Genomic DNA, 56,558 nt, shown 5'->3' on the forward strand with positions numbered 1-56,558 from the left:
TTCATCCCGCGCATCGGCCAGGAAGTGCTGGTCGACTTCATCGAAGGCGACATCGACCGCCCGGTGATCACCGGCGTGTTGTACAACGGCAGCCACCCGACGCCCGACTTCAGCGGCGCCGGCAGCCTGCCGGCCAACAAGACCCTGTCCGGCATCAAATCCAAAGAACACCAGGGCGGCGGCTACAACGAGCTGCTGTTCGACGACACCCCCGGCGAAGTGCGCGCCAAGCTGTCCAGCGAAGCGGGCAAGACCCAGCTCAACCAGGGCTACCTCGCCCACCCGCGCAGCAACGGCAAGGCCCAGCCGCGCGGCGACGGCTTCGAGCTGCGCACCGACAATCACGGCACCATCCGCGCCGCGCACGGCCTGCTGCTGTCCACCGAAGCGCAGAACGGCGCTGGCGGCAAACAGCTAGCGCGCGAACACGCCCAGAGCCAGCTCGACGCCGCCCTCTCGCTGTCGCAAGCCCTGGCCGAAACCGCCACCGGCCAGCTGGCCGACACCATGGAAACCGGGCCCGACGAAATCGGCCCGGACAACGCCAAGGCCGGCAAGAAAACCGACGGCCACCTGCAGCACCACGCCGACGCGCTGAAAGCCTGGGAAGCGGGATCGAATACCGACAAGGACGGCAAAACCGCCAAGGAGCAAGCCGGCCAGCAGCCGCTGCTGATCCTGTCCGGCCCAGCCGGCATCGCCAGCCTGACCGAGCAGAGCCAAACCGTCTCCGCCGGCCAGCACCTGAACCTCGTGGCCCAGCGCGACGCCAACCACACCACCGGCCGGCGCTGGCTGCACAACGTCGGCCAGCACATCAGCCTGTTCGTGGCCGGCGTGAAGGACAAGGTGGCGCTGAAGTTGATTGCCGCCAAGGGCAAGGTGCAAGTGCAGGCGCAGAGCGACGCGATGGAGCTGACGGCGGATAAGGATGTGACGATCACGTCCTGCAAGGAACGCATCGTCGTCAATGCCAAGGACGAGATTCTGTTGACCGCAGGCGGCGCTTACATCCGCCTGAAGGACGGCAAGATCGAACTGCACGCGCCCGGCACCATCAGCATCAAGGGCGCCAGCCACAACTTTACCGGGCCGGATCAAATGAATCCGCCGCTGCCGATGTTCCCTAAAGAGATTTGTGTCGAGTGTCTGCTGCGCAGCGCCAAGGCCGGCTCCGCATTCAGCAAGGTGCAATGATGAAGCTGATCCACTCTTTCGATATCGAAGGGCTGTCTGGCCTGTTGCAACAACACGGGCCATTGGGCGAGGACCAGCATCAGTATTTGCTGTTCGATGGCGCGTTGAATCCGAAGTTGCTTCAACATCTTCGCCGCAGCGGCGCGCCGTGGCGCAGTGTCTTCACGCAAAGCGATGACGGCGATGAACAACTGATGGCCGCATCGCCGCTGCTGATGGAGTGGCAGGCGTTTCAGCAAGCAGAGGCGGAGCGTTTGCTGAGGCAATGCGATGGCCTGCCCATGGTCAGCGTCTGGCGCAGCAAGGAAAGCCTGCCGGAGTTGGCCGCACGTTTGCTGCCATGGTGTGTGGTCAAGGCCGATGATCAGCATTTCAATCTGCGTTTCCCCGATACCCGCCGATTGGAGGATATCGTCGGAGTATTGGATGACGAGCAAGGCGGACAGTTTTTCGGCCCTGCCACACTGTGTGCCGCGCCAAGCAGGTTCGGCGGTTGGAAAACGCTGCCGTTGCCATCAAAAGCCGAGCCGCCTGCAGAGAAAGTAAAGTTAAGCGCCGAGCAGACCTTGGCATTGATTCGCGCTGGAGAGCCGGACGAAACGCTGTTCCAGCTGCAGTTCCATCGAGCGATCCATCCCGCCGTGTTGGCGGATTGCCACCCCATGGTGGAGAAGGCGCTGGCGGTGGCCGACAAGAACGGCGTCGATGCGCCGGACGATCGTTACCAATGTTGTCTGGATGCGTTGCGCGATCCCGCATCTTTCAATCCGGGAGGGTAAAGAGAATGTTCAGTCGAATTGGCAAGTTGTTGGCGGTATTGCTGGCTGTGCTGCCCCTGTGGGCGAAGGCGGACGATTTTGTCGGCGGCTATACGCTGCTGCCGTCCGGAGAGATGCAGCAAGTTTACGGCGATGACGGCAAACCCGCGCATCTGCTGACGGTGGAAAAGCGCGACGGCGGCTACTGGCTGCGGGCGCAGGCATTGTTGGGCAGCGGCGAAGCGCAAAAGGCCGAGTTGCAAAAGGATGGCAAGCATCTGGCGCAATGGCTTGGGAATGAGCCGGATGCCGGCAAACTGACCCAGTCCAGCGCGCTGGTCGGCGACCGGATCGCGTTGTTCCGCATTGCCAAGGGCACTGAGTTGCAAGGCGCTAACGGACGTACCCACGTGATGCGCACCGACTACCTGCTGGTGATGCCTGGCATCGATCTGGAGCTGGAGCGGGCGCCGGAAACCGAATGAACGCGGCGAGCGCGGTGTCCGCAATTTGGCGCTGGGCTTTTTTGTCGATGGCGGGTCTGATGCTGAGCGCCTGCGCCGGTATCGGAGGCAAGCCGCTGGGCGCGTCGATGACGGCGGTCAATTACACCGGCCAGGGTTATGACTGGGTGGCGGTGGCTCAGCCGCAAACGCCGGAGCAGGCTGAGGCTGCCGACATGGTGAGTCCATATGGCGGCAGCGGCATCATGTGCTGCGTCAATCTGCCGGCCAAGTGGCGGCCTGGCGTGCAGCTGGTGGTGCAGACCAAGGATGAAACCAAGGCGAAGACTTCAGCGGAATGGTCCAGAGAAAATATTCCTCTGCGGCTGCGTTTTGTGGAAGTACCGCCTTATGCCGAGGGCGACGTGGGCACGGCATGGGTGCAGTTGCGGCCGGATGACAAGATAGCGTTGGTGGTCAGCCGATACGATCCGTCGAGTGCGAATTGGCCAGGGGTGGTTAGGGGATGGCCGAAGCCTTCTCTGGAATATCGTCGCCAGCTATGGGATCAAGAAATGAGACTCTTGACGAAGGATTTTTCCGACTTTCAAGCGAAAGTCAGGGTTGATGGGGCGGATGGAGAAAAATATCAAGATGCTATTGATTCTGCTCGGAAACAAATTAATAGGCTTGGGAAAAGACCATGATGAGTTTTCATAAAGATACCTTCGTTGTAAGTAATAACCATTGATCGCAATAATATGCCATTGATGGCTTTGATTAATGGTAGGTCGTGACGGTAAAGAAATTTTCTCAAGTATGAGATGTCTTTCTAGTTTTTACGATTGCAGCCGATCTTAGATCTATTTTTGAGAAGCTTATTCATAGGGGTTAATGAGCAACCTCGGCTGCTATTTGTAATTTTCCTTGATTGGGAAAATGGAGATTCCGGTGAGTGCAATGATCAAAAGAATCGTGTGGATTTTATGGTTTTGTTCGGCGCTTAGTGCCTGCGCTGGTATGGGCGGTCAATTAGGTGCGTCGATGACGGTGGTGAATTATAGCGGTAAGGGGTACGCTTGGGTGGCCGTGGCCCAGCCAACGACGCCGGAGCAGGCGGAGGCGGCTGAAATGGTCAAACCATATGGTGCAGGGGGCATCATGTGCTGTGTCAATTTGCCAGCTAAATGGCAGCCGGGGATGCAATTGGTGGTTCAAACCAAGGATGAAACAAAGGCCAAGACGGCAGCAGAATGGTCTAAAGAGAATATTCCATTGCAGTTGCGGACTGTGAGCGTTCCTCCTTATGAAGCAAGCGATATAGGCACGGTATGGGTACAGTTGCTGCCGAATGACAAAGTGGCACTGGTGGTCAGTCGCTATGATCCCTCCAATGTGAACTGGCCGGGTGCGGTGAAAGGGTGGCCAAAGCCTTCTGTAGAGTACCGAAGGACATTGTGGGATAGAGATAGTGATTTGTTGAAGAAACAATTGTTGAAAATGCAGAAGGCAAAAGAGACTGCCACTCAAAGTGAAGATAAGCGTGGTTACCAAGAGGCAATAGATTCTATTGTATGGGAGTTGAAATTGTTAGGAGGTCGACCATGACTAGATTGGCCGATAATATTCCACACTCGATGACTGATCCGTGTAATTTCGACAAATTTTTTGATGAGAAAGAAACGAAGGATCTTCGGAGGTTCTCTACGCGAGAGCTTCCCCCAATAGGTAACCCCAACGCTAGTTGCGATTTCAATCTGTTTTTCGGTTTTTTCTTTGATGGCACGCGTAATAATTACAATCTGTGCACGAAAAACGAGGGGTTCTCCAATGTCGCGCGTTTGTACGACACCTATCCGGGGCAGGACGTACCTGGAATCATCGCCGAAAAGCAGCCGCTGGATGGAAATGACGATTACCCCCATTTCTTCAAGGTTTATATCCCGGGCGTAGGCACGCCGTTTCCGCAAGTAGGAGACAGCGGCCAAGGCATGGACGCGGCCTTCGGCGCCGCTTCCGCCTTGTATGGCCATGAGCGCATTGTCTGGGCGCTGATGCAGGCGATTAATAACGTCAACCGTTATTTTGTCGGGCAGGAGTTGCTCGACAAGGGCAAGATTTCGTCGCTGAGCAAGCAGTTGGTGATCACCGGCTGGCACCTGAAAAAGGAGCGTTGGCTGACCGCGCGCGAGATGGATCAAGGCAAGCAGAGTACTTACGACACATTGCGCGAACAACTGAAGCTGCTGCATCGGTCAATCAAGGATTTCATGCATGCGCCGGGCGAGAAGCCGGCCAATATGTCCAAGGGCAAGGTGGGGACCATCCATTTGTCGGTGTTCGGGTTTTCCCGCGGCGCCACCAAGGCGCGCTGCTTCAGCAACTGGATGCAGCGTCTATGCCAGCTGGACGCCGAGCTGACCGGTCAGCCGGGGCAGATGACCTTGGGCGGCTTCCCGGTGAAGTTCGACTTTCTGGGCATTTTCGATACCGTGGCCGCGGTAGGTCTGGCATCGTCTACGCTGCTGTTCGACGGCCATGCCGAATGGGCGGACGCGGAAACCTCGCTGCGGGTGCCGATGGGCATGCCCTGCGTGCACTTGGTGTCCGGCCATGAAATCCGCCGCAGCTTCCCGTTGGACTCCATCGAGATGGGCGCTGGCGCGCCTTCGGATAGCGAGGAAATCATATTTCCCGGCGTGCACTCCGATGTCGGCGGCGGCTATTTGCCGAAGGAGCAAGGCAGGGGGACCGATTCTAAAGGAGCCGACATGCTCTCCCGCATTCCGCTGGCGGTGATGTACCGCAAAGCGCGGCTGGCCGGCGTGCCGCTGAAGGCGGAGAAAGCCAGCGCCACCGCCCAACTGCGGATGCAGGTGGATCCGAAGCTGATTGACGATTTCAACAGCTATCTGGACACCCAGCCCCAAAAACAGGGCAGCTACAAAGAGCTGCTGCGCTCGGTGTACTGGCCGTATATCGCCTGGCGCTTGAGCTGGGTGGACAAGCAGAATGACGCCTCGCTGCGTGCGCATTTCGATAATCTGCAAAATGCGTCGAATGCGGATGTCAACGATTTGCTGGGCGGCAACGCCAAGCTGGCCGAACACCTCAGCTATTACAAACGCTGGAGCAGCGGCGAAATAGTGCAGACCGGCCGCTTGCAAAGGCCTTACCATCCGCCGACCTTCGACCCCAAGGTGGTCAAGGACTGGACCGAGTTCAAGGCAGTCTGGCCTGAATTGGAAAAGGGCGAGCAATCCGCATGGCTGAAGCCGGCTGCCAGCCATCTGTTCCAGTATTACGCGCATGACTCCTATGCCTGGTTCCGGCTGAGCGGCAAGGAGGAGCCGGAGATTCTGGCCATGCTGGAAAAAATGTCCCATCAGGACCAGAGCCGCTTGAGCGAAGAGGAGAGAGGCTGGGTCAAGCTATATGTGGATTCCGGCCGTACCCAGGTTCCCAAACGCGTGACCGAAGGGCAGGAGCCGTTCCTGACGGGGGCGGGCTATCTGCGTTATCGCAAGGTGTATGCCGGCGCCGACAATGTGTTGCTGACCCGGCGCGGGCAATCTTCATCGGATACTGCGCTGGTCTGAGCCGGCTTGAATAGAAATGCTTGAATCCTTACTACCGTATTACGAACGCGAACTCGGCCACCTGCGGGAGCTGTCGGGCGAGTTCGCGCGCCGTTATCCCAAGATTGCCGGCCGGCTGCAGATGGAAGGCGACCAGTGCGCCGATCCGCACACCGAGCGGCTAATCGAGGCGTTCGCGCTGCTGGCTTCGCGCATCCACAAGAAGCTGGACGACGATTATCCCGAGGTGGCGGAAAGCTTCCTGGATGTGCTGTATCCGCATTATCTGCAGCCGATTCCGTCGGCCACCATCGTCCAGTTCGAGTGCGATCCGGCGCGGCCGGAAATCGCCAAGCGCTACCGCGTGGAGCGCGGCCAGCCGGTGCATGCGCCGGCCATCAACGGCGTGGTGTGCAAATTCCGCAGCGCCTACCCGGTGGACCTGTATCCGCTGTCGCTGAATAGCGCCAAGCTGGAGCTGACCAGCGGCTCGCCCTATCTGCGCCAGTTGGCGCCGGACGCGGCGGCGCTGCTGACGATGGAGTTCCAGACCCACGGTGGCCTGGCTTTGAACAGCATTGGGCTGACTTCGCTGCGCTTCTTCCTGGACGGCGAGCCGGCATTGATGCATCTGCTGTACGAGCTCTTGCTGTCCCAGGTGCTGCGCATCCGCGTCGGCGACGGCAGCGAGGACCCGTCGCGCAGCGCGGTGCTGCCAGCTTCGGCCATCCGCCCGGTGGGCTTTGGCCGCGACGAGGGCATGCTGGAGTACGACGAGCGCTCGTTCATGGGCTATCGGTTGCTGACCGAGTATTTCTGCTATCCGGACAAGTTCCTGTTCGTCGACATCGCCGAGCTGGACAAGGCTGCGGCGCGGTTGGACGGCGGCAAGCTGGTGTTGCAGCTGGTGCTGGGCGACTACCCGGACAGCGAGCGCCATCACCGCTTGCTGACCCAATTACAGGCGCATCACCTGAAGCTGGGCTGCGCGCCGGTGGTCAACCTGTTCAACCAGCCCGGCGAGCCCATCCGCGTCAGCCATCAGAAGGCCGGCTACGCGGTGTTGGCCGATGGCCGCAAGCAGCAGGCTTACGAAGTGATCCAGATCCGCCGCGTGGTGCGGGTGGAGAAGTCCGGAGAGGGCGAGAGCAGCGAGGAAGTGCCGCCGTTCTACGCCACGCGTCATGGCAGCGCGCGCCAGACGCCGCGCTTCTACTGGCACGCCAGCCGTGAAGGCTCGCCGCGCGCCGGCGATAAGGGAACGGACCTGGAGCTGCATCTGGTGGATCTGCAGTTCAATTCGGTGCGGCCGGCGGCCGAGGTGCTGAGCCTGGACCTGCTGTGCAGCAACCGCGATTTGCCGGAGCAGATTCCCTTCGGCGGCAGCCAGGCGGCGCAGCGCACCGACTTCAGCCTGCCCGGGCACTCGGTGGTGAAGCGGGTGCGGCTGCTGCGCAAGCCGTCCGCCACCCAGCGCAGCCCGCTGGGCCGCGCGGTGCAGTGGCGGCTGATTTCGCATCTGTCGCTGAACTACATGTCCATCGTCGATTCCGGTGTGGCGGCGCTGCAGGAAATGCTGGCGCTGTACAACCTTGCCGGTTCGCCGGTCAATGTGCGGCAGATCCAGGGTGTGATGGGCATCGCCAGCCAGCCTGCGGTGACCCGCGTCACCGGCCGCGATTTCGCCGGCTTCGTCCGCGGCAGCGAAATCAGGCTGAAACTGGATGCCGATTATTATGTCGGCGGCAGTGTCTACCTGTTCGCGTCGGTGCTGGAGCGCTTCTTCGCGCTGTACTGCGCGCCCAACAGCTTCACACGGCTGCGAGTGGAGACGACACAGCAGAATCAGGAAGTGGCGGCGTGGCCGGCGCGGGCCGGCGAGGCCTTGGTGATTTGAGGCGGCCATGGAGTGGATAGTGGTTTCCGCGCTGATGCCTAGCGTGCTGCAACTGTTTTATTACTCCTTTTCCATGGACACACGGAAAAAGAGAAGCAAAGTCGGCGAAATTGGATGGTTTGTGCGGGTTTGCCGTTGGCATTTGTCATGGGCGGCATCCTGTATTTTTTCAGCGGGACCTTGGCGGAGACGGCCATGGTTTCGCTTAGTCTCGTAGCGGGAGGCGTTTTGGGTTTGATTAGCGGGCTGTTCTTCGGCTCATGGGCAATCAGGGGCAGGATGGAGGATGCGAATGAGCGGCGCTGACGCGGCGGTGACGCCGTCGCGTCCGCCGCGCGACTTGCATCGCGAGCTCGCGGCCGACGCCAGCCAGTTCGGCTTTTTCCAAGCGGCGCGCATACTCGGCTTGTCCGGTGCGCGCCGGCCGGGCGCGCGGCGCGGGCGGTTGCCGGAGCGGCTGCGTTTCCGCACGCTGGCGTCCTTGTCCTTCCCCGCCAGCGAGCTGACCGGCTACAAGCCGGCGGCGGAAGAGAGCGACGCGTCGGATGAGATGACGATCAGCTTTCTCGGCCTGACCGGGCCGAGCGGCGCGCTGCCCACCGCCTACACCGAACTGCTGCTGGAGCGCCGCCTGCGCCACCGCGACGACACCATGCACGCCTTCTTCGACTTGTTCAGCCACCGCGCCGCGTCGATGTTCTTCGACGCCTGGTGCAAGTACCGCAGCTGGATCAATGTCGAGGCCGGCGAGCGCGACGGCTTCACCCGCAATCTGCTGGACCTGGGCGGCGTTGGCCTATCCCAGCTGCGGCAGCAAATGGGGCCGGGCGCAGAGCTGGACGAGCGCATGTTCGTCTACTACGCCGGCCTGCTGAGCCAGAAGCCGCTGTCGGCGCAGTCGCTGCTGACGTTGGTGGAGGGCTTTTTCGGCGTCGATGCCAGCCTGGAGCAGTTCGCCGGCCAGTGGCTGCAGGTGCCGCAAGGCGAGCAAAGCCAGCTGGGCATGGACGGCTGCGAATTGGGGCTGTCGGCCTTTGCCGGCGAGCGCATCTGGGACCGCCAGACCAAGCTCAAGCTGAGGCTGGGGCCGCTGCGCCGCGAGCAGTTCAACGCGTTGCAGCCGCATGCCGCCGGCGCGCAGGCGCTGCGCGCGCTGATGAAGTTCGCGCTGGGCCACGGCCTGGCCGCCGAGGTGTGCCTGGTGCTGGACGAGCGCGATGTCCAGCCGGCGGCGCTGGGCTCGGCCACGCTGAGTCTGGGCGGCGACAGTTGGATGGGCAGGCCGTCCGGCCATCCGGACGATATGCGTTACACGCTGTTGGACTGAAACGGGAAACGGAAGCCATGGGCATACTCAAGCGATTGATCGGCCGCGGGAAAACCGCCCAGCTAAGCGTGAGCGGCTCAGACGCGCCGCCTGAACTCGCCGCGGCGGTTGCAGCCCTGCAGGGCGAGGATTGGCCGCTGGCGCTGAGGCTGGCGCAGCCGCATCTGGAGGCGAAGTCCGCCGGCCTGCGAGCCGACGCCTATCGCCTGTGCGCGCTGGCCACCAGCCGCCAGGGACAGTGGCGCACGGCTTTCTCCTGCTGGCAGAAACTATTCGAGCTGGAGCCGTCCGCCCACAACGCCTTGCAGCTGGCCAGCGCGTCGGTGATGGCCGGCGAGGTGGAGCGGGGCAAGGCCTGGCTGATGAAGTTCGACGAGATCAACCGCGTCCGCCGCGAATCCTCCTGCGCGGCGGCCTACGTCAATTTCATCTCCGCGCTGGCCCAGGCCGGCCACGCGCGCGAGACGCTGCCTTATCTGACTTGGCTGCGAGAGCTGTATCGCCAGCTGAAGATCACCGACGACATGTTCCTGCATCAGCGCGGCGTGCCGTTCTTCGCGGTTTTTCTGGAGAACAGCTGGCCGCTGCTATTGCAATGCCTGAACGAGAAACAGGTCCGGGACTGGTATGGCGCGATGCTGGCCGATCTGGACGACGACGGTTGCGCGGCGCTGAGAGGCTGGCTGGCAGAGATGATGCCGGCCGCCGCCGCCAACGATGAATGATTTGAATCCACACCTTTAGAGAACGAGTGCAAACCTATGTCCGTATCGCTGAAATCCCTGATAGACCGGTTGACGCCCACTGCGCGGCAGGCCATTGAACAGGCCGCCAGCCGCGCGCTGGCCCGCACTCACTTCGAGATCGAGATCGAGCATGTGCTGCTGGCGATGTTCGACCAGGATGACAATGCCGCGCTGGCGGCGCTGCGCGCGCTGGGCGCCGACCTGTCCCGCGTCGAGCGCGAACTGGACGCCGCGCTGGACAACTTCCGCAGCGGCAACACCCGTAACCCGGTGTTGTCGTCGTGGCTGCCCAAGTGGCTGGAAAAGGCCTGGCTGCTGGCCAGCGCCGAGCACGGCCAGGACAATGTCTCCACGCTGGACCTGCTGCTGGCGCTGTGGCAGGACGACGCGCTCAAGGGCGCGCTGCAGTCCGGCGCGCCGGCATTGGCCCGCCAGGACGCCGGCAGGCTGGCCGGCGCCTACGCGGCGTTGCGCCGGCACGGCGGTGAATCGGCCAGCGGCGACGCGCAGCCGACAGCGGGCGACGAGGATGAAGGCGAGCAGCCGGCCGCGCCGCAAGGCAAGCGCGGCAGCCCGGCGCTGGACAAGTACACCATCGATCTGACCGCGCAGGCCAAGGCCGGAAAGATCGATCCCATCCTGGGCCGCGATGTCGAAATCCGCCAGATGATAGACATCCTGATGCGCCGCCGGCAGAACAACCCCATCCTCACCGGCGAGCCGGGCGTGGGCAAGACCGCGGTGGTGGAAGGGCTGGCGCGCAAGATCGTGCTGGGCGAGGTGCCGCCGGTGCTGGCCGGCGTGACGCTGCGCACGCTGGACCTGGGCCTGTTGCAGGCTGGCGCCAGCGTCAAGGGCGAGTTTGAAAACCGCCTGCGCCAGGTGATAGACGAGGTCAAAGCCAGCCCGGTGCCCATCATCCTGTTCATCGACGAGGCGCACACCTTGATCGGCGCCGGCGGCGCGGCTGGCCAGAACGACGCGGCCAATCTGCTGAAGCCGGCGTTGGCACGCGGCGAGCTGCGCACCATCGCGGCGACGACCTGGGCCGAGTACAAGAAATACTTCGAGAAGGACGCCGCGCTGGCGCGCCGCTTCCAGGTGGTGAAGGTGGAAGAGCCGGCGCCGGAAATCGCCGTGCAGATGGTGCGCGGCCTGACCGATGCGATGGCCAAGCACCACAAGGTGGAAATCCTCAACGAGGCGGTGGCCGCGGCCGTGCAGCTGTCCAGCCGCTACATCGCCGGCCGCCAGCTGCCGGACAAGGCGATCAGCGTGCTCGACACCGCCTGCGCCCGCGTCGCGCTGTCGCGCGCCGGCAAGCCGGGCCCGATCGAGGACGTGACGGTGCTGATAGACAATATCGACCGCGAAACCGCGGCGCTGGAGCGCGAAGAAGGCCACGCCGACCGCATCGCCGAACTGCAGGCGCAGCGCGCCGAGCTGGAACAGGACCTGGCCGCGCTGCATCAGGCCTGGGAGGCGCAACAGAAGCTGATCGTCGAGATAGACGAGTTGAAGGCGGCCAAGGACGAGGCCAAGCCGGCCAAGGGCAGGAAGATCAGCCCGCTGCAGGCCAAGCGCAAGGAGCTGCGCGAGCTGCAGAAAACCCAGCCGCTGGCTTTCGAATGCGTGGACGAGAGCGTGATCGCCGACGTGATCGCCGGCTGGACCGGCATCCCGCTGGGCCGCATGGTCAGCAACGAGCTGGAGCAGGTGCAGAAGCTGGCCAAGCTCTTGGCCGAGCGCGTGATCGGCCAGGACCACGCGCTGGAGCAGATCGCCGAGCGGGTGCAGATCGCCAAGGCTAATCTGGAAGATCCGGGCAAGCCCAAGGGCGTGTTCCTGCTGGTGGGCCCGTCCGGCGTCGGCAAGACCGAGACCGCGTTGGCGCTGGCCGAGGCGCTGTACGGCGGCGAACGCAATCTGATCACCATCAATATGTCCGAATACCAGGAAGCGCACAGCGTGTCCGGCCTGAAGGGCTCGCCCCCGGGCTACGTCGGCTACGGCGAGGGCGGCGTGCTGACCGAGGCCGTGCGCCGCAAGCCGTATTCGGTGGTGCTGCTGGATGAGGTGGAGAAGGCGCATCCGGACGTGTTGGAGCTGTTCTTCCAGGTATTCGACAAGGGCGTGCTGGAGGATAGCGAAGGCCGCGAGGTCGACTTCAAGAACACCATCATCCTGTTGACCTCCAATGCCGGCACCGATCTGGTGATGCGCGCGTGCGAGCACGGCGTGACGGTGGAGGACGAAACCCGCGACCCGACCGCCGACGATCTGGTGGAAATCCTGCGTCCGACGCTGCAGAAGACCTTCAAACCGGCCTTCCTTGGCCGCCTGACCATCGTGCCTTACTTCCCGATCAGCGACGATGTGCTGCGCGCCATCGTCGGCCTGAAGCTGGACAAGATCCGCCAGCGCATCGCCGACAACCACGGCGCGCATGTCGAGTTCCCGGAGGAGTTGACCGAACAGATGGCCGCGCGCTGCTTGGACGTGGACAGCGGCGCCCGCAACGCCGACGCCATCCTCACCCGTACGCTGCTGGCGCAGATCTCCAACGACTTGTTGGCGCGGATGGCCTCCGGCCGCCCGGTGAAGAAGATCGCGGTGGCGCTGAAGGGCGAGCAGGTCAAGGTGAAGGTGAGCTAAGGAGCATTCGCGATGTGGAAAACGTTGGGCCTGTTCGGCGGCGTCACCATAGGCTGGTGGGCGCTGTTGTGGCTGGCGCTGCCGCAAAGCTGGCAGCGCATCAGCCCGTCGGCCATCCTGATGCTGCATCTGGCGCCGCCCATGCTGCTGAGCGCCGGCGTCAAGCTGTGGAGCTATTTGAAGGAAAAGCGCGCGGCGGAGGAGGCGAAGCAGCAGGAGGAGCAGGCGGAGGCCGAGCGCAGCGACAAGCGCGAAGCGGCGCGCGCGCAGCACGCCGCCGAGCTGCGGGAGCGCCAGCGCGCGGTAGGCTGCCGTTGGCTGTGGACCGCGGCCGCGCCGGTGAAGGACGAGCCGGCCTGGCTGGCGGAAATGGCCGACGGCGCCCATTGGCAGGCGTTGGCGCGCGATGAGGTGGACGCCGGCGAGGCGATGGACGCGCTGTCGCCGCATTTGGCCGATATGTTGGCCGGACTGTACGCCGAGGCCCCGGGCGCGGCGTGGCTGCCTTTGTATCTGGAGCCGATGCGCCAGGTGCCGGGCGTCGAGCAGCTGACCCGGGTCAAGGAGCTGAAGCTGCAGGCGGTGGCCGACAGCCTGGGCGCGGACGTCCATGTCGGCGGCGATTGCCGCTTCCTGCCCGGTAGCGGGCAGCTGGCCGACCGCGTGTTGCAAGTGCTGCAGCAAGACCCAGAGTTGCCGGGCCTGGTGGTGCTGGCGGCCGACGCGCCGCTGGCGGAGCGGGAAGACGATGACGATTGGGGCGAGGCCGATCCCGAACTGGGCAAGCGCCGCAGTTGGTTCGGCGAGCCGGGGATCGCGGTGGTGGCCATGCTGTTCCTGCGCGACGAACTGGCCGCGCCGGCGGAGCCGGAACAGGAGGCGGAGGACGCCGATCCCTACCAGCCTTACTGGGAAAAGGATTTCTCTGGCCCGTCCGCCGGCTGGGGCGTGGTGCCGCCCAGCCAGCAGGCCAGCCTGGCCCGGCTGCCCAAGCTGGCCATCCTGTCCCAGTCCAGCTCGGTGAGCCTGGCGCAGGACAAGGCGCTGCAATTGGCGCGCAGCCTGCAGCCGGTGCTGGACAACGCGCTGGTCAACGCCGCGCTGCTGGACTACCCGTTCAGCCCGGAAGAGGCCAAGCCTGAAAACAACCAGGCATCCAGCCTGGCCTGGCTTTGCCACAACAGCGGCCAGATCGACGTCGGCGGCGTCCGCCTGGCGGCCATCGCCACCGCGCTGTCCCGCCACCAGGTGGAGTTGCACCCGATAGACGAGGCGAGCAACGTGGTGCGCGAATGGGGCGACGCCGGCGCGGCGACGGCCGTGCTGCTGGCGGCGGCGGCGGTCAGCCATTGCGCGCGGCTGCAGGCGCCCGCGGTGATTACCCATTTCCATGACGAGCTGGTGTCGCTGGCCTTGGCCAGACCGCCGGCAGAGGAGGCGACAGCATGAAGGCTGCAATCCGTTTGGGCGACCCTACCGACCACGGCGGCAAGGTGGTGAGCGCCGCCTCGTCCACCACGCTGTTCGGCAAGCAAGTGGCTTGCGTCGGCGACTCCGTCACCTGCCCGCAGCAGGGCCATGTCAATTGCACCATCGTCGAAGGCGACGGCGGCTGGCTGGTCGGCGGCAAGGCGGTGGCGCTGGACGGCCACAAGGTCAGCTGCGGCGCCACGCTGATTTCCACGCTGCCCCAGGTCAGCAAGGGTTAGAGAAAGAATATGGATCAAAGCATTGAACACCTGATGCAGCCGGTACGTCCGGATGCGCCGGCCGGGGAAGACCTGGCCTATTCTCTGGTCTTCGACCAGATCCGCGAGGCGCGCCGCAGCGACGATCCGTCGCTGGCGATGGGCGATTGGGAGCAGTCGCTGAAAACCGCCGAGTGGCCGCAGGTGATACGCCTGTGTGAGGACGCGCTGCAGAACAAGAGCAAGGACCTGCAGCTCCTGGCCTGGTACGCCGAGGCGCAGACCCAGGTCAATGGCGCCGCCGGCCTGGCGCGGGGCCTGTCCCTGGTCAGCGGCTGGCTGCGGGATTTCTGGGAAAACGGTTATCCGGAGCTGGACCCGCACGATCTGGACGAGCGCCTGGCCAAGCTGGAGTGGCTGAACCAGCAGCTGGGCAACGCCTTGCGCAATGTGCCGCTGATCAAGCCTGAGTTCGGCGGCTACAGCTGGCATCAGTGGCAGCAGTCGCGCGATGTGGAGAATCTGGGCCTGAAGGATGGCGAGGCGCGGGAAGCCGCCATCGCCGAGGGCAAGCTCAGCGGCGACGCCTTCGAGAAGGCCGCCACTCTGTCTGGCCACGGCTGGTTCCAGGCCAAGGCTGAGGAGCTGGTGGCGTTGCTGACCGCCTATGAAGAGCTGGACACCCAGGTGGACCAGCGCTTCGGCCAGGCCGGCCCCAGTCTGGCCGATATCCGCAACGCTATCTACGCCTGCCAGGACCTGGTCCTGCGCTATCGTCAGCAGTTCGCCGGCAACGCGCCGGCGGCCGCGCCGCAGCGGCAGCCCGCCGAGGAAAGCAAAACCGTGAGCCAAGCCATGCCCAGTCCGGTCCATACCGCAGTTCCGGCCAGCGCCTTCAACGGCCAGATCCGCAGCCGCCAGGAGGCGGTGACCGCCTTGACCGAGGTGGCCCGCTATTTCCGCCACAACGAACCGCACAGCCCGGTGGCGTTGCTGGCCGAGCGCGCGGCGCGCTGGGCGGAGATGAGCCTGGAGGAATGGCTGCAGCACGTGGTGAAGGACAGCGGCACGCTGAGCCAGTTGCAGGAGCTGCTGGATGTCCGCCAGGACGAGTGAGCTTGCAGGAATGAAACGGCGGTTTCCACCGCCGGGAAAAGAAAAACACGCGGCTGCCATGCCGCGTGTTTTTTTATTCGCATCCCCATTGCTTGGCTGGACGGGTGCCCGGGATGGCGGATGTTCCGGGGTATTTATCGAGGCGTCTCACCGAGACTGGCCGGCGGATCGTCGAACATCAGATAAACAGGCCTTATTTTCAGCATGGGCTGCCGTCCACTTTGCTTGGGATGGATTTCATGAATTAAGCGTCAATTTTACTGATATTTATAAGTCATCTACCCTGTCTTTTTATTGCGATAATGATTTTACTTTGTTGATTTTAATTGGATTTTTTATGATTTGCCTTATTGATTAATTTAATGGGAAATATATTTTTCAAATATTAACTTTTGTTAGATTCCAATTTAAAACAATGGCTTGTGTCTTTTTAGCCGCAGGGCCGTCTTAAGGGCGATGGATATGAATGTTTTTTATTTTTGTAAATCGACAAATGATGTAGTTTGATGACATTCACATTTTCGTGCGAGCGCCGTCGCGCAGGCTGCGGCAAGCCCGAATCCGGGTCACGGCGAAGCGTGGATGACGTTGCTGGGAGTCAGGTCGTTCTATTGATGGAAATCCATTGGGGCGGGCCGCCGGCGGTGGCCGCCGTTTTGCTTAAATCGTGAGAGTCAGGGGGCAGGGAATGAAGGTTCTGATCAGTCCTATCAGTACGGCGGAAGCGGTTGTGGCCTGGGAATGCGGCACGAACATCATCGATATCAAAAACATCAACGAAGGCTCGCTGGGCGCGAGCTTTCCCTGGATCATCCGCGAGGTGATCTCCCGTATCAACGACCCCAAGGTGGTGTTCAGCGCCACGCTGGGCGACCTGCCGCACAAGCCGGGCACCGCCTCGCTGGCGGCGCTGGGCGCGGTCAGCAGCGGCGTCAAATACGTCAAGGCCGGCCTGCACGGCTCCAAGGACGTGGCCGAGGGCGTGGAGCTGATGAGCGCGGTGGTGCGCACCTGCAAGGACTTCGATCCGTCCGTGACCGTGGTCACCGCCGGCTATGCCGACTATCAGCGTTTCGGCGGCCTGTCGCCGCAGCAACTGGTGGAAATCGCCGCCGAGTCCAAGTCGGACATGGTGATGGTGGACACCTATATCAAGGACGGCAAATCGCTGTTCGACGCGCTGAACGAGCAACAGCTGACCGAGTTCGTGCAGCAGGCCCACGCCAAAGGCCTGAAGGTGGCGCTGGCCGGTTCGGTGCGCGCAGAGCACCTGGAGCTGCTGGCCCGCATCGGCGCCGACGTGGTCGGCGTGCGCGGCGCGGTGTGCAGCGGCTACGACCGCGGCACCACCATCGACCCGGTGAAGGCCGAGCAGTTCATCAAGGCCGCCAACGCCATCGCCGTGGCGCAGTGACGCGGCCATCGTGAGCGGCATTCCACACCCCGCATCCACGCCGGGTTGCGCGGTGGTGAAACTGGGCGGCAGCCTGATCACCTCCGAGGGGCCCGGCGGCCCGGACGTCAACCGCGCGCTGCTGACGGCGCGCGCGCGCGAACTGGCCGCCAGCGGCCGGCCGCTGGTGCTGGTGCACGGCACCGGCGCTTACGGCAAGCCGCCGGCGCGCCGCTATGGCTATCTGGACGGCAGGCTGCCAAGCGGCCGCGCCGGCGTGGTGGCCGAGGTGGCGCGCGATCTGGCCCGGCTGGAGCTGGAGGTGGTGGATTGTCTGGAGGCGGGCGGCCTCAAGCCTTTGCGGCTGCCCGCCATCCAGTTGTTCCGCGCCCGCGCGGGATGCGCTTCTCCGCTCGACCTGGGGCCGGTGCGGGAGCTGCTGGCCCGCGGCGTGACGCCGGTGATCGGAGGCAATTTCGTGCTGGATTGCGACGGCTTCGCCGTCTGCTCCAGCGACATCATCGCGGTGGAGCTGGCGCTGGCGCTTGGCGCGGCCAGCCTGGTGCTGGCCACCCGCGCGCACGGCGTCTACCGGGAGCATGGCCGCGGCGAGGCGATACACGGGCAGCTGTCCGAGAGCGACGGCGACGCGCTGCGCAAGATAGACGCGGCCGGCCAGGACGTCAGCGGCGGCATGCTGGCCAAAATATCTCATGGCTTCCGCGCCGCGCGCCACGGCATCGCCACCTATGTGGTGGACGGCAGGGTGGCCGGCAATCTGAACGGCGCGCTGGACGGCTCGCCGCTGCAGGGCACGCGGCTGCTGTCGGATCGGGCGGGAGGATAGCCGCATGTGCGGAATCGCGGGAGCGCTGCTGGACCGCCACGCGCACGATGGCGACGTGGCCGAGGCCAGACGGATGATACTGCGCCAGACCCATCGCGGTCCGGACAGCCTGACGGCGCGGCGCGTCGGCCCGGCGCTGCTGGCCTCGTCCAGGCTGGCCATTGTCGACGTCGCCAACGGCGGCCAGCCTTTCTGCAATGAGGAGCGCTCCATCCACGCCGTGTTCAACGGCGAAATCTACAACCATCTCGAGTTGCGCGAACAACTATCGCGCCGCGGCCATAGCCTGTTCGGCGGCAGCGACGGCGAAGTCATCGTCCACCTGTACGAGGAGTACGGAGCGGATTGCTTCCAATGGCTGGACGGCCAGTTCGCCATCGCCATTTTCGACTCCCGCGACGGCTCGCTGCATCTGGCGCGCGACCGGATGGGCATCTGTCCCTTGCATTGGGCGCGGCTGGACGGCGCGCTGTATTTCAGCTCCGAGATCAAGGGCCTGCTGGCGGTGGCCGGCATGCCGCACCGGGCGGAGCCGCGGGCGATGCTGCAGCTCGGTTATTTCGGCGCGGTCTGCGCGCCGCTGACGCCCTTCGCCGGCATCCATCAGTTGCCCCCCGCCCATAGGCTCAGCGTCCGCGCTGGCCGGGCGGAGACTAGCCGCTACTGGTCGCTGGATTTTCCGCTGGCCGGCGAGCATGCCAGGCTGAGCGAGGCGCAGGCGGCCGACGGCCTGGCGGCTCGGCTGGAGCGCGCGGTGGCCAGCCACGCCCAAGGCGAGTTCGAGCCAACCTGCTTCCTCAGCGGCGGCATCGACTCGGCGGTGATCGCCGCGCTGCTGCAGCGCGGCAGGCGAGCGCCGATCGCCGCTTTCTGCGCCGCATCCGAACACGGGCGGATGGACGAGGGCGGGGCGGCGGGCCGCACCGCCGAGTGCTTGGGCGTGGATCTGAAACGGGTCCGGATCGACGAGGCGGGCATCGCCGACGCCTTCCCCCGGCTGATCTGGCATGGCGAGACGCCGGTGATTTCCACCGAGGCGTCGGCCTTGATGCGGCTGGCCGGAGAAGCCGGCAAGCGCTCCAAAATCGTGCTGACCGGAGAGGGCGCCGACGAGGCCTTCGCCGGCTATCTGGCCTTCCGCCAATACCGGCGATTCGGCGCGCTGACGCGCCGGGGCCTCGCGCCGCTGCGGGCGCTGATGCGGCCCTGGCTACGCGGCCATTACGGCTCGGAGTGCCTGTTGCCGGGCGAAGACAGGCTGGGCGCGCTGGCCGAGCATTTCGGCTGCGTGCCGGCGCAAGCCTATGAATGGGAGTTCTACCGCGAGGCGCTGACGCCGTTGCTCTCCGCCGATCTGCGCGCGATGGCTGCAGCCGGCGGCTGCTGGGATGGCTTCGAGTTCGACCGCGGCGCGGTGCGCGGCCGCCACTGGCTGGACCGCTCGCTGTACGTGTCCTATCAGGTGATGCTGCCCAATTATCTGCTGGGCGCGCACGGGGACCGCATCTACGCCGCCAACTCGGTCGAGGGGCGCTATCCCTTCCTGGACCGGGAGCTGGTCGAATACGCGGCGGCGTTGGATCCGACGCTGAAATTGCGCCGCGGCCGGGAGAAGCACATCCTGCGCGTCGCCGCGTCGCGCTGGTTGCCGGATGAGGTGGCCTGGCGGCCGAAAACCCGTTTCGTGATGCCGTTCGGCACCCCTTTCGTCGGCCCGCGCGCAGCGCCGTTATACGCAGAGTTGCTGTCGCCGGGCAAGCTGGCCGAGTACGGTTATTTTGATCCCGAGCGGGTGCGGCTGCTGTTCCAGGCGCTGGCCTCGCCGCCGTCAGCCGGCGGCAAGGCCAGGCGCTATCTCGAGCGGCTGGCTTTGGGGCTGGGAGCCACTTTTGTGGCCAGCACCCAGCTCTGGCACCACCTGCATCTGGCCGACGACGGGTCGGCCGCGTCCGGGGAGGCGGCGCGGCGGTCCGCGCCGGCGACCATCGCATGAGCAAGGAGCCGTTGATGAACGCAACAGCGCACGATACGCAGCGCATGCCGGCCGAACTGGAGCGGTTGCGGGGAAGGATAGACGAACGCATCGCGGCGGCGATCGAGTCGCTGCGCGGGGACGGGCCGGAGCGCGGCCACCCGCTGATCGGCCGCGTGTACGGCTGGCTGCGGCATTACCTGGACTGCGACGGCAAACGGATGCACGGCATCGCGGCGGCGCTGGCCCATTTGGCCTGCGGCGGAGACGAGGACGCCATCCTGCCGGTGGCCGCCGCGATGCAGCTGTACCACCACCACACGCTGGTGCACGACGACATTTACGACGAGGACGCGGCGCGGCGCGGCTGGCCGACGGTGCACCAGGCCTTCGCCGGCTGGTTCGCCGATCGGCGCGGGCCGGAGGATGGCGTCGGCCGGGTGTTTTCCGGCGGCGCGATGCGGCGCGGCGCGATCACAGCCTTCGCCTACGGCAAGATCTGCCGCGCGCTGGCCGGCAGGCTGCTGCTGGAGAGCGGATTCGGCCAGGCCGCGGTGCTGGACGTCGCCCGCGCGCTGGAGCGGCACGAATTCTTCGACAACGCGGCCCAGCTCAAGGACGTGTTCCACGAGGGCGACGAGATGCCGTCGCCGCAGGCCTGCCTGGACAACGCCTGGCTGAAGACCGGCCGATTGTTCGAGCTGTGCGCGTACGCCGGCGCGCGGCTGGCGGGAGCGGAAGCGGGCCGGACCGAGGCGTTGGAGCGCTGGGCCGGGCAATCGGCGCTGGCCTACCAGCTGCAGGATGATCTGGAGGATTTGAACGCCGCCAGCGAGAAGGGGCAGGGGCGCGGCATCGCCACCGATCTGCTGCACTGCAAGCCCACTTATCTGTACGCGCTGGCCAAGACCATGGCCGAAGGCCGCGACCGGGACGCGTTGCTGGCGTGGCAATCGGGCGCGCAGGCCGGCCTGGACAGCGGCGACATCATCGCCATCCTGGCTCGCAGCGGCGCGCTGGACGCTTGCGGCAGCGAAGTGGAGCGCTGCATCGCCCGCGCCGGGGCGGCGCTGGACGACGCGACGCCGGCATTGGCGGCGGACAGGCTGCCGCTGCTGCGGCAATTTTCCGACTACTTCGTGTCGCCGGCCTACTGGCACCGTCCGTTGGCGGCTTCCCGCCCGGCGGCGGCGCTGCTGGCCTGAGGAGGACGCCGATGGCTTACGCGCCCCTGATCTTCGATCTGCATGGCGTGCTGCTGGGACGGCGGGAGCCGGCCGGCCACCAGCCTGCCGGAGAGGTGCTGCGCCAGCTGCGCGCGGCCGGACATCCGCTGCGCTTCCTCACCAATTCCAGCAGCGTCGGCCGGCAACAGGTGGCGAAGCAGCTGGCGTCGGCCGGCGTCGAGGTTGACGCCGGGGAGGTGTACACCGCGGCGATGACGGTCGCACATTATCTGCGGCGCTGCGGCCGGCCGCGGAAGCTGTTCGTCGTCGGCTCCGACGCGCTGCGCGCCGAACTGGACGCGATTTGCGGCGGATTGCTGAGCTGGGCGGCGCCGGAAGAGGCGGACACCGTGGTGGCGAGCCGCGATCCGGCGCTGGACGAGGAAACGCTGCGTCGTCTGGCGCGGGCGGCGCAGCCGCAGCTGATCGCTACCTGCCGCGACTTGGGCTTTCCCGATGGCGACGGCATCCATCCCGGCCCCGGCCAGACCGTGGCCCGCGTCGAGCAGGCGCTGGATGCGCAGGCGCTGGTGCTGGGCAAGCCTAACCCCTATGCGCTGGCTTCGGTGATGGATTTGCCGGCGCCCTTGTCCGACTGCGTGGTGATCGGCGACTCGCCGCTTCAGGACGTCGCGCTGGCGCGCAACGCCGGCGCGAAAGCGGTGCTGGTGGCGTCCGGCGGCGACGCGCCGGGCGGCCCGGAGCCGGACTGGCGCATCGACGCCATCGATCAACTGCTTCCCTTACTGTGCAGGTGACAGCATGAATATCCGCGCCTTGAGCCTAGGCACCGCCGGCTACTTCTTCACCAACCGTTTCCACATCGCGCTGATGCCGGTGTTCCTCACCTATTTCTGGAACCAGGCGCTGCGCTTGCCGCTGGGCTTCGATTACTACCTGATGATCGTGCTGACCACCGCCGGCGGCTACATCTACAACATCTATACCGACGCCGAGGAGGACGACGTCAACTACAGCAGCCGCTACCGCTTGTTCGGCCGCAACCGCCACACCAAGGCGGTGGTCGCCGCCTGCTTCTTCGGCGGCTTCCTGCTGTCGCTGCACGCGGGCTGGATCTTCGTGCTGTACGGCGGCGCCGTGCATTTCCTGGGCTCGCTGTACAGCCGCCCGCTGCCGTTCAACTGGCGCGGCCGGCCGCTGCGGATCAAGGAAGTGCCGTTCGTGAAGAACCTGTACGCCGGGCTGTTCTGGTCGGTGGCGCTGGTGCTGACGCCGCATCTCTATGTCGGCGCGCGGCCCGGCGAGGCCGCGCTGCAGGCCATCGTCCTCAGTTTTGCCCTCAACTACTTCGTCGAGTTGATGTGGGACATCCGCGACATGCCGGGCGACGCCAGGGCCGGCTTCCGCACCGTGCCGCTGCTGGTCGGCGAGCGGGCCGCCTACTGGTTGCTGCGGCTGGTGCATCTGCTGACCTGCGCGCTGATGTATTACGGCGCGGCCTCCGGCGTGCTGACGCCGGGCTGCATGCTGTTCGCCGTGGTGCATCTGCCGGTGGGCTTGCTGTTTCTGGAATGGTACCGGCGCCAGCCGGAAAAGGACTGGGCTTCCCATCTGTACATCATGTACGGCGGCGGCCTGCTGGCGGCCGGCATGGTGTGGACGCATTCACTGACTACAGGGAGTTGATGTGATTACCACGCAATTCAAGGCGGCGCAGCAATGCGCATCGGCGGCCCTCCATCGCTACCTGCCGGAGCGAGAGGACATGGCCTGGCTGGCCGAAGTGGTCGATCGGCCCCGTTTCGGCTGGGACTGGCCGGCATTGGAGCAGGGTTTCTTCCAGCCGCTGCGCGAGTGGGCGGACAAGCACGACGCCAGGCTGAAGCCGGCGCTGGCCGGCTTGCTGATCGACGCGCTGGGCGGCGACAAGCGCGAGCATCCGGCTTTGCTGGCCGCGCTGGAGTTCACCCATCTGGCATCCTTCATGCTGGACGATCTGGCCAATGGCCGGGATCTGGATGCCAGCGTCAGCGACAAGGTGGCGGTGCCGCTGCCGGTGTGGGTCACCATCGCCTACAACGCCCGCCAGCTGGCGCCGGTGCTGGTGTTGCGCCGCGCGGAGAACCTCGCGCCGGAGGCGAGGCTGCGCCTGGCCCAGCGCTATCTGTTTCAGCAGAGCCTGGGCACCACGATGGACTTGTGGGGCGCCGAGCGCAGGCTGGAGCATGGCTCGCTGACCGACTTCATCGCCCATCTGGCCAATTACGCCGGCGCGCCGGGCTTCGGCCTGGCCGCCGCGACCGCCGCCGCGGCGGCGCGACTGGCGCCGGCGGAAGCCGACGCGCTGCGCCAGGCGGGGAGCGAACTGGGCGTATCGCTGCGGCTGCGGGCCCTGGCCGACGGCCAGGCCCGTTCGCTGTCGTTGAACGGCCGCCGGGTGGCGGAAGCGGAAGTCCGCTGGCGCGCGGAATACGACCGCGCGGCGTTGCTGGCCAGCGCCGACCGGCTGCAGTCGTCCGCGCTGGACGGCGCGCGCCGGCTGGGGCCGGAGGTCGGAGCGGCGATGGCCGCTTTTCTCGCGGCGCTGGACGCGCCGGTTTCGGAAGGGAGGCAGTGATGAGCGATAGCGCGCAATACAGCGACGACTTCCTGGCCGACATGGCGCCGACGCTGGCGGAGCAGTACCGCCGCTGGTATCCGTGGTGCCGCGAAACGGTGCTGGCGACGATAGACCGGCTGGCGAGCCGAACCTATCTGGAGGCCGCGCTGGGCGCGCGGCTGTCCGAACCCATGCAGCAGGCGGTCAAGCAGGCTTGGCTTGATCCCTATCGTTCCTACCACAACCGGATGGGCAAGATGCTGCGGCCCTTCCTGGTCTGCAGCGTGATGCAGGCTTTCGAGCGCGATCCGCGGCGGGCGCCGGTCGTGGTGGCGATCGCCGAGATCATCCACGCCGCCTCGCTGGTGCTGGACGACGTCGCCGACGATTCGCCGCTGCGCCGCGGCGGGCCGACCGCGCATCGCCAGGTCGGCGTCCGCGTCGCCGGAGCCGCCGGCTCCGCCTGGCTGAACGCCTGCTTCCAGCTGCTGGCCGCCGACGATTCCGGCCTGGAGCCGGAGCAGGCGCAGCGGCTGGCCGACGAGATCGCCTGGGAGCACTGGGTGACCGGGGTGGGCACCACGATAGACACCACCTGGCCGTGGATGGGACGGCTGGACGGCACGCCGGCGCAGTACCTGCAGTCGGTGGTGCACCGCTCCACCTCCTATACCTACCGGTTGCCGCTGAAGCTGGGGGCGATCGCCGCCGGCGCGTCGCCGCAGCAGACCGCGCAGTTCGCCGCGCTGGGCGAGGAGCTGGGCATCGCCTTCCAGATCATCGACGACATCCTCAATGTGCAGCCGGGCGACGACAAGTGGGGCAAGGCGCTGGCCGAGGACATCACCCAGGGCAAGATCAATCTGCAGGTGCTGCTGGCGCTGGAGCGGCTGGGCTCTACCGAGCGGGCCCGGCTGATCGAGATCCTGCAGAGCCGCACCGCCGATCCGCAGACGCTGGCCGAGGCGGTGGCGCTGATGGCGGGCAGCGGCGCTTTCGACGCCGCGCGCGACATCGCCCAAGGCTATATCGACAGCACCCAGGCCATCGTCGCCGGCATGGACTTCCTCAATCCGGTCGACCGCGAACGCTTCTCCGCCTTCGTCGACTACGTGATCCACCGCAATCGCTGAGCGAAGCGTGCCCGCCTGGGGCGGGCGCCGCGCGCGGCCGCGCAAAGGTAATGACAAATGAGTTTTGTCGATCGGGGTTGGCAGGGAACGGTGTTGCTGACCGGCGCTACCGGCGGCTTGGGAGGGGAATTGCTGCCCAGGCTGCTGCGCCGCCACCCGGCTTGCCAGGTGGCGGCGCTGGTGCGCGGCGACACGCCGCAGCAGGCGGCCGGCAGGCTGGACGAGGCGATGGATTACGGCGGCCTGTCGCCCTCGGAGCGGGCCAGGGTGCTTCTATGCCATGGCGATGTCTCTCTGCCCCGGTTCGGCCTGGCAGAGCCGGCATGGCGCGAGCTGGCGGCGCGGACCCGCCGCGTGTTCCATCTGGCTGCCAGCGTGGATTTCGACCTGCCGCTGGAAGCGTCGCGCGCGGCCAATGTAGACAGCACCCGCGCGGTGCTGGCGTTCGCCGAAGAGGCGATGCGCGCCTGGGCCGATTTCCGGCTCAACTACGTGTCCACCGCCTATGTGTCCGGACGGCGGAGCGGACGGCTGGGCGAGGATGAGCTCGATCAGGGGCAGGCCTTCTGCAACGGCTACGAGCAGTCCAAGTTCGAGGCGGAGCAGCTGGTCTGGCAGGCGAGCGGGCGGCTGCCGCTGACCGTCTACCGGCCCAGCCAGATCATCGGCGAGTCGCAAACCGGGCGCATACGCAAGTTCTTCGGCTACTACGAATTCCTCAAGCTGGCCGAGCGCGGCCGCATGCCGGTGCTGCCGGCGAACGCCGGGGCCCGGCCCGATCTGGTGCCGGCGGATTACGTGTGCGAGGCGATGCTGCACCTGGACGCGTCCGCTCATGCCGTCGGGCGCTGCTATCACCTGACCGCCGGCCTGGCCAACAGTCCGGATTTCGAGCGCATCTTCGGCCTGATGTACCAGGAGCTGGCCGAGCGCCGGCCGGATGGCAGGGCGCCGGCCAGGCCGAGGATGTTCCGCCCGGAGGATCTGGAGGCGATGGCGTCGCCGGAAGAGCTGCGCCGTTTCCACCTGAGCCCGCTGAAGCTGCTGTTGCGCACCTACCGCGCCTACCTGGCCGAGGAGCGCGATTTCGATTGCGCGGCCACGCAGGCGGAGCTGGCCGCCGCCGGCATCGCGTTGCCGGATGTCGAGGCCGCGCTGCGGCTGAGTACCCGCTACGCGCTGGACGCCCGTTTCGGCCAGCGCGCGCGTGGCGGCGCGCTCGAGCGGCAGCCGGCCTGATCACAAACCTAGCTGGAGCAGACAACGATGAAACGCGAATTGCTGGCCATTCTCCGCTGCCCCCATTGCCGCGGCGAACTGCATGTGGCTGGAAACGGGGAGCAGGAGGGCGAGGTCGAGGATGGCGAACTCAGCTGCGTCGGCTGCCGCCGCCATTACCCGGTGGTGCAGGGCGTGCCGCGCCTCTTGCTGCAGGACGGCCTGGTGGCCAGGACCCGCAGCGGCTTCACCTACCAGTGGAACAAGCGGCAAACCGGCCGCGCCGAGCGCCGCGCGGTGGTGTACGGCTACGAGATAGGCAAGTTCATGGACTGGTTCGTCGGCGAGTTCACGCCCGGCCTGTCCGCGCGCGCGTCCGGCGCCTGGCTGCTGGACGCCGGCTGCGGCAGCGGCGAGAAGGCGCGCGAGCTGGCGCGGCGTTTTCCGCAGCACCAGGTGGTGGCGATAGACCAGTCCAACGCCATCGCCCGCGCAGCCTGGGAAAACCGCGATCTGCCCAATCTGCACTTCGTCCAGGCCAACGTCTGGTTCCCGCCGTTCGCCAATCACAGCCTGCAGTTCGCGATGAGCATAGGCGTGCTGCACCACACGCCGGACACGCTGCGCGCCTTCCGCGCGATCGGCGCGCTGGTGGCGCCGGGCGGCGACTTCATGACCTGGCTGTATCCGCTGCCGGAAGAGGACAGCTTCTGGGCCGGGCTGTACCGCCAGCGCGACAGCCATTTCCTCAAGCTGGGCCACCGGCTGCCGCACTGGATGACGATCGCGCTGTGCCACGCCTATATCGCCGTCTTCTTCCCGCTGGTGCTGCGCTTCCTCAAAGCCCAGTACCGGGTGAACAAGGACCGCTTTCCCATCTATCCGGACCGGCCGACGCTGGGCGAGCTGTACCGCAGCTCGGTGTTCCTGTCCTTCGACAACGTGATGCCGCCGCACCAGTTCCGCCACGGCAGGCCCGAGGTCCGCGGCTGGTACCGCCAGCACGGCTTCGGCGCGGTCAACGACCGCTACCCGGGCTTTTTCCACGCGATACGCGGCCATGCCGCCTGATTACCAAAGGAGGAGACTGCAATGAACGACGCCACCGTCGCGCTCGAGGCCGCGCTGGAGGACAAGCTGCGCGACTTCCTGGTCCGGCTGCTGAAGCTGGACGAAGACCAGCCGCTGCCGGCCGACGCCGACCTGATCAACCAGATCGGCCTGGACTCCATCGAGGCCTTCGACGCCATTGCCACGCTGCACGAGCTGTTGGACGCGGTGATCCCGGAGAACTTCAACCCCAAGGTGGTCAACAGCATACGCACGCTGGCGCGCTACGTGCTGGACGCCTTCGGCGACGGCGCTGCCCGCCGCTTCATCGAGCTGGACCTGGAGGCGGTGACGGCCTTCGACGCCGAGGAAGACCTGTAGCCGTGGCGGCGCGGCAATTCTCCGGCGATGAACTGGCGGCGCTGCTGCCGCACGCCGGCGACGCTTTCTTCCTCTGCGACGCCGAGGTGGATGGCTGGAGGGTGGGCGGCGGGGCCAGCTGGCGCGCCGACCATCCCCATTTGCGCGGGCACTTTCCGGGCGAGCCCATCGTGCCCGGCGTCTACCTGCTGGAAGCGGCCGCGCAGCTGGCCGGGGTGGCGATACGCTGCGGCGGGGAGGATTGGACGCCGGGAACCCTGGGCGTGTTGGCCGGGGTGCGCAAGTCTTACTTCCACCGTTTCGTCCGGCCGGACGAGCGGGTGGATTACGCGCTGGAGGTGAAGCCGACGCCGGGCAGCGCGATGTACGCGGTCAGCGGGCTGGGCAAGGTGGGCGGGGACAAAGTGCTGACCGTGGAATTGACGATAGCCGGCGTGCGGCGCTAGCGCGGCGGCGGGAGGGGGCATGGACAAGCGAAGAGTGGTGATCACCGGCATTGGCGTGGTGTCGCCTTACGGCGCGGGCCTCGAGCGCTTTTGGCAGGCGCTGGCGGGCGGCGAAAGCGCGCGGCGGCCGATACAAGGTTTCGACGCCTCGGTTTACCGAAGCGGGCAGGGCGGCGAGGCGCCGGCCGAGTTGCTGGCGGACGCCGGCGCGCGCGCGCGCTGCGGCGACCCGGGCGAGGACAGCGCCTACTTCCTGGCGCTGGCCGCCGCCGAGGCGTTGCGGGACGCCGGCCTGGGGCTGATATTCGATGACGCCGAGCGCGTCGGCTGCGTGCTGGGCACGCTGTGCGCCGGCATGCGCAATATGCGCGAGTACGGCGCGGCCTACGAGGCGGGCTTGCCGTCGCCGGTGGCGGCGGAGACGATACCGGCCCATTACCAGCTGGACTTCCTGGCGCGGCGGCACAATCTGACCGGGCCGTCGTCGCTGGTGTCCACCGCCTGCTCGTCCACCACCGACGCGCTGGGCTACGCCTTCGACCTGATACGCGGCGGCGAGTGCGACCGCTGCCTGTCCGGCGGCGGCGATGTGCTGGCGGAGATGATACACGCGGCCTTCAACGGCCTGTATTCGATCACTACGGGCGAGCCCAGGCCGTTCGACAGCGAGCGCGACGGCTTCTTCATCGGCGAGGGCGCGGGCCTGTTTCATCTGGAAACGCTGGAGTCGGCGCGCGCGCGCGGCGCGCGCATCCATGCCGAGATCCTGGGCTACGGTCTGTCCAATACCGGCCACCACCTGACCGCCACCTCGGAAGACGGCGGCGGCGAGGCGCTGGCGATCCGCCGCGCGCTGGACGACGCCGGCCTAGCGCCGGCGGACATCGACTACATCAATTGCCACGGCACCGGCACCCGCCACAACGACGCGTCCGAGATCCGCGCGATCAATCTGGTGTTCGGCGATGCCGCCGAGCGGCTTCACATCAGCTCCAACAAGGCCTCGATCGGTCATTGCATGGGCGCGGCCGGCGCGCTGGAAGCGGCGGCGACGGTATTGGCGCTGGAGAACAGTCTGATCCCGCCGACGCTGCACACCCGCGGCGACGAGGCGGAACTGCGCAGCCGCCTGGTCGGAGCCGAGGCCAGGCCGGCGGCGCTGCGGCGGGCGCTGTCGCAATCGTTCGGCTTCGGCGGCGCCTGCTCCTGCATCGTGTTTGGCCATTACCGGGAGGATGGACATGCGTGAAGTGGCGATTACCGGCATTGGCGTGGTCGGGCCGCACGGCGTCGGGCTGGACAGCGTGTTCGACGCCGCGCGCGGCGGACGCTTCGTGTTTTCCGCCTGGCCGGAGGCGGCGTCGCCGCCGCACGCCGAGTCCCTGATCGCCAGCGTCGGCGATTATCCCCGCACCCGCTATTTCAACGAGCGCGCGCTGCGGCTGATGGACAAGCCGATGATGCTGGCCAGCTTCGCCGCCGGATCGGCGCTGGAGGATGCGGGCTACAGCGACGGCGGGGCGCCGGAAGACTGCGCGGCTCTGTTGGGCACCGCGCGCTCCGAGCAGACCTCGGTGCACAAGTTTTCGCTGCCGCTGCTGCAGGGGCGGCCGGAACGGATCAATCCGGCCGAATTCCCGCTGGTGGCGCGCAATATCGCCTGCGGCCAGATGGCGATCCGCTTCGGTCTGCGCGGCCCCAGCTCGGTGCTGGCTTCGGGGCCGCTGGCTTCGCTGCAGGCGGTGGCGCGCGCCGCCGGCCTGATCCGCTCCGGCCGGGCCGAGATCGCGCTGGCGGGCGGCGTGGAGGCGCTGTCGCGCTTCGGCTTGCGTTTCTGCCGCGATTATTACGGCGACGCGGCGCTGGCCGGCAGGCCGGCCTTCTTCGGCGAACGGGGCGGAGGGCTGATCCCGTCCGAGGGCGCGTGCATGCTGGTGCTGGAGGACGCGGAGCGCGCGGCGGCGCGCGGCGCGCGCGTCTACGCCAGGCTGGGCGGCTGGCATGCCGGCCGGCTGGGCCGGGGCGACGCGGTCCAATCGCTGCTGGACGGCTGGCGCCGCGCGGCCGACGCCGAGCCGGCCCTGCTGCTGCCGGGCGCCGGTGGCGCGGGCCGCGATCACGAAAGGCTGGAGACGCGGGCCTTGCGACGCTGGCTGGCGGAGCGCGCCGGGCGGCCGTGCAAGCTGCTGGCCGCGCGGGCGCTGGCGGGGGAGGGCGAGAGCTGGAGCGGCGCGCTGCAGGTGGCCTTGGCCGCCGCTTCGCTGGCAAGCCGGCGCGCGCCGGCCACGCCGGACGTGGCGGCGGACGCCGATCCGGCGCTGGCGCAGGCCGCAGCCGGCGGAGCGCTGCCGGATGACGCCGCCGCGCTGGTGTTGGGCAACGACGCCGCCGGGGCGTTCTGCGCGCTGGGGCTGCGCCGGTGAGCGCCATTGTTTTCGCGCCGCGCGCAGGGGCGCGGCGGCCATCATGGAGAACGCGATGAGTGAACACGCACTGCCGCTCGCCTTGTGCAAGGCGGCGCTGGTCACCGGCGCGGGGCGGGGCATAGGCCGCGCGATCGCGCTGGAGCTGGCCGGCCGCAAGCTGCCGGTCTTCGTCAACTATCGGCTGGACGGCGCGGCGGCCGAGGACGCCTGCGCGGCGATACGGGCAGCGGGCGGCGAGGCCTATCCGGTTCGCGCCGACGTGTCCAACCGCGATGCGGTGGCGGCGATGTTCGCCGACATCCGCCAGCGCGGCTTCTGGGTGCAGACCCTGGTCAACAATGCCGGCATCGTCCGCGACGGCCTGCTGGCGATGATGCCGGCCGACGATTGGACCACAGTGCTGGGCAGCAATCTCGACGGCAGCTTCCACTGCGCGCGCGCCGCGCTGCAGACCATGATGAGCCGCAAGAGCGGGCAGATCGTCAACATCGCCTCGGTCGGCGGCATGCGGGCGCAGGTCGGCCAGGCCAACTACGCGGCGGCCAAGGCCGGCCTCTTGGCGCTGACCCGAGGCCTGGCGCGCGAGGTCGGCCGCTACGGCATACGCGTCAACGCGGTGGCGCCGGGCTTCATCGAAACCGACATGCTGGCGGAAATGAAAGCGTCGGACAAAGGCGCGGCCTTGCTGGAGGACGCGCGCGCCAAGCAAATCCCGCTGGCTCGCTTCGGCAGGCCGGAGGAGGTGGCGCAGACCGTCGGCTTCCTGTGCTCGGGCGCGGCCAGCTACATCACCGGCCACGTGCTGGTGGTCGACGGAGGGCTGTGTGCCTGAAGCCCGGCCCTTGCTCGGCCGGCTGTTCTCGCCGATCGCGCTGAACCGGCTGCGCTTGCCCAACCGGCTGCTGATGAGCTCGATGCACTTGAATCTGGACGAATGCGACGACGCCTGGCAACGGATGGCGGCGTTCTACGCGCTGCGCGCCCGGGAGGGCGTCGGGCTGATCGTCAGCGCCGGCTGCGCGCCGGACGAGGCGGGCAGGACCACCGCCGGCGGCTTCGCCTTGCGCCGCGACGACGAAATCGCCGGCCACCGGCTGATCACCGGCGCGGTGCACGAGGCTGGTGGCCGCATTGCGCTGCAGATCCTGCATTTCGGCCGAGAGGCCTTTCACGGCGGCATGGTGTCGTCGTCGGCTGAGCGGCTGCCGTCCAGCGTGTTCACGCCCAGGCCGCTGTCCGAGGCCGAGATTCAGGCGACCATCGCCGCCCACGCCGATTGCGCAGCCCGCGCCGTCGCCGCCGGCTACGACGCGATCGAGCTGCTGTTCGGCCAGGGCTTCCTGGTGCATCAGTTCCTGGCGCCGGCCTGCAACAAGCGGACCGACCGCTGGGGCGGCGGCTTCGACAACCGCGCGCGGCTGGCGGTGGAGATCGCCGCCGCGGTGCGCCGCCGCGTCGGGGCGGATTTTCCGCTGATCTTCCGCCTGCCCTGCATGGACCTGCTGCCGGACGGGCTGGACGCCGAGGAGTCGATGGCGCTGATCGGCAAGCTGCTGCCTTATGGCATCGACCTGCTCAACGTCAGCATAGGCTGGCACGAATCCGAGGTGCCGACCATCTCGATGGCGGTGCCGCGCGCGGCTTTCGCCGACGCCGCCCGGCTGGCGCGGCGGCGCTACCCGCAGCTGAAGCTGGCCGTCAGCAACCGGGTCAACGACCCGCGCGACGGCGAGGCGCTGCTGTTGGACGGCAGCGCCGACATGATCGCGATGGCGCGGCCTTTTCTGGCCGACCCGGCGCTGGCGGGCAAGGCGCGGGCAAACCGCTTCGACGAGATCAACGTTTGCATCGCTTGCAACCAGCGTTGTCTGGACCACGTGCTGACCGGCCAGCCGGTCGGCTGCAGCGTCAATCCCGATTGCGGATTGCCGGAGGAAGGGCGCTATCCGCCGCTGACGCGCGCGCTGGAAGTGGCGGTGGCCGGCGGCGGCATCAGCGGCATGGGGGCGGCCTTGTTCCTGGCCCGGCGCGGCGCGCGCGTGACGTTGTTCGAGGCCGGGGACGAACTGGGCGGCCAGTTGCGGCTGGCCGCGCGCATTCCGCAAAAGGAGGAGTTCGCCGCCACCATCCGTTACTACCGCGGCGAGCTGCTGCGCGCTGGCGTGGAGGTGCGGTTGGGCCGCAGTTTCGACGAGAGCGCGGTCGACGCCGCGCGCTGGGACCACGTGGTGTTGGCGCAGGGCGCCGCGCCGCGGCGGCCGGAAGGCGTGCCGGGCCTGGAGCTGCCGCATGTGCGCGATTACGCCGAGGTGCTGGAGCAAGGCTGTCCGGTGGCGTTTCCAGTGGTGGTGATCGGCGGCGGGGGCATCGCCTGCGATCTGGCGAAATACCTGGCCGCCCTGCGCGGCGGGCTGGCGCGGAACGCGCGCGCCTATCTCGCGCGCCGCCTGCCGGCGGAGGCGCTGGCGCCGTATCTGGACGGAGGCGCGGACGACGAGGAGCCGGCGATCACGCTGCTGCAGCGCTCCGGCCGCAAGTTCGCCCACCGCGTCGGCCGCACCACGCGCTGGATATTGATGGACGCGCTGCGCCGCGACGGCGTGCGGCTGCTGGGCCGCGCGGAGGTGGCGGAAGTCACTGCGGACGCGGTGATTGTGCGCGAGCGCAGCGGCGCGCTGCGCAGCCTGCCGGCGCGCAGCGTGGTGATCGCCGCCGGGCAAGCGCCGCGTCTTGGGCCGGAGGACGCGCTGCGGCGCGCCGGCATTCCCTACACCGTGCTGGGCGCGGCCGACGGCGGCCTCTCCGGCGTCAATCTGGCCGCCGCGCTGGAGGCGGCCTACCGGTTTGCGATGGAGCTGAGATGAACACAATGCGGGCGGTGGTATGGGAAGGGCCGCAGCGGCTGAGACTGGCGACGCTGCCACGGCCGGCGCTATTGGCGCCGGACGACGCACTGCTCAGGGTCACCCACGCGTCCACCTGCGGCACCGATCTGCACATCTACCGCGGCGCGGTGCCGGGCTTCGAGCCAGGGACGGTGATCGGGCATGAGTTCGTCGGCGTGGTGGCGGCGGCGGGGCCTGCGGTGAAATCGCTGCGGCCCGGGCAGCGCGCGGCCTGCGCCGATTTCATCGCTTGCGGCGAATGCGAGTCCTGCGCGGCGGGGCGGCATGCCCAGTGCGCAGAGCGGCGGCTGTTCGGCTTTTCCGGCCTGCAGCCGCGGCTGGACGGCGGCTTGGCCGAATATGTGCGGGTGCCGCGGGCGGATGTCGCGCTGACGCCGTTGGCCGATGGCGCGGACCCGCGCTTTGGCTTGCTGTCCGGCGACGTGATGCCGACCGCGCTGGGGGCGCTGCAACGGCTGGCGCTGGCTCCGGGCGAACGTTTGGCGGTGGTCGGAGCCGGCCCGGTGGGCGTCCTGACCGCCTGGCTGGCGGCGCGCCGGGGCGCGGAGGTTTTGTTGCTGGAGGCTAATCCCGCCCGCGCGGCGCGCGCCCGGAGCGGCGGGCTGGCGGTGGCGGAGATCGCGGTTGGACAGCCTTTGTCCGACGCGGCGCTGGGCTTGGCCGGCATGTTCGACGCCGCGGTAGACGCGGTGGGCGGCGAGACTGGCTTGAAGACTGCGCTAGCGGCGTTGAGGCCGCGCGGCAGGCTGGTGGGCGCGGGATCGCAGGCCGGCCGTTTCGAACTGGATTGGGGCGCGCTGATGCAACGCGAGATCGCGCTGCAGTTCGTGATTGGCGATCCGATCGGCCTGCGCGGCGAGGTGGCGGCGGCGATGGCCGATTGCGAGCCAGCGTTGGATCTGATGTTTTCCGACAGACTGCGCCTGGACGAGGTGCCGGATTATTTCGCCGCGCTATACCGGCGCGAGCGTTTCAAGGCCTTGGTCTGCGTGGCGGAGGAGAGGACATGAGCAGGCGGGATGTGGGAAAGCGGCTGGCGTTGATAGGCTGCGGCACGATGGGCGCGACGCTGGGTTTGAGGCTGCTGGCGCAGGGTTGGACGGTGAGGGCCTACAACCGCAGCCCTGAGCGGATGGCGCCGTTGCGGGACGCCGGCGCCAGCGCGCACGAGACGCCGGCCGAGGCCGTGGCCGGGGCCGATTGGGTGGCGACGGTGCTGACCGACAGCGCCGCGCTGCGCGCGCTGCTGTTCCGCCGGGATGGCATCGCCAGCGTGCCGGCCGCCGGCCGCCGGCTGGTGGATCTGGGCACCCATCAACCCACCCAGTTGGCCGCGTTGGGCGCGGAGTCAGCCGCGGCCGGCTGGCCGCTGGTGGAGGCGCCGATGACCGGCAGCGTGCATGACGCCAGCCACGGCACGCTGCATTTTCTGGTGGGCGGCGCGGAGGCGGATGTGGAGTGGGCGAGCCCGCTGCTGTGGGCGCTGGGGCGCGGCGTCCACCACTTGGGCGGCTTGGGCGCGGGCAATACCGCCAAGCTGGCCTTGAACCTGCTGGTCGGCGTGATGGCGGGCGGACTGGGCGAGGCGATCGCCTTGCTCAGGGCGCATGGCCTGGCGGTGGACAGCTTTCTCGACGCGCTGGACGGCAGCGGCCTGGCTTCGCCCTTGTACCGGCGGCTGGGGCAGCGCTATCTGGACGGCGATCACGCGCCGCGCTTCTCGCTGGCCAATCTGGAAAAAGACCTGCGCTGGGCATGCGAGCACGCGTTGGCCAGCGGCTTGGAGCCCAGGCTGGCGCCGACGCTGTGCCGGCTGCTGGGACCGCTGGCGGAGGAGGACAAGCGGCGCGACTACTCGGCCCTGATCGCCCATCTGGCTGGCACGCCATCCTGTTGAATTCTTTGTCATGGTTGTTGAATTTATTAAATGATATATTCATTTTCAGCCATGCCGACTTTCCCTTTCGAAAAACGAGCGAGCGCTTCATGAGCACAGCAGTCAAATCATCGACAGGCGGACCCATCGTCGAGCTGCAGGACGCGGGCCGCACCTTCTTGTTGGGCGAAACCCGGATCGAAGCCCTGCGCCATGCGTCGCTGGCGGTGCAGCCCGGCGACTTCCTGGCGATCTGGGGGCCGTCCGGCTCCGGCAAATCCACCTTGCTGAACCTGCTGGGCCTGATCGACAGCCCCAGTTACGGCCGGATGCTGTTCCGTGGCCAGGATGTCGCCGGCCTGGACGACAACGCCTTGTCCGACTACCGCAGCCGCGAGATCGGCTTCGTGTTCCAGAACTTCAACCTGATCCCGGTGCTGTCGGCGCTGGAGAACGTGATGCTGCCGCTGTACTGCCAGCGCGTCGCCAAGGCCCAGGCCAGGGAGCGCGCCCGGGCGTGGCTGCAGAAGGTGGGGTTGGAGGCTTTCGCCAACCATCCGCCGGAAAAGCTCAGCGGCGGCCAGCGCCAGCGGGTGGCGATCGCGCGGGCGATGGTGACCGAGCCCTCGCTGGTGATCGCCGATGAGCCGACCGCCAACCTGGACTCGCGCACCAGCCGCGAGGTGATCGACCTGATGCAGGCGCTGAACCACCGGACCGGCGTCACCTTCGTGCTGTCCACCCACGATCCCAGGCTGCTGGCGCGGGTGTCGCGCCATCTGGCGCTGCGCGACGGCGAGATCGCCGAAGCGTCGTATGAGGAGAGCATGCTGAAACTCAACGCGGAGAGCCTGACATGAACCCCATCGTGATGGCGTGGCGCAATCTGCTGCGCAACCGCCGACGCAGCCTGGTCACCTTGTTGTCCATCGCCTTCGGCATCGCCGCGCTGGCGCTGTTCGCCGGCTACACCCAGACCATCTACACCGGCCTGGCCAACCTCTCCATCCACGGCGAGATGATCGGCCACCTGACGGTCAACAAGCGCGGCTGGCGCACCGAGGGCAAGCTGCATCCGGCGCGCTATCTGCTGACGCCGGCCGAGATCGCCAAGGTGGACGCCATCGTCCGCAAGCGCCTGCCGCAGGGCCACGTGCTGCCGCGGATGGGACTGGACGGCATGATCTCCAACGGCCGCAACAGCACCATCTTCATCGCCGAGGGCATAGACCCGGCCGCGCTGCAGCTGATATTGGGCCCGCTCAGCGGCGTGCACCGCAACATCGTCGCCGACAAGCCCAACGGCGTGTCGGTCGGCGAGGCGCTGGCCTCGGTGCTGGGGCTGAAGCGCGGCGGCGAGGCTTCGCTGCTGGTCGGCACCATCCATGGCCAGGCCAACGCCGCCGACGTCGAAGTCAACGACGTGATCAATACCGGCAATACCGCCACCAACGACAAGTTCCTGCTGGTGCCGCTGCAGCTGACCCGCTCGTTGAAAGATGTCGGCGAGCAGGCCGAGTGGCTGACGGTGCTGATCAACACGCCGGCCAAGGCCGGCGGCCAGCTGGACAAGGGCATGCTGGCGATGCTGACCACGCCGGCGCCGGACGAGGCCACCACCCTCGCGCTGCGCGACCGGCTGCTGGCCGATTTCCAGGCGGCCGGGCTGGATCTGGAAGTGCGCACCTGGCAAGACATGTCGCTGTACTACAAGCAGGTGAAGAATATGTACGACCTGATCTTCACGCTGCTGCTGGGCATCGTGCTCGCCATTGTGGTGTTGAGCATCGCCAACGCGATGAGCATGAGCGTGCTGGAACGCACGCGCGAGATCGGCACGCTCAGGGCGATGGGCTACCGCCGCGTCCGGGTGGTGGGCCTGTTCATCGCCGAGGCCTGCCTGCAAGTGGTCTTGGGCTGCCTGCTGGGGCTGCTGTTGTTCTGGCTCACCAGCCACGCGGTCAACGGCGCCAACATCCAGTATGTGCCGCCGGGCAACAGCGTCAGTGTGCCGTTGTACATCGATTTCGATCCGGCGCGCACCGTGTTCGCGATGCTGTTGCTGGGCACGCTGAGCATCGTTGCCGCCTGGATGCCGGCGCGCAAGGCGTCGGGCCAGCAGATCACGCTGTCGCTGGCGCACAGCTGAGAAAGGAATGTGCATGAAAAAGATGACGATGGCGGCCGGCCTGCTGCTGGCCGGCTTGATCGCCGCGCCGACCGTTATGGCGGCGCCGGACGCGCAGGAGCTGCTGCGCCAGTCCGACCAGGCGCGCGGCGGCGATCTGCCCGGCCTGGCCTGGGAAGTGCGGCTGGCCAACAGCGGCAGCGCCAGCGAGGACCTGCAGCCGATGCGGCTGGACGTGCGGGCCAACAAGACCGCCAGCCTAGCCGAGGTCAGGGAGCCCTTGAGCAACAAGGGCTCCAAGATGCTGCAGGTGGACCGCAATATGTGGCTGAGCAAACCCGGGCTGAAGAAGCCGGTGGCGATTTCGCCGCGGCTGCGGCTGTCCGGCCAGGCGGCGATAGGCGACATCGCCGCCACCAATTACGCCAAGGACTACGCGGCCAAGCTGCTGCGGGAGGAGACGCTGAACGGCGAGCCCTGCTATGTGCTGGACCTGAAGTCGGCCAACAAGCAGAGCACCTACGACCGCATCGTCTACTGGGTGTCGGAAAAGCGGATGGTCGGCGTGCAGGCGCAGTTCTACAGCCTGTCCGGCAAGCTGCTCAAGCAGGCCAGCTTCCAGTACGACAACACGGTCAAGGTGGGCGGCAAGAGCATTCCCTTCGTCAGCGCCATGCAGATCAACGACGCGCTGACCGACGCCCGCACCACGCTGAAGTACGGCGAGCTGCGGGTGAAGAACTTCGCCGATGCCGAATTCCAGGTGGACAATCTCTGAGCGCGCCGCGGCCGGCCTGGCCGCGCTGCTGCTGTGCGCCGGCGTCCACGCCGCCGAAGGCGATGGCGGCGAGGCGTGGCGGACAGACGCCAGCCTGGAGACCTGGCTATACGGCGACGCCTACCGGTTGACCTCCCCGCTGCCGCTGCCGCAAAAGCAGTATCACGCTGAGGGGCGGCTGGACCTGACGCTCAGGCGGGACGCGCTGCGCGTGGAGCTGGCGCCCAGGCTGAATTGGCTGCGCGCCTGCCCGCCCGGCGGCCTGGATTGCCGCAGCGACGGGCAGGCCAGCCTCAACCAGGGCTATTTCAGCCTGGCCAGCGGCGGCGAACAACTGGTGGCCGGCCGCGAGAAATTCAGCTGGGGGCCGGCTAATTTCCGTTCTCCCAGCAATCCCTTCTATTTCGACAGCGGCCGGACCAATCCGCTGGCCGACACGCCCGGCATCGATCTGGCGCGCTGGACCCACAGCGGCGGCGGCTGGCGGCTGACCTCCGCCTATGTGTCCGATACCCGGACTTTGCCGCAGCCCAGGCAGCGCGACACCGCGCTGTTCAAGCTGGACCGGCAGGGCGACGATTCGCTGGCCAGCCTGGTGCTCAGCCAGGCGCGCAGCCAGCGCCAGGGGCCTTTCTTCGGCGCTTTCGCCCAGTACACGCCCGACGACGCCTGGCTGCTGTACGGAGAGGCGTCCGCCCAGCGGCGCGGCGCGGCGACGGCCACGCGCTGGCTGGCCGGCGCCGGCTACACCAGCGCCGCCGGCCGGGTGTGGTCGGCCGAATACCTGTTCAACGGCGACAACGGCGAGGCGACGCTGCAAGCCGACCCGGCCGCGCTGCGCGGCCGCCATTACCTGTGGGCCAGCGTGCAGAGCAACCCGCAGGAACTGGAGCGCTACTGGCGGCTGGAGTGGACGCGCAACCGGGACGACCATAGCCAGGGCTGGACGCTGTACGGCGAGCGCCGGCTGCAGCCGCGCCTGTCCGGCTTCGCGATGCTGATCCTGGGCGAGGGCGGCGCCGGCAGCGAGCTGGGCGGCGTCTACCGCAGCGGCGTCACGCTGGGGCTGAAGTTGTTTCTGCTGTAAGCGCCGGCGTGTCCGGCTCGGCATGGCGCAGGCCGGGATGCCCGCGCCTGGATGCTGGGAGGAGGCGCGGGACTAGAGCAGCTTGGAACCGATCAGACGGTTGAACAGCGAGCGCGGAATCTTGCGGTGCAGGCCGTGGTGGACCAGGAATTCCTTCAGCGCCTGCAGCCGGGCCTGCTCGATGCCGAATTTCTCGCACAGGTAGTTCTTGCACTTGATCACCGAATCGGTGGTGCGCGGCGCGTTGCGCGGCCGGTACTTGTCCATGAAGGCGGCGATCTGCTTGAACTCCCAGTTCAGCAGCAGCAGGAAGCAGACCTCCTGTTCGTATTCGGTCAGCGTCACGCCTTCCAGGCTGCTGTAGGCCGAGCCCTGCTCCAGGCTGCAGCCGGCGCCGAACTCGAGCACGTAATTGGGGATGATGTTGAGGAAATTGCCTATTTCGACGTCCTGGCCGCTGTAGATGGTGCCGAGAATCGACTGGCTGGGATGGTGGACCAGCATGTGCTTGTTGAACACGCGGGCCTTCAGGCCGTCGGCGTATTCGTGGATGTTCAGCGTGGCGATCTTGCGCTCGATTTTGCCGCCGCGCATCAGCGACAGATCTTCGCTCACATAGCTGTCGGCGAACTCGGCGGTGCCTTCGCACGGCATTTCGCAGTCCAGCCGGCCGGCGACGTCGCCGCCCTGTTTCAGCGCCACGATCCTGGCGTAGGCATCGGTGGAGATCAGATGCCGGGAATGGATGTCCTTCGCGCCCAGCATCATGTCCGAGCTTTTCGACAGCATTTCTATCGATTGGCGAAATCCGGCCAGGAAGCTTTTGTGTTCGTCGGTGAATTGCTCCGGGGCCAACATGGCGTATGTCATCGGCGATATTTCCTAATACGGAAGCCGGACATTCTAATGCGGAGGGCGGCCTCGATATTCCAGGCCTGTCCGACCGGACATCGCCGCTTTGCGAGAGCCGGATGGGTTCAAGCCGCCAGGCGCGCTTCTTGCTGAAAGCGCAGGCAGTAGGACAGCTGCAATTTGAGCCGGCACAACGTCAGGCGGCCGTCAGACCAGCTACGGGGCGGGCCCGGCGCGCGCCGCTCCTCGTCCGTCAGCCTGGACTCCAGGCTGGCGATCTGGCTGCGCAGCGGGGCGATGCGCGCCAGCCGCAGCTCCAGCAGCACTTTTTCTTCCGGATGCTGGCGGCCGGCCAGGGCGGCGGCGCGGACCTGCCAGTAACGGGGGTCGTACCACGGACCGGTGCCGGGGGGCAGGTCCCGGTAGGGAATGTGCTCGATATAGGGCAGATAGAGATCGCCATGCCAGACGGCGTCGTCCTCTATCATGCCGCATAGCTGCAGCAGCAGATTTTCCTGGCGCAGCGACCAGCCGGACGCGGATACGAAAACCATGGCTTCGGGCAGCAGGTGGAGACCTTGATGTTCCAGCATGGAGCGCAGCGGATCGCTCAGCTTGCCGCGGGCGTAGATTCTCAGCCTGTCGTCGTCCGGCGAGTAAGTGGCGGTCAGAGGTTTATTCATTTTCCACTCCCCTTGTTTCACGCGCGGCGATGGATGGGCTGGCGAGCCAGGATATTTGGTTTTGTCGCTGGATTTTGCCTTGTTGTCCTACGAGATGGAACTCCAGTTTTCTGGAGGTTGGCGGCTATCGGGTGATAAGCGGCGGCGATTGTTATTGATTCAAATAATCTGCTATTGAAAATTCGAACTGGCGTCTTGCCCGGTGCGGCATCCGCCGGCGATGGGCAAGCCCGTCGATGGCAGGCCGGCAGCGGCGCTAGGATTGGCCGTTTTCCAGCCGGGCTGACGGTTTGGCCAGATAAAACCATTCCTGGCCGGCCTGGGCCCGGGGATTGGGAAACACGATGCGGGCATCATCCGGCGCGAGCATAGGGCTGCCGTCGGCGCGGCGACCTATCAGCTCGCCCTGGCGGACGCTGTCGAAGCTGCTCCAGGCGCGGGCGAAACTGTCAGCGTCGTCGCGCTTGTCCACCACTTCATAAAGGCTGAGCAAGGCCATCGGCTGCGGGGCGGGATCGGGCGCGTCCACCATGCCGAGGTGGGCCAGCGTGTTGAGGATGGCTTGGTAGGCGATCTCCGGCGCGGCCGGATCGGCGTGCTGGCCGCATTCCAAGGTCAGCGCCCAGCCGCCTTGCGAGCGCATGTATTCGGTGGTGCCCACGCCGTAGCGCGGGTCGGCGTTGAGTTCGGCCAGCCTCGCGTCGCCGGCCGGCGACTGCCGCCGCCGCGCCACGCCCAGCGCGTAGGTGGACAGCCAGCCGTCCACCGCGTCGGCGACGCCCAGCCGCCGCGCCAGCGCTTCCTCGCAGGCCGCGTGGACGAACGGCTCCAGCTCGCCGTCGTTGTCGGCCGGGCCCAGGAATACGAACGGCTGACCAGGCGACTGGAAGGAATGCAGATCGAGCAGGACCTGATGCTCGGCCAGCAGCGGGCACAGCCAGTTGGCGACATGGTCCTCGTAGTCCCGCGGATGATCGCAGGGCGCGAGATTGCGGTTCAGGTTGCGGTCGCCGCCGCGCTGGCCCAGCCGGTAGGCCAGCGCATTGGCCACCGGCACCAGGGTCAGCCGTCCGGCGCGCAGCGACAGCGCCCCCCGTTCCAGCTCCGCCATCACGCGGCGGATGGCGATGGCGCCGCACACTTCGTTGCCGTGCACCGCGCCGGTGACGATCAGCGCGGGGCCGTCCGCCAGCGCCTGGTAGCTGTGGCTGGAGAAGGCCAGTGGCCAGCCCGGATTCACTTGAGCCATACGTCCTCGAAATCGAAAGAGCCGTTGGGGTTCATGATGAAGCCCTGCACATTGGCGCGCAACGGGATGTAGATCCGGGAGTGGGCGATGGTGATCCATGGCCGCTCGCGCTTGAAGATTTCTTGCGCCTTCAGATAGTACGGCGTCCGCTGCTTCTGGCCGGTGGTCTGGCGGCCCAGTTGCAGCAGCCGCTCGAATTCGGCGTTGCAGAAGCGCTGGCCGCCCTTGCTGACGCTGCAGGACAGGCTGTTCCACAGGAAGTCGTCAGGGTCGCCGGAGTTGCTGGTGAGGCCGGACATGTAGACGTCGTGCTCGCCGGCGCCGGCGCGCTTCAGATACTCGCCCCATTCGTAGGACTGGATGTTGGCCTTGACGCCGATGCGGGCCCAGTCCTGCTGGATCATTTGCGCCATCAGCTTGCCGTTGGGGTTGGTCGGGCGCTGCACCGGCAAAGCCCACAGGTTGACTGCGAAGCCGTTGGGGTAGCCGGCCTGGGCCAGCAAGGCCTTGGCCTTGGCCGGATCGTATTCATTGCGGGTCTTGGGGTTCCAGCTCCAGGTGGACGGCGGGAAGGGGTTCACCGCCTGGGTGGCGCCGCCCTTGGGGAACAATGCCTTGAACAGCGCGTCGCGGTTGATCGCGATGTCCAGCGCCACCCGCACCTCGCGCTTGGCGAACTGCGGCCGCTTCAGGTTGTAGGCGAGGTAGGAGATGTTGCTGGCGCCGGTGGCGGCGATCTTGATGTTCTTGTCGCCCAAGAGCGCGTCGAGGTCGGATTCGCGGACCGCCGCGGCCACTTGGCATTCGCCGGCCTTCAGCTTCTGGATGCGCACCTGCGGGTCGGCCACGATGGCGAATACCAGGCTGCGGGTCTTTTGCGGCTTGCCCCAGTACTGCGGATTGGCTTCGTAGCGGATGATGGCGTCCTTGGCGTAGCTTTTGAAGCGATAGGGGCCGGTGCCCACCGGCAGCAGGTTGATCTGCTGCGGCTTGCCCGCCTTCAGCAACTGGTCGGCGTACTCGGCCGACTGCATGCCGGCGAAGCCCATCGCGAAGAAGGTGAGGAAAGGGGCGTTGCGCTCTTTCAGCCGAATCTGGAGGGTGTGCTCGTCCACTTTCCGCACCGATTCGATCAGCTTGGACAGGCCATAGCCGTCCGGTCCGGTCAGCGGGGTCTTGAAGGCCTGGTTGAAGGGCTGGTCCGGCCGTATCCAGCGGTTGATGGTGAAGACCGCGTCGTCGGCGGAGAAGTCCCGGCTGGGCGTGAAATAGTCGGTTTGATGGAACTTGACGCCGCGGCGCAGTCTGAACGTATATAGTAGTCCGTCATCCGATACCGACCAGCTTTCCGCGAGGCCGGGCCGCAGCGCCACGCCGCCGCGTTTGAATTCGACCAGGCCCTGGAACACCGGCTTGGCGATGTTGTAGGTGGTGGCGCTGTCCCACATCGCCGGATCGAAGCCTTCAGGCGAGGCTTCCGCGCAGAACACCAGCGGTTTGGCGGCCAGAACTGGCGCGGGCAGCGCCGCGGCTAGCAGAGCCGCGAGCGGGAGCAAGGACGAAAGGCGGGGCAGGGACATCTCGGTTTCCTGTATATGGGTGTTATATGCTCCGAGCCTATCATGCTCCAAGGCCTGAATCGGATCGTCTTCACAGTATCGCTCAAGCGCCCGCTTGCCGGATTTGCGGCAGGTCAGCGGCGAGGGAGGAGCCATGGACGCAACCATCAGGCTGGAAGAGCTGGCAAGCCATCCCGAATACGTGTCCATCGAGGGCATGGCTGGCGTCAGGCTGGACCTGCGCTACGCCAGCGCCGACAACTTCGTCGGCCGGGATCTGTACGGCCCGTCGGCGCGGGCGTTGCTGCATAGCGCGGCCGCGGAACGGCTGGCCCGCGCTGCGGGCGAGATGGCCAGCCGCCGGGCCGGGCACCGGCTGCGCGTTTTCGACGCCTTGCGGCCGGGCCGGGTGCAGCGGGTGCTGTGGGACATCGTCAAGGATACGCCGCAGCGCATCTACGTGGCCGATCCGGCGCGCGGCTCCATCCACAGCTTCGGCATGGCGGTGGACATCACCGCCGAGGATGCTGAGGGGCGGGAGCTCGACATGGGCACCGGCTTCGACGATTTCACCGAACGCGCGCAGCCGCAGCGGGAGGAGGAGATGCTGGCGCGGGGGCTGCTCAGCGACGCGCAACTGGCCAACCGCCAGTTATTGCGCGGCTGCATGGAGGCGGCGGGTTTTCGCGGCATCGCCACCGAATGGTGGCATTTCGAGGCTGCCGACCGAGACTGGGTGCGCACGCATATGCGGCTGATCGAGTAGCGGGCGCGCGGGCGCCGCAGCCGGTCGCGCCGAGACAAAAACAAAACCGCCCGGCATCGCCGGGCGGTTTCTCCATCAGCTATCGCTTGAGGCGGCTTGTCCTGAGAGCCACGCCAGGGCTGCTAAGCGCCGGCATCCATGCCGCCTTGCGTATTGACGTAGCGGTAGCTTGGCCCGGCGGTTTTCTCGCTGCCCGGCGCCACCGGCGTTTCCATCAGGCTGACCGCTTGCACCTTGAGGTCGTACATCAGGCCGATGGCGGTGTCGATGCGCCTGGGCTCGCCGTTGAACGCTTGATGCAGCGCGTTGAGCAGGCTGCTGTAGCTGTAGGCGAAAGCCTCCACCCTCACCTTGGCCTGGGTGTTGTCCTGGTAGTCGTAATCCTGCGGATTGGACACCATCGGATACACGCCGGCCGGGTCGTAGGGGACGTCCGCTCCGGCATAGGCATAGCCGCCATCTGGCGTGGCGACGATGCGTTTGCCGTAGTAGATCTCGCCGTACTTGTAGTAATGCGCCGGATTGCCCGGCGACTGGTTCGGATTGGTGCTGGTGCCCTCTCCTTCAACGATGATGATGTTGATGGCGTGCAGGGCGCTGGCCACGTCGGTGATGGGAAACAGCCGTTCCGGAGAGAACCAGCCCAGTACCTGGTGGGGCACGGTGGCGGGTTTGAAGATGCCGTCGCCCAGCTGCTTGATCTGCTGCTTGATCGCCTCGTAGAACTCGCCGATGGTGGCGTAGTCCGGCTCCTCCTCCGCCAGCTTCGGCGTTTCCACCGGCACCGGGTCTTCCGGCTCCTCGATCACCATGAAGGTATTGAACACCAGCTCCTTGGAGAATGGTTCGATGCCGACGATGAAGCCCTCTCCGCCTATCGACATCGGCAATGGCCCCGGATATTTGGGAATGAACTGCGGCGTGTTGATCTGCGGATGGCCGCCGATGGCGATCAGGATATTGCCGGCTATGCACATGTGCAGCATTTCCTGCATCACGATGCTGTGGATCAACTGGCGGATCTCCTCGTTGTAGCCGGGCTTGAGCGAGAAGATCGCGGTCAGATAGGGCGGGATGGTGGCGTGCTCCAGCTCCACCGCGTTTTGCAGATAAACATGCAGCTCGGCCGCGGTTTTGGCGGCGCGGATGCCGTGGATGATGCTGCGTTGCAAACGAATCATGGTCTGTTCTCCCTCAATCCTGCGACGGCGCGGCTTTGCGCTGCGCCTGGCGTTGCATCACCACCGCGGTCTTGCCGGCGACTTGCAGTGCGTCCAAGGCCACCGCCACCGCGTCGGCATCCACCTCTTTGGGCGCTGCCGGAGCGGCGGCCTTGAGCGGAGGCGACCCTTTGAGCGGCTTGCCCTGAGCGTCGGTCTGGTCCAGCCACTTGAGGATGATGGCGCGCTTGTCGTCCGACAGGTCGCGCGTCACCGGCATATGGTTGGGATCGCTCAGCGGCAGGCGGAACGCCAGTTTGAGAATGTCGAGGTGGCGCACCACCGAGTCGTAATCGCCCAGGTCCACCACGTGCTTGCTCATGATGGGATACAGGTTGCCGTACTGGACGAAGATGGGCCGGATGTCGTCGTGCCAGGTGGGGTGGTCCGGCATCGGCACGCGGTCGAAGGCCAGCACGCTGACGAAGTTCCAGTAATTGCTGACATAGCCCTGAGGCTGTTGCTGCAGCTGGTAGCCGATGCCGTACAGCTGGCCGTCGATATAGCCGCGTGGATTGCCCGGCCCGGCCGGAATCGAGCCGATCACCGCCTTGCCGTAGCCGCTGTCGTTGGTATGGAAGGAGGCTGGATACTGCACGGCGTCCGCCGGCACGCTGATCTTGGGCGGCAGCACCGGCTTGTTGTTTGGCGGCGACGGCGGCAGCGGCTGGCCGCCGCCCATCAGCGTGGCTCCGTTGGGCAGCAGCTCCACATCCACTTGCGCGGACAGCGGCTGGCCGTAACGGCTGGCGTAGAAGCTCACCGGAAGCTGCTGTCCGGCGTTCAAGCGCAGCACATGGTCGTCGGAGCGCACGTAGAGGCCGTCGATGGATTCTTGCACCAGCACCTGGAACACATCGCCGGAGGGCGCGAGCAAGACCAGCGGACAGGATTTCAGCGCCGCCGCCGCGCCGGGAATGGCGGAGTAGTCGAAGTCCTGGATCGCGGCGGTCTGGCGATACCATGGCGAGGGATCGGTGCCGGCGGCGGCGTCCGATGACGGAGGATCGTAAGCCACCCGGCCCAGCACGATGACTTCATCCTTGTCCAGATTGCCGCTGATAGGGGCATGGGCCGGCGTTTTCAGCACGCCCAGCGCCAGCGGCCCCATATCGACGAAAGCGCCGCTGGCGTCGACGATGGGCAGCGCGTTGCCAAAGTCCGCGGTCAGCGTATTGCGTTCCGGGTGGTTCTTGCACTGGAAGCTGTAGATGCCGCCGGACGGCACCATGGGATAGGTATTGGGGTTGGGATCCAACTGCGCGGTCATTTGCCGGCCCAGGGTGAAATGCCTGGGTTCGCGCTCATGATAAGGGCCGATGGTGCCGACGATATGGCCCTGGGTGTAGCGCGGAATGGAGGGATCGCGCCCGTAGCCGAACAGGTTGAATTCGATGGACAGCAGGCCGTTCTGGGTGGCCTGGCGCATGGCCTCCAGCACCGGGGAGTGGATCTGGCCGTTCCACTGCACGTTTTCCAGGATGGACTGGAAATTGGCGGCCAGCAGCTGATCGGAGCGCACGCCTTGCTGCTGGCGCTGCCACAGGTTCATGAAGCCCACTGGCAGCATGTCGCCGATGAACAGCGCGCGTTCGACGTCATCGGTCAGCCGCACCTGCATGGCCCAGATTTGCGACACCATCTGCTGCTGCGGGTCCAGATCCGCCATCTTTCCCGGCGCGCGCTGGTCGGCGTTTTCCATCGCCAGACCGATGATGGGGTCTTGCGCGCTGCTGGTGATGGGCTTGCCGTTGAGGCTGGCGCCGGTCACGCTGCAACTGACGAAACGGAAGATGGCGGTACCTTGCGGATTCCAGCCGCCGTCGCCGAATTGCTGGTATTCCTCTTTGAAGGCGTCGGAATCGTAATAGCAGACATTGTTGTTGATGGTGGACACGTCCGACTGGAAATAGCCGGAGAAATGGATGCGGGGCGAGTCTAGGTAACTCATGGCGTCTCCTTTACGGCTGCAGGGTGGCCCAGCTGGCGTCGGGCTGGGAATCGGCTTTGTCGGCGGCCGGCGCACCGGCTTTGTCCGGACAATCGGTGGCGAACAGGCAGCACCACTCCGGCTTGGCGGGACACATTTCCGCCACTTTCATCCAGGTCTGTTTCGGATCGGGCTTCTGGGCGCGGAAGTTCTGATAGTTCTGGCTGACCATGGGCGCGTCCGGCGGCGAGCCAGGATCGCCGGAGAAGAAGAACGACTGCGGATGCCGATACGGCGCCCCCTTGCCGCCGTCGCGCGTGGCTTGCTTGTAGAAGGCGTAGCCGAACAGGATGTCGCCGGGCTGGATCACGCGCGAGTAAGCCTGCAGGCTGTTGTCAAGATGCGAGCTTTGCTCGGCGTTGTACGGCAGGTGCTTGATGAAGTCGCGCCGGGGCGGGTGGTTGTCCAGCGAGAACTGGCAGCATTGCGGCGTGCCCTTGGGCCGGTCCGCGTAACGCAGGAAGTAAGCCTTGTTGCCCAGCGACACGAAGGAGCAGCTGTAGTGGTTGCTGCCGGGGAAAATCGGCAGGCAGCGCTTTTCATAATGCTCCATCATCGCGCCGCGGCCGTCGCCGTCGGCCGGCACATAGCTGGAATCGTAATAGCTGGCGCCGTAGGAGACTTCGTAATCCTGGCCCTCGGCCATGCCGGCCGGCGGCGAGGCGTAGGGCGGCGGATATTGTTTGATCGCGGCTTGGTTGAAGATGCGGTACATGGTCCAGTCGCTGACCCACCATTCGGGAAACAGCGGATTGCTGGGCTCGCCGGGCTTGCGCGGATAGACGCAGCTGCCCGGCAACAAACAGCCCACGGTATTGTGCACGCCGCCGGTGTAGTAGCTGTGGCGCGCGGCCGGCGTGCTTTTCAGCGCCTTGAGCGCGGCGGGGGCAGAGGCCTCCGGCATGTCGGCGGCCTGGACCCAGGCCGTGGCGCAGGCCAGAACCAGCCCGCCCCGGCGCGCGGCGGCGAAGATAGACTGTTGCAATGACATCGATCGTGCTCCTTGTGTGTAGGCAGACCCACGTCCCCTTGCCGCACAGTCATGCGGCGAGTCCGCATGGGTGGGGCCGCTTCGAACACGCTCCGGGGCCCATGCTTGATATCGCCGCAGTTGATCCACATCGTATTGTTTTTGTTGAAATTAAATGCATGCAGCATCATTGCAAGTGTGGTTATAGTTGCCGGGTTTTAGGACGCAAAGGAAAATTTAGGATAGGAACCAAAGGGTGCCCGGCGTTGGGCATCCGCGCTTCTTTCCTGCGAGCGGGAGCCAAGGCTGGGTTTCGGCTTCAAGCCGGCGCCTATCGGGCGGCGCAGGCCCAGAGGACATGGACATCGCTGAATTATCTCGTCCCGGCGCTTGACCCGAACTTGGGCGGGATAGGATAATTCCTCGTTTTTTTTCAACTGCTTAGTTGTCGTTGCCATGTCCCGGGAATCCCGGCGCGATGGAGCGTTTGTGGCGAGCATGCCGGAAGCAAGAGGCGCTTGTGGCAGCGCCCAAGCGACGAAAACAGGCTAAAATCGGCCGGAATGAACAGTAACAAGATTGCACCCAATGGCGCTGAAACCCGCGTCAGCCAAGGAAGTTCAGCGAGATTGCCATCCCGCCGCCTGAGCGTGGCGCCGATGCTGGACTGGACCGACCGCCACTACCGCTATTTCGCCCGCCAGATCACCCGCCATACCTGGCTGTATACCGAGATGGTGACTACCGGCGCGCTGCTGAATGGCGATGTCGCCCGTCATCTGCGTTTCGACGAGGCCGAGCATCCGATCGCGCTGCAGCTGGGCGGCTCCGAGCCGGCCGAGCTGGCCGCGTGCGCGAAGTTGGCGGCCGAGTGGGGCTACGACGAAGTGAACCTTAACGTCGGCTGTCCGTCGGAAAGAGTGCAGAAGGGCGCTTTCGGCGCCTGCCTGATGGCGGAGCCCAAGCTGGTGTCTGATTGCGTGAAGGCGATGCGCGACGCGGTGGACATCGACGTCACCGTCAAGCACCGCATCGGCATCGACCAGATCGAGCATTACGATTACTTGCGCGAATTCGTCGACACCGTGGCCGAGGCCGGCTGCCGCACCTTCATCGTCCACGCCCGCAACGCCATTCTGAAGGGCCTGAGCCCCAAGGAAAACCGCGAGATCCCGCCGCTGAAGTACGACTACGTCTACCGCCTGAAGCGGGAGCGGCCGGATCTGGAAATCCTGATCAACGGCGGCGTGAAGACCAACGCCGAGATCGCCGAGCATTTGAAGCACGTGGACGGCGTGATGGTCGGCCGCGAGGCTTATCACAACCCGTGGCTGATGGCGGAATGGGATGCGCTGTTCTATGGCGACGAGGCCGCCGGCCCCGAGCGCGCGGCGGTGGTCGACGCGATGATGCCCTATGTGACGGCGCGCCTGGGTGACGGCAGCAATGTCCGCCACATCGCCCGCCATATCCTGGGCCTGTTCCAGGGCTTGCCTGGCGCGCGCAACTGGCGGCGTATGCTGTCCGACTCCAAGCTCTTGGACGGCGCCGACGCCGGCCTGCTGCGCCAGGCCTACGAGGCGACGCTGGCCGGCCCCCGCGCCTGATTATCCGATGGCCGCCGACGGGCGGCTGTCTGCGCCAGGCGGCCCCGGCCGCCTTTTGTCATTGTTGTCATGCCCGGCATGACTGTCTGGAGGTGGATCCCAATTGAAAAAGTTGCAAAAGCTGATGCTCGCCCTGTCGCTGTCTTCCGGCCTGGTTTGGGCCGGTCCCAATGACGTGCTGCACATCTACAACTGGAGCGGCTCGCTGTCCGACAACATCGTCAGGCAGTTCGAGAAGCGCTGTGGCTGCAAGGTGGTGCAGGACTATTACGGCGACAACGAGGAAATGCTGGCCAAGCTGGCCGCCGGCGCCAAAGGCTACGACATGGTGTTTCCGTCCAGTTTCGTCGTGCAGGCGATGACTAAGCAGAAGCTGCTGCAACCATTGGACCACCGACAGGTTCCCAATCTGAAAAACGTGGAGCCGGCCTATCTGTCGCAAAGCTACGATCCGGGCAACCGCTACACCATCCCCACCGTGCTGTCGCTCACCTCCGTCGGCTACAACGTCGAGAAGCTGAAGCAACTGGGCGTGGATCCCTCCAGCTGGTCGGTGATCTTCGATCCGAATGTGCTGCGGAAGATCAAGGGCAAGGTGACGGTGCTGGACAGCTCGCGCGAGGTATTCGCCGCCGCGCTGTTCTACTTGGGCAAGGACCCGAACCAGGCGACCGACGCCGACATGCGCGCCGCGCGCGACGTGATCAAGCGCGCCAAGCCGTATTGGGCGGCCTTCTCCAATGCCAGCTATCTGAAGCAACTGGCGGTCGGCAATATCTGGGTGGCGCTCGGTTACTCCACCGAATTCTTCCAGGCCAGCGAAGACGCCCGCCTGACCAAGCGGCCCTTCCATATCGGCAATGTGCCGCAGCGCGAGGGCAATGAGATCGGCGTGGACACCATGGCCATCACCGCCAGCGCCAGGCGGCCGGATCTGGCTCACCAGTTCATCAATTTCATGCTGGACGGCCAGAACGCGGCGCAGCTGACCAACCTCAATGGCGCGACCAATCCGGTGGCGACCGCCAGTCCCTATTTCCGCGCCGATCTGAAAGCCAGCCCGGTGATCAATCCTACGCCGGAGCAGGCGAAGAAATGGACGGTATTGCGCGAACTGGCGCCGAAAGAGCGCCGCGCCCTGGCGCGGATGTGGACGGAAGTGAAGGTCAGCCGCTAAGCTGGCGGCCTGGCCGGACGCCATCGCGCCGGTTCGGCCGCACCCACAAGATAGAAAGAGCGAAGAAATGTTCGATCAACTGGTTCTCGCCAGCAATAACGCCGGCAAGCTGAAGGAGTTCGGCGCGCTGTTCGCCGAGCTGGGCGTCACCGTGCGCCCGCAGCGCGATTTCGACGTGCCGGAGTGCCCGGAGCCGCACCACACCTTCCTGGAAAACGCGCTGGAGAAGGCGCGCCACGCCAGCCGGCTGACCGGCCTGCCGGCGCTGGCCGACGATTCCGGCATCTGCGTGGAAGCGCTGGGCGGCGCGCCGGGCGTGTACTCGGCCCGTTTCGCCGGCGAGCCCAAGTCCGACGCGCGCAACAACGCGCTGTTGGTGGAAAAGCTGCAGGGCGAGGCCAACCGCCGCGCCTGGTACTACTGCGTGCTGGTGCTGGTGCGCCACGCCGACGATCCGCAGCCCTTGGTGGCCGACGGCATCTGGCTGGGCGAGGTGCGCGACGAGGCCGCAGGCGAAGGCGGCTTCGGCTACGATCCTTACTTCTTCCTGCCCAGCCACGGCGTCAGCGTGGCCGAGCTGGACGCCGTCGAGAAGAACCGCGTCAGCCACCGCGGCCAGGCGCTGGCCGCGCTGATGGCCAAGCTCAAGGCGCTGGCATGAGCGTGATTGATCTGTCGGCGCTGAGCGGCGGCCTGCGCGAGCTGCCGCCCTTGGCGCTGTACGTCCACTTCCCGTGGTGCATCCGCAAGTGCCCGTATTGCGACTTCAACTCGCACGAGCCGAAGAACGGCTTCGACGAGATGGCCTATGTCGACGCGCTGCTGCGCGATCTGGAATACTCGCTGCCCGAGGTGTGGGGCCGGCCGCTGACCAGCATCTTCATGGGCGGCGGCACGCCCAGCCTGTTCAGCCCGCAGGCGATGGACGCGTTCCTGGCCGGCGTGCGGGCGCGGATGAAGCTGCATCCGGACGCCGAGATCACGATGGAGGCCAATCCCGGCACCTTCGAGATCGAGCGTTTTCGTGGCTACCGCGAGGCCGGCATCAACCGGCTGTCCATCGGCATCCAGAGCTTTAATCCCAAGCACTTGAAGGCGCTGGGCCGCATCCACGACGGCGACGAAGCCAAGCGCGCGGTCGAGATCGCGCTGACCCACTTCGACAACGTCAATCTGGACCTGATGTACGCGCTGCCGGGCCAGACCCTGGACGAGGCGCTGTCCGATCTGAATACCGCGCTGTCCTACGGCATCACCCATCTGTCGGCCTACCACCTGACGATAGAGCCGAACACGATGTTCGCGGCGCAAACGCCGAAGAACCTGCCGGACGACGAAGTCTCGGCCGACATGCAGGAGGCGATAGAGTCCTGTCTGGAGGCGGCCGGTTTCGACCATTACGAAACCTCGGCCTTCGCCAAGCCCGGCCGCCACAGCCGCCACAATCTCAATTACTGGCAGTTCGGCGACTACGTCGGCATCGGCGCCGGCGCGCACGGCAAGATCAGCAGCCACGCCGGCATCGTCCGCCAGATGCGGCACAAGCAGCCGGCGGCTTATCTGAAGGCGGTGGCGGACGGCGCGCCGTTGCAGAGCAGTCAAAAGGTTGCCCGCGCCGACCTGCCGTTCGAATTCATGATGAACCTGCTGCGCCTGACCGGCGGCTTCGAGAGCCGCCTGTTCCAGGAACGCACCGGGCTGCCGCTGGCGCTGATCCGCCGCCAGTTGGACGATGCCCAGGCGCAAGGCCTGCTGGAGGGCGATGGCGCCATCCTGCGCCCGACGCTGAAAGGCCAGCGCTTCCTCAACGATTTGCTCACCCTGTTCCTCAAAGAAGGAGATGAATAATGGCTAAGGAAATTATCCACACCGACAAGGCTCCGGCCGCGATCGGCGCTTACTCGCAAGCCGTCAAGGCCGGCAACACCGTCTACCTGTCCGGCCAGATCCCGCTGGACCCGGCCTCCATGGCCGTGGTGGAAGGCGGCTTCGCCGCCGAAACCCACCAGGTATTCAAGAACATGAAGGCCGTGTGCGAGGCAGCCGGCGGCAGCCTGGACCAGATCGTCAAGCTCAACGCCTACCTGACCGACCTGTCCAACTTCGCCACCTTCAACGAAATCATGGGCCAGTACTTCAGCCAGCCGTTCCCGGCCCGCGCCGCCGTCGGCGTGGCCAGCCTGCCCAAGGGCGTGCTGGTGGAAGCCGAAGCGGTGCTGGTGCTGTAAGCGCGCCGCGTCCGCGATGAAGAAGCCCCGGGAAACCGGGGCTTTTTGCTGTCCAGCAGATGGCCGAGCAGCCAGTGTTCAAACCGTCGGCTCTTTGGCATGTTGCGGCGATATCCGCGAAGGAAGAGCGATATGAGATACGCGCTGTGTTGCCTGCTGTTGGGAGCGATGAACTGCCAGGCCGAAGTATTCAAGTGCAGGAGCGTCGACGGCAGCGTGGTATATGGCCAGCAGCCATGCCCGGCGGGCAGCCAGACAGTGGAAATGGATAGGCATCCGTTCAGCGTGATAGAGCAGAACGATGGCGGCCAGACGGCGAAGCGCTACCGCGAGCAATTGCGGCAATGGTCGGACCTGCGCGACAAAAGCCGGCAGGCCGATGCCAAGGCGGAGCTGCGCGAACGAAGCGCGCAGCGCAGGAAATGGCTGGCCGAGCGCGAGCATTGCCGCCGCTTGGACGCCAAGCGGGCGGCGCTGGACGCTAAGCTGCGCCGCGGGCAGCCGCTGCAGGAGGCCGAGCGCGTGAAACTTCGTCTTGCCAAGGTGGAGGATCAAATGCAGGATCGCGCCTGCCATCTATACAAGGAGGATTGATGGGCGCTTACCGATTCCAGATCGTCAACGTGTTCGCCGAGCAACGCTTCGGCGGCAATCCGTTGGCGGTATTCACTGATGCCGCCGGTTTGTCGGACGACGACATGCAGCTGATCGCGCGGCAGTTCAATTTGTCGGAAACCGCGTTCCTGCTGCCCGGAGACGCCGATTGTGTCGCCAGCCTGCGTATTTTCACGCCTGGCAGCGAGCTATCCTTCGGCGGCCACCCTACGCTGGGCTGCGCGGCGGTGCTGCATGGGCGCGGGGAGCTGGGAGATGATTTCACGCTGCGGACCCGCTCCGGCCTGATCCCGATCCGACACGTCGACGGCGTGTTCCGGCTGCGGGCGCTGCCTGCGTCGGTCCGGTCCGGCTGCAGCGCCGGCGAGGCCGAGGCGATGCTGGGTCTGGCCGAAGGAGATGTGCGGCATGCGCCGCAATGGGTGGATGCCGGCAGCGAACAGCTGTTGATCGGCCTCTCCAGCCGCGAGGCGGTGCTGCGCGCGAAGCCCGATCCTGCATTGTTCGCCAGGCATGCGGCGGGGTGTCCCGGCAACGGTGTAGCCTACGTCTGGCATCAGGATGGCGGCGTCGCCACCGTGCGCTTGTTCTTCGAGCAGGATGGCGCGGTCCTGGAGGATCCCGGCACCGGCAGCGCCTGCGCCAATCTGGGCGGCTGGTGCGCGCGGAATGGGCTCGCGCCGCTGTCGTGGCGGGTGGAGCAGGGCGAGGCGATGGGGCGTTCCTGCGTGCTTTATCTGGATGTGGATGCGGCCGGCTCGATAGCCGTCGGCGGCAGGGTGAAGTTCTTGGGGGAGGGCGAGCTGCGCTGCTGATACCGTCGCCCGGCTTGACTGGCCTGCCCGCTATTGGCATCCTAGAGCCGCTACTCCAAACTGTTGTTTCATAACAAACGAGACGAGGAAAAAACATCATGATCCGAATCGCCAAAGCCGCCTGCCTCGCGACCGCGCTGGGCCTGGTCAGCCAACTGGCGCTGGCCGGCAGCGCCGCCGGCCTGTGGAAGACCATTGACGACGAAACCAAGCAGGCCAAGGCCCTGGTGCAGATCAACGAAGCGCCCAACGGCGAGCTGACCGGCAAGGTGATCAAGCTCTACCTGCACCCGGACGCGGTATGCGACAAGTGCGACGGCGCCAACAAGGGCAAGTCGGTGAACGGCATGCAAATCCTGTGGGGCCTGAAGAAGAGCGGAGAGGAATGGTCGGACGGCCAGATCCTGGATCCGAAGTCCGGCAAGATCTACACCTCCGGCGCCAAGCTGATGGACGACGGCAAGAAGCTGCGCGTGCGCGGCTACATCGGCCCGTTCTTCCGCACTCAGGTGTGGGAACGCCAGCAGTAAGCCGACGGACGCCAGGTCCATCGAAAGGCGGAAGCCGGCGCGAGCCGCTTCCGCCTTTCTCATTGTTGGGTACAATCGCTACTCATGAATTCCCCGATCGATCTCGCCAACCAGCCGCCGGCGGCGCCGGCCGCGCTGGTCAAGAAGCTGGAGAAGCTGGGCATACGCCGCCGCTTCGACCTGGTGCTGCACCTGCCGCTGCGCTACGAGGACGAAACCCACATCTATCCGATCGCCGACGCGCCGTATGGCCAGCCGGCGTTGGTGGAGGGAACCGTCACCGCGCACGAGGTCAGCTACAAGCCGCGCAAGCAGCTCAGGGTGCAGATAGAGGACGGCAGCGGCACGCTGCTGCTGCGCTTCATCCATTTCTATCCCAGCCAGCTCAAGCAGTTCGCCGAGGGCAGCCGAGTGCGCGCGCTGGGCGAGATCCGCCGCGGCTTCGCCGGCGACGAGATGGTCCATCCCAAGACCCGCGAAGTGCGCGAGGGCGCGCCGCTGGCCGACAGCCTGACCCCGGTCTACCCGACGGTCAACGGCCTGACCCAGCCGGTGCTGCGTAAACTGGTGCACGCCGAGTTGAAATCGCAGCGGCTGGACGAGCTGCTGCCGGCGCCGTTGATGGCGCCGCTGGCGCTGCTGCCGTTCGCCGACGCCATCCGCCTGCTGCATCTGCCGCCGCCGGAATGGTCGGCGCCGCAGCTGGCTGATCCGCAATTGCCGGCCTGGCAGCGGCTGAAATTCGACGAATTGCTGGCGCAGCAGCTGTCGATGCGGCTCGCCTACCGCGCGCGCCGGCTCGGGCACGCGCCGCGTATCGCCGGCGATGGCAGTCTGAGCGAGAAACTGCTGGCCCATCTGCCATTCCAGCTCACCGGGGCGCAGCGCAAGGTGCTGGACGAGGTCCGCGCCGACATGCGGCAGGCGCATCCGATGCACCGGCTGCTGCAGGGCGACGTGGGCAGCGGTAAGACCATCGTCGCCGCGCTGGCGGCGCTGTCGGCGATCGAGGCCGGCTATCAGGTGGCGCTGATGGCGCCGACCGAAATCCTGGCCGAGCAGCACTATTTGAAGTTGTCCGGTTGGCTGGCGCCGCTGGGCATAGGCGTGTCCTGGCTGTCCGGCAGCCTGAGGAAGAAGGCGAAGCAGCAAGCGCTGGACGAGATCGCCTCCGGCCAATGCCGGCTGGCGGTGGGCACCCATGCCCTGTTCCAGGACGACGTGGCGTTCCAGAAGCTGGGGCTGGCCATCGTCGACGAGCAGCATCGTTTCGGCGTCGGCCAGCGGCTGGCGCTGCAGGACAAGGGCGAGGAGCCGCACCAGCTGATGATGTCGGCCACGCCGATCCCGCGCTCGCTGGCGATGAGCTTCTACGCCGACCTCGACGTATCGGCGATAGACGAGCTGCCGCCGGGCCGCACGCCCATCGTCACCAAATTGATCGGCAGCCCGCGCCGCGCCGAGG

The 56,558-nt window shown here is 66.3% G+C and carries 53 protein-coding genes (1 of these 53 running past the window's edge); 46 read left to right on the top strand and 7 right to left on the bottom strand.

The window, feature by feature from the left end:
• The 36 genes from VA599_RS14495 to VA599_RS14670 all read left to right on the top strand — a co-directional run.
• Positions 1-1,197 (top strand): DUF2345 domain-containing protein (locus tag VA599_RS14495; RefSeq protein ID WP_346789218.1); only part of this gene is annotated, 1,197 nt, incomplete at its 5' end.
• On the top strand, positions 1,194-1,976 hold the full coding sequence (locus tag VA599_RS14500; protein ID WP_346789219.1) for a DUF4123 domain-containing protein: 783 nt from the start codon (positions 1,194-1,196) through the stop codon (positions 1,974-1,976). The genes VA599_RS14495 and VA599_RS14500, both read left to right, overlap by 4 nt.
• Positions 1,977-1,981: 5 nt before the next feature.
• Complete coding sequence (locus VA599_RS14505) at positions 1,982-2,440, top strand: hypothetical protein (RefSeq protein ID WP_346789221.1); 459 nt, start codon at positions 1,982-1,984, stop codon at positions 2,438-2,440.
• The gene (locus VA599_RS14510; RefSeq protein ID WP_346789222.1) at positions 2,437-3,105 is read left to right on the top strand and encodes a DUF3304 domain-containing protein; all 669 of its coding nucleotides are present in this window, start codon (positions 2,437-2,439) and stop codon (positions 3,103-3,105) included. Before VA599_RS14505 ends, VA599_RS14510 begins: the two co-directional genes overlap by 4 nt.
• A gap of 253 nt (positions 3,106-3,358) precedes the next feature.
• Entirely contained in the window at positions 3,359-4,006 is a 648-nt protein-coding gene (locus VA599_RS14515) for a DUF3304 domain-containing protein (protein ID WP_346789414.1), read from the top strand.
• A gap of 233 nt (positions 4,007-4,239) precedes the next feature.
• The gene (locus VA599_RS14520; protein WP_346789223.1) at positions 4,240-5,997 is read left to right on the top strand and encodes a T6SS phospholipase effector Tle1-like catalytic domain-containing protein; all 1,758 of its coding nucleotides are present in this window, start codon (positions 4,240-4,242) and stop codon (positions 5,995-5,997) included.
• A 16-nt stretch (positions 5,998-6,013) separates the two neighbouring features.
• A complete protein-coding gene (gene tssF / locus VA599_RS14525; RefSeq protein ID WP_346789225.1) occupies positions 6,014-7,873 on the top strand; it encodes a type VI secretion system baseplate subunit TssF in 1,860 nt (619 codons plus the stop codon).
• A 292-nt stretch (positions 7,874-8,165) separates the two neighbouring features.
• On the top strand, positions 8,166-9,200 hold the full coding sequence (tssG, locus tag VA599_RS14530) for a type VI secretion system baseplate subunit TssG (protein WP_021477954.1): 1,035 nt from the start codon (positions 8,166-8,168) through the stop codon (positions 9,198-9,200).
• A 17-nt stretch (positions 9,201-9,217) separates the two neighbouring features.
• Positions 9,218-9,925 carry a hypothetical protein gene (locus VA599_RS14535; protein ID WP_346789228.1) on the top strand — a complete coding sequence of 236 codons (708 nt, stop codon included), beginning with the start codon at positions 9,218-9,220 and terminating at the stop codon, positions 9,923-9,925.
• Between the two features lie 36 nt (positions 9,926-9,961).
• On the top strand, positions 9,962-12,601 hold the full coding sequence (tssH, locus tag VA599_RS14540; protein ID WP_346789230.1) for a type VI secretion system ATPase TssH: 2,640 nt from the start codon (positions 9,962-9,964) through the stop codon (positions 12,599-12,601).
• Positions 12,602-12,613: 12 nt separating this feature from the next.
• Positions 12,614-14,050, top strand: a complete 1,437-nt coding sequence (locus VA599_RS14545) for a hypothetical protein (RefSeq protein WP_346789231.1) — start codon at positions 12,614-12,616, stop codon at positions 14,048-14,050.
• Complete coding sequence (locus VA599_RS14550; protein ID WP_021477958.1) at positions 14,047-14,310, top strand: PAAR domain-containing protein; 264 nt, start codon at positions 14,047-14,049, stop codon at positions 14,308-14,310. Before VA599_RS14545 ends, VA599_RS14550 begins: the two co-directional genes overlap by 4 nt.
• Positions 14,311-14,319: 9 nt before the next feature.
• Positions 14,320-15,405: a type VI secretion system protein TssA gene (tssA, locus tag VA599_RS14555; protein WP_346789233.1), complete on the top strand. Its 1,086-nt coding sequence runs from the start codon at positions 14,320-14,322 to the stop codon at positions 15,403-15,405.
• The gene (locus VA599_RS14560; protein ID WP_346789234.1) at positions 15,386-15,763 is read left to right on the top strand and encodes a hypothetical protein; all 378 of its coding nucleotides are present in this window, start codon (positions 15,386-15,388) and stop codon (positions 15,761-15,763) included. Before tssA ends, VA599_RS14560 begins: the two co-directional genes overlap by 20 nt.
• A 330-nt stretch (positions 15,764-16,093) precedes the next feature.
• Entirely contained in the window at positions 16,094-16,819 is a 726-nt protein-coding gene (locus VA599_RS14565; protein WP_346789236.1) for a (5-formylfuran-3-yl)methyl phosphate synthase, read from the top strand.
• Between the two features lie 10 nt (positions 16,820-16,829).
• Positions 16,830-17,645: an isopentenyl phosphate kinase family protein gene (locus VA599_RS14570; protein WP_346789238.1), complete on the top strand. Its 816-nt coding sequence runs from the start codon at positions 16,830-16,832 to the stop codon at positions 17,643-17,645.
• 4 nt (positions 17,646-17,649) lie between these two features.
• The gene (gene asnB / locus VA599_RS14575) at positions 17,650-19,638 is read left to right on the top strand and encodes an asparagine synthase (glutamine-hydrolyzing) (protein WP_346789239.1); all 1,989 of its coding nucleotides are present in this window, start codon (positions 17,650-17,652) and stop codon (positions 19,636-19,638) included.
• 14 nt (positions 19,639-19,652) lie between these two features.
• Entirely contained in the window at positions 19,653-20,822 is a 1,170-nt protein-coding gene (locus VA599_RS14580) for a polyprenyl synthetase family protein (protein WP_346789240.1), read from the top strand.
• 11 nt (positions 20,823-20,833) lie between these two features.
• Positions 20,834-21,601: an HAD-IIA family hydrolase gene (locus VA599_RS14585; protein WP_021477964.1), complete on the top strand. Its 768-nt coding sequence runs from the start codon at positions 20,834-20,836 to the stop codon at positions 21,599-21,601.
• 4 nt (positions 21,602-21,605) lie between these two features.
• Positions 21,606-22,490, top strand: a complete 885-nt coding sequence (locus VA599_RS14590; RefSeq protein ID WP_021477965.1) for a UbiA family prenyltransferase — start codon at positions 21,606-21,608, stop codon at positions 22,488-22,490.
• Position 22,491: 1 nt separating this feature from the next.
• On the top strand, positions 22,492-23,421 hold the full coding sequence (locus VA599_RS14595; RefSeq protein ID WP_346789241.1) for a hypothetical protein: 930 nt from the start codon (positions 22,492-22,494) through the stop codon (positions 23,419-23,421).
• Positions 23,421-24,536 carry a polyprenyl synthetase family protein gene (locus VA599_RS14600; protein WP_021476337.1) on the top strand — a complete coding sequence of 372 codons (1,116 nt, stop codon included), beginning with the start codon at positions 23,421-23,423 and terminating at the stop codon, positions 24,534-24,536. The genes VA599_RS14595 and VA599_RS14600 overlap by 1 nt, the downstream gene beginning before the upstream one ends.
• A 57-nt stretch (positions 24,537-24,593) precedes the next feature.
• Entirely contained in the window at positions 24,594-25,775 is a 1,182-nt protein-coding gene (locus VA599_RS14605) for an SDR family oxidoreductase (protein WP_346789242.1), read from the top strand.
• A gap of 27 nt (positions 25,776-25,802) precedes the next feature.
• Complete coding sequence (locus tag VA599_RS14610) at positions 25,803-26,825, top strand: methyltransferase domain-containing protein (RefSeq protein ID WP_021476335.1); 1,023 nt, start codon at positions 25,803-25,805, stop codon at positions 26,823-26,825.
• A 21-nt stretch (positions 26,826-26,846) separates the two neighbouring features.
• Positions 26,847-27,185: a phosphopantetheine-binding protein gene (locus tag VA599_RS14615; RefSeq protein ID WP_021476334.1), complete on the top strand. Its 339-nt coding sequence runs from the start codon at positions 26,847-26,849 to the stop codon at positions 27,183-27,185.
• A gap of 2 nt (positions 27,186-27,187) precedes the next feature.
• Complete coding sequence (locus VA599_RS14620) at positions 27,188-27,631, top strand: 3-hydroxyacyl-ACP dehydratase FabZ family protein (protein WP_346789243.1); 444 nt, start codon at positions 27,188-27,190, stop codon at positions 27,629-27,631.
• A 19-nt stretch (positions 27,632-27,650) separates the two neighbouring features.
• The gene (locus tag VA599_RS14625; protein ID WP_346789244.1) at positions 27,651-28,880 is read left to right on the top strand and encodes a beta-ketoacyl-[acyl-carrier-protein] synthase family protein; all 1,230 of its coding nucleotides are present in this window, start codon (positions 27,651-27,653) and stop codon (positions 28,878-28,880) included.
• Positions 28,873-30,054 carry a beta-ketoacyl synthase N-terminal-like domain-containing protein gene (locus VA599_RS14630; RefSeq protein WP_346789245.1) on the top strand — a complete coding sequence of 394 codons (1,182 nt, stop codon included), beginning with the start codon at positions 28,873-28,875 and terminating at the stop codon, positions 30,052-30,054. Before VA599_RS14625 ends, VA599_RS14630 begins: the two co-directional genes overlap by 8 nt.
• A gap of 55 nt (positions 30,055-30,109) precedes the next feature.
• The gene (gene fabG, locus VA599_RS14635) at positions 30,110-30,889 is read left to right on the top strand and encodes a 3-oxoacyl-ACP reductase FabG (RefSeq protein WP_346789246.1); all 780 of its coding nucleotides are present in this window, start codon (positions 30,110-30,112) and stop codon (positions 30,887-30,889) included.
• Complete coding sequence (locus VA599_RS14640; protein ID WP_346789248.1) at positions 30,882-32,921, top strand: FAD-dependent oxidoreductase; 2,040 nt, start codon at positions 30,882-30,884, stop codon at positions 32,919-32,921. The genes fabG and VA599_RS14640 overlap by 8 nt, the downstream gene beginning before the upstream one ends.
• Positions 32,918-33,973 carry a zinc-dependent alcohol dehydrogenase gene (locus VA599_RS14645; protein WP_346789250.1) on the top strand — a complete coding sequence of 352 codons (1,056 nt, stop codon included), beginning with the start codon at positions 32,918-32,920 and terminating at the stop codon, positions 33,971-33,973. Before VA599_RS14640 ends, VA599_RS14645 begins: the two co-directional genes overlap by 4 nt.
• Complete coding sequence (locus VA599_RS14650; RefSeq protein ID WP_346789251.1) at positions 33,970-34,860, top strand: NAD(P)-dependent oxidoreductase; 891 nt, start codon at positions 33,970-33,972, stop codon at positions 34,858-34,860. Before VA599_RS14645 ends, VA599_RS14650 begins: the two co-directional genes overlap by 4 nt.
• 89 nt (positions 34,861-34,949) lie before the next feature.
• A complete protein-coding gene (locus VA599_RS14655) occupies positions 34,950-35,699 on the top strand; it encodes an ABC transporter ATP-binding protein (protein ID WP_021475151.1) in 750 nt (249 codons plus the stop codon).
• Positions 35,696-36,988, top strand: coding sequence for an ABC transporter permease (locus VA599_RS14660; RefSeq protein WP_021475152.1), 1,293 nt, complete (start codon positions 35,696-35,698; stop codon positions 36,986-36,988). Before VA599_RS14655 ends, VA599_RS14660 begins: the two co-directional genes overlap by 4 nt.
• Before the next feature lie 13 nt (positions 36,989-37,001).
• The gene (locus VA599_RS14665) at positions 37,002-37,745 is read left to right on the top strand and encodes an outer membrane lipoprotein-sorting protein (RefSeq protein WP_021475153.1); all 744 of its coding nucleotides are present in this window, start codon (positions 37,002-37,004) and stop codon (positions 37,743-37,745) included.
• Positions 37,717-38,832 carry a hypothetical protein gene (locus tag VA599_RS14670; RefSeq protein WP_021475154.1) on the top strand — a complete coding sequence of 372 codons (1,116 nt, stop codon included), beginning with the start codon at positions 37,717-37,719 and terminating at the stop codon, positions 38,830-38,832. The genes VA599_RS14665 and VA599_RS14670 overlap by 29 nt, the downstream gene beginning before the upstream one ends.
• A 72-nt stretch (positions 38,833-38,904) precedes the next feature.
• On the opposite strand, the gene VA599_RS14675 is transcribed toward VA599_RS14670, so the two are convergent.
• The 4 genes from VA599_RS14675 to VA599_RS14690 all read right to left on the bottom strand — a co-directional run bounded on the left by VA599_RS14675 (position 38,905) and on the right by VA599_RS14690 (position 43,196).
• A complete protein-coding gene (locus tag VA599_RS14675; RefSeq protein WP_021475155.1) occupies positions 38,905-39,702 on the bottom strand; it encodes a hypothetical protein in 798 nt (265 codons plus the stop codon).
• 107 nt (positions 39,703-39,809) lie between these two features.
• A complete protein-coding gene (locus VA599_RS14680; RefSeq protein WP_346789254.1) occupies positions 39,810-40,367 on the bottom strand; it encodes a hypothetical protein in 558 nt (185 codons plus the stop codon).
• Positions 40,368-40,623: 256 nt separating this feature from the next.
• Positions 40,624-41,616, bottom strand: coding sequence for a M14 family metallopeptidase (locus VA599_RS14685; protein ID WP_346789256.1), 993 nt, complete (start codon positions 41,614-41,616; stop codon positions 40,624-40,626).
• On the bottom strand, positions 41,604-43,196 hold the full coding sequence (locus VA599_RS14690; RefSeq protein ID WP_021476475.1) for an ABC transporter substrate-binding protein: 1,593 nt from the start codon (positions 43,194-43,196) through the stop codon (positions 41,604-41,606). The genes VA599_RS14685 and VA599_RS14690 overlap by 13 nt, the downstream gene beginning before the upstream one ends.
• 133 nt (positions 43,197-43,329) lie before the next feature.
• On the opposite strand from VA599_RS14690, the gene VA599_RS14695 reads away from it, so the two are divergent.
• A complete protein-coding gene (locus tag VA599_RS14695; RefSeq protein WP_104946178.1) occupies positions 43,330-43,941 on the top strand; it encodes a M15 family metallopeptidase in 612 nt (203 codons plus the stop codon).
• Between the two features lie 122 nt (positions 43,942-44,063).
• Here the strand turns inward: VA599_RS14695 and VA599_RS14700 are convergent, their stop codons facing one another.
• The 3 genes from VA599_RS14700 to VA599_RS14710 are packed head-to-tail and all read right to left on the bottom strand — an operon-like array spanning position 44,064 to position 48,142.
• Positions 44,064-45,122, bottom strand: a complete 1,059-nt coding sequence (locus tag VA599_RS14700; RefSeq protein ID WP_021476477.1) for a ferritin-like domain-containing protein — start codon at positions 45,120-45,122, stop codon at positions 44,064-44,066.
• Between the two features lie 13 nt (positions 45,123-45,135).
• The gene (locus VA599_RS14705) at positions 45,136-47,112 is read right to left on the bottom strand and encodes a hypothetical protein (protein WP_021476478.1); all 1,977 of its coding nucleotides are present in this window, start codon (positions 47,110-47,112) and stop codon (positions 45,136-45,138) included.
• A gap of 10 nt (positions 47,113-47,122) precedes the next feature.
• Positions 47,123-48,142 carry a hypothetical protein gene (locus VA599_RS14710; protein ID WP_021476479.1) on the bottom strand — a complete coding sequence of 340 codons (1,020 nt, stop codon included), beginning with the start codon at positions 48,140-48,142 and terminating at the stop codon, positions 47,123-47,125.
• A gap of 638 nt (positions 48,143-48,780) precedes the next feature.
• Between VA599_RS14710 and dusA the strand changes: the two genes are divergently transcribed.
• From dusA to recG, 9 genes are all read left to right on the top strand, one after another.
• On the top strand, positions 48,781-49,728 hold the full coding sequence (dusA, locus tag VA599_RS14715; RefSeq protein ID WP_429838785.1) for a tRNA dihydrouridine(20/20a) synthase DusA: 948 nt from the start codon (positions 48,781-48,783) through the stop codon (positions 49,726-49,728).
• Positions 49,729-49,831: 103 nt separating this feature from the next.
• Positions 49,832-50,905, top strand: a complete 1,074-nt coding sequence (locus tag VA599_RS14720; protein ID WP_346789261.1) for an ABC transporter substrate-binding protein — start codon at positions 49,832-49,834, stop codon at positions 50,903-50,905.
• A gap of 67 nt (positions 50,906-50,972) precedes the next feature.
• Entirely contained in the window at positions 50,973-51,566 is a 594-nt protein-coding gene (gene rdgB / locus VA599_RS14725) for an RdgB/HAM1 family non-canonical purine NTP pyrophosphatase (RefSeq protein WP_231152957.1), read from the top strand.
• Positions 51,563-52,753, top strand: coding sequence for a radical SAM family heme chaperone HemW (hemW, locus tag VA599_RS14730; RefSeq protein ID WP_346789264.1), 1,191 nt, complete (start codon positions 51,563-51,565; stop codon positions 52,751-52,753). Before rdgB ends, hemW begins: the two co-directional genes overlap by 4 nt.
• Complete coding sequence (locus VA599_RS14735) at positions 52,753-53,133, top strand: RidA family protein (RefSeq protein ID WP_231179444.1); 381 nt, start codon at positions 52,753-52,755, stop codon at positions 53,131-53,133. The genes hemW and VA599_RS14735 overlap by 1 nt, the downstream gene beginning before the upstream one ends.
• A gap of 132 nt (positions 53,134-53,265) precedes the next feature.
• Positions 53,266-53,727 carry a DUF4124 domain-containing protein gene (locus VA599_RS14740; RefSeq protein ID WP_346789266.1) on the top strand — a complete coding sequence of 154 codons (462 nt, stop codon included), beginning with the start codon at positions 53,266-53,268 and terminating at the stop codon, positions 53,725-53,727.
• Positions 53,727-54,563 (top strand): PhzF family phenazine biosynthesis protein, encoded by an 837-nt coding sequence (locus VA599_RS14745; protein ID WP_021476487.1) that lies wholly within the window; start codon positions 53,727-53,729, stop codon positions 54,561-54,563. The genes VA599_RS14740 and VA599_RS14745 overlap by 1 nt, the downstream gene beginning before the upstream one ends.
• Before the next feature lie 98 nt (positions 54,564-54,661).
• Positions 54,662-55,093 (top strand): DUF2147 domain-containing protein, encoded by a 432-nt coding sequence (locus tag VA599_RS14750; protein WP_021476488.1) that lies wholly within the window; start codon positions 54,662-54,664, stop codon positions 55,091-55,093.
• 84 nt (positions 55,094-55,177) lie between these two features.
• A protein-coding gene (recG, locus tag VA599_RS14755) for an ATP-dependent DNA helicase RecG (protein WP_346789269.1) crosses the window boundary here: on the top strand, positions 55,178-56,558 show its 5' portion. It continues 668 nt past the right edge of the window; 1,381 of the gene's 2,049 nt are visible here — the first part of the coding sequence; its start codon is at positions 55,178-55,180; the stop codon falls past the right edge of the window.

This window comes from Chromobacterium indicum, from assembly GCF_039708975.1.
In the GTDB taxonomy this organism is placed as follows: domain Bacteria; phylum Pseudomonadota; class Gammaproteobacteria; order Burkholderiales; family Chromobacteriaceae; genus Chromobacterium; species Chromobacterium piscinae.

What these genes read in the sequence shown, in the direction of transcription:
- VA599_RS14670 (WP_021475154.1), top strand. Translation starts at nt 37,717, where the DNA reads ATGCCGAATTCCAGGTGGACAATCTCTGAGCGCGCCGCGGCCGGCCTG.
- VA599_RS14580 (WP_346789240.1), top strand. Translation starts at nt 19,653, where the DNA reads ATGAACGCAACAGCGCACGATACGCAGCGCATGCCGGCCGAACTGGAG.
- VA599_RS14745 (WP_021476487.1), top strand. Translation starts at nt 53,727, where the DNA reads ATGGGCGCTTACCGATTCCAGATCGTCAACGTGTTCGCCGAGCAACGC.
- VA599_RS14690 (WP_021476475.1), bottom strand. Translation starts at nt 43,196, where the DNA reads ATGTCCCTGCCCCGCCTTTCGTCCTTGCTCCCGCTCGCGGCTCTGCTA.
- rdgB (WP_231152957.1), top strand. Translation starts at nt 50,973, where the DNA reads ATGTTCGATCAACTGGTTCTCGCCAGCAATAACGCCGGCAAGCTGAAG.
- tssF (WP_346789225.1), top strand. Translation starts at nt 6,014, where the DNA reads ATGCTTGAATCCTTACTACCGTATTACGAACGCGAACTCGGCCACCTG.
- VA599_RS14560 (WP_346789234.1), top strand. Translation starts at nt 15,386, where the DNA reads ATGTCCGCCAGGACGAGTGAGCTTGCAGGAATGAAACGGCGGTTTCCA.
- VA599_RS14630 (WP_346789245.1), top strand. Translation starts at nt 28,873, where the DNA reads ATGCGTGAAGTGGCGATTACCGGCATTGGCGTGGTCGGGCCGCACGGC.
- tssG (WP_021477954.1), top strand. Translation starts at nt 8,166, where the DNA reads ATGAGCGGCGCTGACGCGGCGGTGACGCCGTCGCGTCCGCCGCGCGAC.
- fabG (WP_346789246.1), top strand. Translation starts at nt 30,110, where the DNA reads ATGAGTGAACACGCACTGCCGCTCGCCTTGTGCAAGGCGGCGCTGGTC.
- VA599_RS14550 (WP_021477958.1), top strand. Translation starts at nt 14,047, where the DNA reads ATGAAGGCTGCAATCCGTTTGGGCGACCCTACCGACCACGGCGGCAAG.
- VA599_RS14735 (WP_231179444.1), top strand. Translation starts at nt 52,753, where the DNA reads ATGGCTAAGGAAATTATCCACACCGACAAGGCTCCGGCCGCGATCGGC.
- VA599_RS14685 (WP_346789256.1), bottom strand. Translation starts at nt 41,616, where the DNA reads ATGGCTCAAGTGAATCCGGGCTGGCCACTGGCCTTCTCCAGCCACAGC.
- VA599_RS14535 (WP_346789228.1), top strand. Translation starts at nt 9,218, where the DNA reads ATGGGCATACTCAAGCGATTGATCGGCCGCGGGAAAACCGCCCAGCTA.
- VA599_RS14545 (WP_346789231.1), top strand. Translation starts at nt 12,614, where the DNA reads ATGTGGAAAACGTTGGGCCTGTTCGGCGGCGTCACCATAGGCTGGTGG.
- VA599_RS14655 (WP_021475151.1), top strand. Translation starts at nt 34,950, where the DNA reads ATGAGCACAGCAGTCAAATCATCGACAGGCGGACCCATCGTCGAGCTG.
- VA599_RS14645 (WP_346789250.1), top strand. Translation starts at nt 32,918, where the DNA reads ATGAACACAATGCGGGCGGTGGTATGGGAAGGGCCGCAGCGGCTGAGA.
- VA599_RS14695 (WP_104946178.1), top strand. Translation starts at nt 43,330, where the DNA reads ATGGACGCAACCATCAGGCTGGAAGAGCTGGCAAGCCATCCCGAATAC.
- VA599_RS14505 (WP_346789221.1), top strand. Translation starts at nt 1,982, where the DNA reads ATGTTCAGTCGAATTGGCAAGTTGTTGGCGGTATTGCTGGCTGTGCTG.
- VA599_RS14610 (WP_021476335.1), top strand. Translation starts at nt 25,803, where the DNA reads ATGAAACGCGAATTGCTGGCCATTCTCCGCTGCCCCCATTGCCGCGGC.
- VA599_RS14625 (WP_346789244.1), top strand. Translation starts at nt 27,651, where the DNA reads ATGGACAAGCGAAGAGTGGTGATCACCGGCATTGGCGTGGTGTCGCCT.
- asnB (WP_346789239.1), top strand. Translation starts at nt 17,650, where the DNA reads ATGTGCGGAATCGCGGGAGCGCTGCTGGACCGCCACGCGCACGATGGC.
- VA599_RS14740 (WP_346789266.1), top strand. Translation starts at nt 53,266, where the DNA reads ATGAGATACGCGCTGTGTTGCCTGCTGTTGGGAGCGATGAACTGCCAG.
- VA599_RS14615 (WP_021476334.1), top strand. Translation starts at nt 26,847, where the DNA reads ATGAACGACGCCACCGTCGCGCTCGAGGCCGCGCTGGAGGACAAGCTG.
- VA599_RS14515 (WP_346789414.1), top strand. Translation starts at nt 3,359, where the DNA reads ATGATCAAAAGAATCGTGTGGATTTTATGGTTTTGTTCGGCGCTTAGT.
- VA599_RS14500 (WP_346789219.1), top strand. Translation starts at nt 1,194, where the DNA reads ATGATGAAGCTGATCCACTCTTTCGATATCGAAGGGCTGTCTGGCCTG.
- VA599_RS14660 (WP_021475152.1), top strand. Translation starts at nt 35,696, where the DNA reads ATGAACCCCATCGTGATGGCGTGGCGCAATCTGCTGCGCAACCGCCGA.
- VA599_RS14700 (WP_021476477.1), bottom strand. Translation starts at nt 45,122, where the DNA reads ATGATTCGTTTGCAACGCAGCATCATCCACGGCATCCGCGCCGCCAAA.
- VA599_RS14675 (WP_021475155.1), bottom strand. Translation starts at nt 39,702, where the DNA reads ATGACATACGCCATGTTGGCCCCGGAGCAATTCACCGACGAACACAAA.
- VA599_RS14590 (WP_021477965.1), top strand. Translation starts at nt 21,606, where the DNA reads ATGAATATCCGCGCCTTGAGCCTAGGCACCGCCGGCTACTTCTTCACC.
- VA599_RS14705 (WP_021476478.1), bottom strand. Translation starts at nt 47,112, where the DNA reads ATGAGTTACCTAGACTCGCCCCGCATCCATTTCTCCGGCTATTTCCAG.
- VA599_RS14600 (WP_021476337.1), top strand. Translation starts at nt 23,421, where the DNA reads ATGAGCGATAGCGCGCAATACAGCGACGACTTCCTGGCCGACATGGCG.
- VA599_RS14665 (WP_021475153.1), top strand. Translation starts at nt 37,002, where the DNA reads ATGAAAAAGATGACGATGGCGGCCGGCCTGCTGCTGGCCGGCTTGATC.
- VA599_RS14585 (WP_021477964.1), top strand. Translation starts at nt 20,834, where the DNA reads ATGGCTTACGCGCCCCTGATCTTCGATCTGCATGGCGTGCTGCTGGGA.
- hemW (WP_346789264.1), top strand. Translation starts at nt 51,563, where the DNA reads ATGAGCGTGATTGATCTGTCGGCGCTGAGCGGCGGCCTGCGCGAGCTG.
- VA599_RS14750 (WP_021476488.1), top strand. Translation starts at nt 54,662, where the DNA reads ATGATCCGAATCGCCAAAGCCGCCTGCCTCGCGACCGCGCTGGGCCTG.
- VA599_RS14710 (WP_021476479.1), bottom strand. Translation starts at nt 48,142, where the DNA reads ATGTCATTGCAACAGTCTATCTTCGCCGCCGCGCGCCGGGGCGGGCTG.
- tssH (WP_346789230.1), top strand. Translation starts at nt 9,962, where the DNA reads ATGTCCGTATCGCTGAAATCCCTGATAGACCGGTTGACGCCCACTGCG.
- VA599_RS14680 (WP_346789254.1), bottom strand. Translation starts at nt 40,367, where the DNA reads ATGAATAAACCTCTGACCGCCACTTACTCGCCGGACGACGACAGGCTG.
- VA599_RS14565 (WP_346789236.1), top strand. Translation starts at nt 16,094, where the DNA reads ATGAAGGTTCTGATCAGTCCTATCAGTACGGCGGAAGCGGTTGTGGCC.
- VA599_RS14605 (WP_346789242.1), top strand. Translation starts at nt 24,594, where the DNA reads ATGAGTTTTGTCGATCGGGGTTGGCAGGGAACGGTGTTGCTGACCGGC.
- tssA (WP_346789233.1), top strand. Translation starts at nt 14,320, where the DNA reads ATGGATCAAAGCATTGAACACCTGATGCAGCCGGTACGTCCGGATGCG.
- VA599_RS14650 (WP_346789251.1), top strand. Translation starts at nt 33,970, where the DNA reads ATGAGCAGGCGGGATGTGGGAAAGCGGCTGGCGTTGATAGGCTGCGGC.
- VA599_RS14510 (WP_346789222.1), top strand. Translation starts at nt 2,437, where the DNA reads ATGAACGCGGCGAGCGCGGTGTCCGCAATTTGGCGCTGGGCTTTTTTG.
- dusA (WP_429838785.1), top strand. Translation starts at nt 48,781, where the DNA reads ATGCTGGACTGGACCGACCGCCACTACCGCTATTTCGCCCGCCAGATC.